This window comes from Paenibacillus sp. AK121 (assembly GCF_019042715.1).
GTDB lineage: Bacteria > Bacillota > Bacilli > Paenibacillales > Paenibacillaceae > Paenibacillus > Paenibacillus polymyxa_C.
Genome location: NZ_JAHPJM010000016.1, coordinates 1 through 57,671, shown reverse-complemented (window position 1 = coordinate 57,671; position 57,671 = coordinate 1). Strand labels below are relative to the sequence as shown.

Below are 57,671 nucleotides of genomic sequence, written 5' to 3'. Positions count from 1 at the left end.
ATAGCTTCCCGTGATGTTTCTTTAATTGTATCCGCCACGGCCACTAATCCGGCATAGGAACCATCCACAGCGACAAGCATTGCCGTTTTCCCTGCGCCTTCCAGTTCATTCATATGCTGCTCGGTTGAATCATCCATCGTGATGCCTTCCCTGCTCATTAATCGGCGTGTGCCCACCAATACCCGCTTGCCCCCCACAGAGGCCTTCACACCATAGCCTGGAATATTTTCAAAATCCGTCGGGCCCACTAGCTCAATACCTCGATCAGCAATTCCTTTTACAATGGCTTCCGCCAGCGGATGCTCCGAGCTTTTTTCTGCCGCACCGAGCAATCGCAGCAAATCCGTTTCAGCCAGGCTGCTCGCTCTAACTATAACATCTGTCAGCTCTGGTTTGCCGTTCGTAACCGTACCTGTCTTATCCAAAATCACTGCGTTGACGGAACGGGTCATTTCCAAATGCTCGCCGCCCTTGAACAAAATACCGTATTCAGCAGCACGTCCCGATCCTGCCATAATGGACGTTGGGGTGGCCAATCCAAGCGCACAAGGACAAGCAATGACGAGAACTGCAATCATTTTCTCCAGTGATCCTGCAAAATCAGACGGTGTCACAAGGAAAAACCAGACGAGAAACGTTATCACGGCAACAGCAACTACGATGGGGACAAAGATACCCGAGATTTGATCCGCAATCCGCTGAATCGGGGCCTTAGAGTTTTGCGCATCTTCCACGACCTTAATAATACGGGCCAACGCCGTATCACCACCCACACGCTCAGCCTGAATACGAAGTACTCCGTTTTTATTGAGCGTGGCTCCTGTGACTGGGGAACCCTCTCCTTTTTCAACCGGAAGACTCTCTCCACTTAACATGGATTCATCCACTGCCGAACGTCCAGCCACGACCACACCATCGACGGGAATTTTCTCCCCTGGGCGCACAATAAAGATGTCCTTCACACGCACTTGTTCAATCGGCAAATCTAGCTCTTGTCCATCACGTACCACACGTGCCGTTGTCGCCTGTAGGTTCATCAGGCTCTTGATCGCCTCAGACGAGCGCCCTTTGGCTACCGCCTCGAACCATTTACCGACTAGTATAAGCGTAATGAGTACCGCACTTGTCTCGTAATACAGCTCTGGCATGGTCATGACAGGCATTCCCGCCATTCCCTCCATGGCGTCAGACGGACGCAGAGTAAGGTACAAGCTGTAAAAATAAGCCGCAGACGTACCTAGCGCAACTAATACATCCATATTCGAACTTCCATTACGAAGCGCTTTATATGCTCCCACATAAAACTGCCATCCTATGATGAACTGAATTGGTGTCGTCAGTACAAGTTGAAACCATGGATTCAAGAACAGTTCCGGCACATAAATCCATGAGGTAAAGGAAAAATGAGCCACCATCGCCCACAATAACGGTAGCGACAGCACTGCCGATATCATCCACTTCCATTTTTTACGTTGGATATCCTTACTGCGGACATCCGCAATATTGTCCTCAGCGCTCTGCGGGATCGCTCCATAGCCCAGCTGTTCAATCTTGCTTACCAAATCACTAACCGTAGTACTCCCAGCAGCATATTCCACATGGGCTGTTTCCATCGCCAAATTTACACTGGCACCTGTTACGCCTGGTATTCGGTTTAATCCTTTTTCAATTCGAGCTGCACAAGCCGCGCAAGTCATGCCCGTCACATTCAAATTGGCTTCTTCACTCACAGTTCCAAAACCAAGAGAAGCAATTTTATCGCGGAATTCTGGAATTTCCACCTGCTTGGGATCATAGGATATGGACGCCTGCTCCAAAGCCAAATTCACATTAGCCTGTGCCACGCCGTCTATTCGATTTAAACCTTTTTCAATACGGCTTGCGCAGGCTGCGCAGGACATCCCCGTAATATGAAGCGTTGTATGTTTATCACCGTCGGTCGCACGGTTTTCCATGGTAGTCCTCCTTCTACATACCCTAGTGGGGTATATTATGTTCAAAAAGAAAAAGCTCCTAATATGGAAGCTTCTCCTTCGAACAAATATGTTCTCGCATCATACAGCATCTTAATCTTAAACAACATCATAGCCTTGGTCTTCAATGGCTGTTTTCAGAGCTTCAACGCTCAGCTTGGATTCATCATATTCTACATTTACTTGTTTCGTCTCGAGGCTGACCTTGCCGGTAGCGCCTACTTTCTCCAAGGCTCCTTCTACTGCTTTCACGCAATGATTGCAGCTCATGCCTTCTACGTTCAATGTAACTTGTGCCATTTTCGTTTCCTCCTCAAGGGTACGTCCATACCCATAATGTGTATACCTGCTACTTTTAACGGATTAGCTTCTTAACCGTCACCAGCAGCTCATCAATCACTTCTTGCTCTCCTGCCTGCATGCGCTCAATGACACAGCTTTTCATATGCCCTTCCAGCAGCAGCTTGCCGACACCATTCAGGGCCGACTGAACAGCCGCAATCTGATTCAGCACATCGTCACAGTAGGTGTCCTTCTCAATCAATCCCTTAATCCCGCGAACCTGACCTTCAATACGGTTTAACCGGGATACAAGGCTGTTCTTGAATTCTGCCGAATGATGACTTTTTCTAACTGTCTTCTCTCCATCTGTTCCACAATGAGCCCCGTGGACTTCAGTGTGGGAAACAGGTTGCTCCTCAGCCATACATCAGCCTCCTGTGTGGTGTATATGCACTCATGCATTTAATATATCCTCATCATAATATACCCCCATGGGGTATGTCAACCTTCCAGAAAAGTGTCACCTTTTCGCCTTAATTTTCGTCACCGTTTCTTCTCAAGCGAATTAAACTGATCAAAATAAGGCTGAAGCAACCTCAAATGCTCCTCGTAATCTTCTCTTTCTCTTTCAGGCAAACGATCTGGATACAATACCCCATTTTCGCCCGTTATACGGGGAACATACTTGTAAAACTCCGTGAACAGAACACGGAACTTAACAAATTCATCCTTACTTAAAGCTTTTTTCGCATAGTCTAACTCGTCCTGTAAATCTATACTCTTATGGGTTTGGAATTCCTCCTGATTCAATTTATCAAAGTACGGTTCCAACTCGGCGGTTATTCGATTATACTCACGCTGTTCATCGACGCTTAAACGCTCCTTATGGAGCATCCCGTTTTTGTCCGTTATTTTAAGATTATAGGCTCCTAGTTCCTTTAGTAATTCCATAAAAACACTAAACTCTTCCTTCGACAAACGTCCCTGTGCTTGTTGGAGCTTCGATTCTACTCTTGTATATTCCTCTGCCGTCCCTCCCATTTCAATTAGCTTTTCCTGCGAGCCATACAGCGTATCAGTCAAGTAAGAGTATGCAGCAAAGGCACCTGTCGGGATCAATAATGCCGCTACTAGAATCGTTGTCACGATATACTTTTTCATAGGTTTAGATCCTTTCCCTTTAATTCGCTCAACTTGTATCATGATATTTTCCTTTAACTCAATGGGAGGAGATAAGTGGTTATCCTCATGCTGCATCGCCTTACGTAGTTCTTGCTCAAGCTTCATGGATTTTCTCCACCTTTCCGATCAGAAAATGTCCCTGCCGCTCTTTCGAACGGAGCTTTTGCAAAGCCGCGTGAATTCGTGACTTCACCGTACCTAACGGTATCTCTAAAATGTTTGCGATTTCCTCTTGGGAATACTCATGCAAATAGTGCAATACAATCACCTGTTTTAGCTTGAACGATAGCTGCTGAACTGCTTGGAGCAATACATGATTTGCAACCTTGTCCACTATTTCCTCAGAAAAATCAAACGCTGCATGATGCTCCAGACTCTCAGCCTTACTTGTGATTCGCATCCTCATCCATCTTTTTCTCCGATACGCCCGAATTTGACGCATAACAATCCCCATCAGCCAAGGTTGAAAAGATCTATTTGTATCAAATGTCTCCAGTGATTTATACACCTGTATATAAATTTCCTGAACCACATCATCAACGTCTGCCTTTTCCTCCAACAGAAAATGCACTGATTTATAGACCGTATGAATCGTGTAATCATAGAGCTCCTTATAAGCTTCGCGGCTGCCAGCCAGTGTCTCTGCAACAAGCATTGTCATCTGATCATCCTGTGCCAATCTGACCACCTCCTTGCACTGTTCGATCCTAATCTCCTCCTCTCTTTCGGCTCATACTCTATATTGGAAGGAACGGGGAATATCGTTCGATTTTTTTGTCTCAATAACAGAGAGACAGGGTATGGTCGGTTTTGTATTAGGTAAATTATTCTTTCGTTTAATTCCGACCATACTGATCCTGCTGTTTATTTGATTTGCATTCTAATTCACAAACCTTCTCGTATGTACTTAAAACAGACACCCCTCCCCGCGAGGGAAGCCGAAGATATCTCGATTGTAAAACGATAAAAAAACACCCATGGTCTGAAGTGGTTCATGCATCAGTCCATGGGAGTTTTCAGTTCAAATTGCCTATTTTAAGCCTTCGCGCGTGCTTCCTTGGCAAGTACAATAAAGCTTAACAGCGCACCAAGCTCTGCTATAGCAATCACAACCGCCATCGGTACGGGGGTTGTTCCACTACCCAAGCCCACCAACGGTGAAGCGATGGAGCCAAGCAATAGAGGCAGCAAGCCAAGCATGGCGGACGCACTGCCTGCGGAACGCTGCTGACTCTGCATGGCCAGTGAAGTCGTCGTTGTACTCACAATACCTACGCAGGATACGACAAAAAACATCGGAATCAATACGGCTAACAGTTGGCCTCCGGTAAAAGCTACGGTAAGCAAGCTGATCCCGGCTACAGCCGCAATCACCAGACCTGACAAGAGCAACTGTCGCTCGCTAAATCGACCCACGAGTCTACCCGTCAACTGGGAAAACAGTACAATCCCTAAACCATTCACCGCAAAAATGATGCTATACGTCTGGGGGGAAACCCCGAAAATATCCTGAAGCACGAAAGGCGAGCCAGCGATGTACGCAAACATCGCCCCTGTAATCAGCGCCTGTGAGAGGGCATAACCCATAAAGCGTCGATCTGCAAACAGATGACCGAGTGTTCCTAGCGTCTGCTTCAAGCCACCGGATGAACGGCGGTTCGTTGGCAACGTTTCTGGAAGACCCAATACGACGGCAATCAGCATGGCCACACCAACTACACACAGCACCATGAATACACCGCGCCAGGAAACAAAATTCAAAATGACACCGCCCAGCACAGGTGCAGCAATGGGAGCCACACCATTCACTAGCATGAGCAGTGAGAAAAAGCGTGTCAGTTCTTTGCCCGAGTACAGATCACGAGCCACAGCTCTGGAAATCACGATCCCCGCCGATCCCGTAAGCCCTTGAATAAAGCGAAGCGCAATGAGCACACCGATATTCGGCGCAAACACACATAACAGCGATGCTGCAGCGTACAGAATTAGCGAGATCACCAGCGGTCCTCTGCGACCCCTCACATCGCTAAGCGGACCAGCAACGATCTGACCAACGGCCAGTCCCAACAGACAGGCTGTCAAACTAAGCTGTGCCAGCGAAGTAGTCGTATGCAAATTGTCGGCTAATGTGGGCAGTGACGGCAAATACATATCTATGGACAAGGGTCCGAAGGCACTTAATGCACCCAGAACAAAGGCAATCCATAATATTCGTGATTTGGTCATATCTGCGGCAACCATTACCGTATTGGATAACCGGTTCATGATAATAATCATCCTTTTCACTAAAATATAAATAATGACTTCAATTTATTATGATATCATTCATTTCGTCTGGCTTCGATTAATTACACGCTAATCCGCAATTTTTTTTCAAAACTGCTATAAATCAGGCAGGAATTTACCAATTTCAGGTCGAATTACACGGTAACCAAAACAAAAAAATTGTAGAATCTGGAGAATGATAATGGTCTATGATGGAGTACTGCTGGGTCTCATTGTAGGTCTGTTCAGAGGAGGCTGGCGGCAAGGTCTGATCCGTTTCAGTCATATTCGCCTTATAGCCGGCTGGATGTTCCCCCTGCTGCTGGTGGTGCAATTCATTATTTTTTATGCTCAGGAAAAATGGGCTTGGCTGGCAGCTATGAACGGGTATCTATTTATGGGAGTCTACGTAGTCGGATTGATATTTCTCTGGTTGAACAGACATCATAAGGGATTCAAGCTTATTTTAATCGGCGTATTATTGAATTTTATCGTGATGGCGGTAAATGGCGGCAGAATGCCGGTCTCGTTGAGCGCTTCAGAGGTGCTGGGCCCCTATTATACAGATATGCTTAAATCCGGAAGTGTCATCTCGAAACATTACATGATGGATGCGAGCACGCATTTATCATTGCTTGGTGACATCATCCCCCTTTCCAAGCCCTATCCCCGCACGCAGGTGATTAGTATTGGAGATGTCGTCATGAACTTCGGGATGTTCCTGTTTATCCAAAATGTGATGGTCGTGAAAAGAAATAAGGATAATCAGCAAGAAACCAATCCCCGCCACGCCTAGTTCAGACCTTATTCCAAGGAAGGGAGGGAACCTTATGAAAAACTTGAAATACTCCCGTGTGATTATCAATGCTATTATCGTTGCTTCTGTCGTAATCGCTTTGACTTCCGGTTACAAAATCGGGGGCTAGTCACCGATAAGATAAAAAGGGAAGCACAGGCTCAACAAAACAGGCTGGATTCCGGCCTGTTTTTTCATGTGAAATTTTCGATTACAAAATTGTAAATTATCCCATTCAGCCCTGGTAGCTTTGACATCAAGATACGACAAGGCAGGAGAAAAAATGATGAGTATATTAAAAAAGCTGCAAGAACGGGTTACCACGACGGGAATATACGTATTTTTCATGTGTATGGTAGGCCTGATCGTCCTCTTGTATACGAACCATTGGTCCTTTTTGCACTATTCAACGACAGAGTGGGTCACGATCTATTCCTTATTGGGAGCAGTTCTGATTTTGGAGCATTTTACATTCCAGTTGCCACCAGCCAGTAACAAGCAGTCCATGGATTCCTCCGTGTACCTCGCTTGTATTTTTGTGCATGGCACTGAAATTGCCATTTTGATTTTGCTGTTCAATGTGATTATTGCTGCGTTTCGGCATACAGAACTGTCCTGGTGGAAACATGCAGTCAATTTTTCCATTTACGCACTTTCCATTTTCGTATCGTCAACCGTATTCGAACTAAGCGGCGGAACGCAGGGAGCCTTAAACGAGGACCATTTTACTTCCTACCTGCTGGCATTGATCTGCTACTTTACGGTGAACACAATCACCCTCGGCATCTACTTCTATATCGCATATAAAGGGTCGTTCAATGAGCTCAAACAGGCTTTTTTGGCTGAATCCCTGCTTGTATACTTATGTACACTCATCCTGTCTTTGGTGTTGACCACGCTGATTTATTACAACGGAATTTTAGGACTTTTGCTGTTCCTGGGCCTAAGCATGCTCTTATCCCACGCGTTCAAGCAAATGTTCACGATGTATCGTGAGATTGAAGAAAAAGCCAACACGGATCGCAGAACAGGGTTGTACAATCACAGCTACTTTGAAAATACGCTTGAAGCTGAACTGAATATATCCAGATCGCAGAATATTCCCCTAAGTCTGGCGCTGATTGATATTGATGATTTCAAAAAATACAATGATCATTTCGGTCATCTCAAGGGTGATCAACTACTGGGGTTTCTCGGTGAGTTTCTGAAAAGGGAAACGTTCGGTACTCACATTACCGTATCCCGCTATGGTGGAGAAGAATTCACTCTGCTTATGCCCGATCATACCGCTGAACAAGCTTATGAAAAAGTCAATGCTATCCGAAAAAGACTGAATGATTCCCGTTACGAGGGAGTCGAAATTTTCCCACACGGGTGCCTGTCCTTTTCCGCAGGCATTGCACAAAGCCGCATTGACATCTACGACAAATCACAGCTGGTCGATCTGGCGGATAAAGCACTGTACTACGCCAAGAAACAGGGCAAAAATATCGTTCATACACACGGCAGTCTAAATGAAGTGGAACGCGAGGTCGATCTGGGACAAGATATCCGTGATCTTGAGCAGCAGCTCAATCTGTTCTTGTACAAGGATATTAACACCTTCAAGCATTCCAAACGGGTATTCAGGTATGCAGCGGACATGAGCGATGTGCTTCAGCTCGGTCCAAAGGATAAACGGCGTTTTTTACTGGGAGCCCTCATTCACGATATCGGAAAACTGGAAATTCCCTGGAATATTCTTAATAAAAAAGAGAAGCTGTCCAGCGAGGAATGGCGGATGGTACAAGCTCATGTCATGTGGGGCAAACGTATTGTCGAAGCCAACGAACGATTCATAGATTTAGTTCCTTTTGTGGAGCTGCATCATGAACGTTATGACGGGGGAGGCTATCCGTTTGGCTTTAAGGGCGAGCAAATCCCAAGGCTGTGTCGGATGCTGACAATCATCGACTCTTTTGATGCGATGACAACCGAGCGTCCCTATCAACCGACCAAAACATTCGAGGAGGCCATCGAAGAATTGCGTACTTGTTCGGGAAGCCAATTCGATCCCGAACTAACGGCTATTTTTATCCAATATATTCAACATAAGCAACCTGCTTTCACGCAGTCTATAGAAGCAGGCTTCTAATGTCTCATACACTATTCCTCTTTATCCCTACTGTGAATGAAATCCAGGCGATTTCATTCACAGTAGGGATTTTTCATAGGGATTCGCATTCTGCATGATGCTTATTATTTCAAATTTCATATAAATGTCATAATTCGTTCCATCTATTCACGCTATATGCACTATGATTAAGATAGGAATTGGTTTGTCCGTATAAAATGCTACAAATGAGGATATCCTCGCTTCAAGTAATCGAGAGAAGGTGACTTCACAGGCATGTTGTACCTGTCCAGACCAGCCCGTGCGGCTTGTCTTTTATTGCTGTGTCTCCCTCTTCTGCTCCTGTTTCCTCACTCATCGTGGGCTCATGCATTTGTCGTTGAATCCAGTCCGACCGAAAATCAGGTTTTGGACAAGTCACCTTCTCAGGTGACTATCACTTTCAACGAAGATTTGCAATCTGCCTTCATGTCCATCAAAGTGACCGATGAAACAGGCAAGCGGGTCGACACAGGAAAAGCACAGCTCAACCCAAAGCACCCATCCACCATGGAAATCCAATTGATTCCAGGCATGAAAAATGGAATTTACACCATCACTTGGAGAGCTTTGTCCGCAGATGGACATCCAGTCAATGGAGTGATTCCATTTCAAGTAGGTAGCGGTTCCAATGCGTATACCGATCAAGCTACCCCTTCTGAAAGCTCTGGGACATCACGAATCGACTTAATCGCTGTCCGTTGGCTCCTTTACATAGGACTATCGCTGCTTTTTGGAGCGATTTGTTTCCGACTGTTCCTCTTACCGAGCATAAACCGAGACAAGAATCGCAGTGAGCAGAAGATGCTTAATCAGCAGCCCTCTGACACATTACCCCGTTGGACTAAGTTGCTATGGAGCGGCTATGGCATAACGTCTGCTGCCATTTTAATCAGCCTACCGCTTCAGGCGTCTTGGGATGCTGGAGTTTCCATCAGGGAGGGCTTCTCACTTCCCATTCTGGGAGAAGCGCTTCAATTTACTGGGGCAGGTAAAATCTGGTTTATCCAGATGATTCTCGTGCTGCTTCTAAGCGTAACGTTAATTTATGCGATTGATCCCAGCATTTCCAATCGCCAGCGCCGTGTATGGGGCTACAGCTCCGTTCTACTAACGCTGAGCCTCATGCTATCCAAGGCCTTTGTTGGGCATCCGGCAGCAGCTACCCATCCGGCTCCAGCCATTGTGGCAGATTTCGTCCACCTTGCAGCGTCAGCCTTTTGGATCGGCTCACTTACCGTCATGATGGTGTGCCTGCCTGTTGCCGGATCGGAGCTGCCTGTATTCAAGCAGGCAGCTCTGCGACAAATCGCCCTGCGCCGCTTTGCTGGCTGGGGCATTGCTATGGTGGCGGCGCTACTCGCCACTGGTATTTATGGAGCGGTGCTGTACCTGCCGGCTCCCTTCATGCTGCTGAACACGTCCTATGGACTCGTTCTGCTCGGTAAAGCAGCGCTACTGCTAGTTATGCTGGTCTTTGCAGCCAGCCAGTTCCGCAGCGCTCGACAAGCGGCAGCGAGCAAACGAGCCGCCGGAGGATTGCGTGTCGAGCTGTCCGTCGGCCTGCTCGTGATGCTGTTGGCAGCGGTGCTCACTCACATGTCACCTGGCCAGGCACCTGCTGTACCGTTTGAGGAGACTCGCACTACTGGCGAATACAGCGTTACACTGGCAGTCAGCCCGAATGCTGTGGGCAGCAATGAATTTAAGGTATCCGTTCAGGATAGCAAGGGTACTGCCGTTTCAGGTATCCAGCAAGTCACATTGACGCTTACCCCAGCTGATCCTGACCAAGATCAACAGGAATTTGTTCTGCCCGTGAAGCAGCAACAGCCCTTCCGCAGTCAGGAATTGATAACCTCCGAAGGAACATGGGTGGTAAAAGTACATGCCCTGACGGCATCACTCGATGCGGTTGATGCTGAATTTACTCTGCATGTAGGCGGTAAAAAATAATTATTTTATCTAACAAGGAGCGAAATGAAGATGAATATAACGATTCAAACAGCAAAATCCAGGTTTTCCAGGCTCACAACCTCTATAGGTTTAATTGCGGCTGGTGCCTTGCTTTTTGCAGGTATGGCCAGTGCGCATGTGACGGTCAAGCCTTCCGTTTCACAACCTAATGCGTGGGAAACGTACACGTTGAAAGTGCCTGTGGAAAAAAACATTCCAACCACCAAAGTCGCTTTAAAAGTTCCTAAAGAGGTCGTTTTCAAACAATACGAGCCTGTACCGGATTGGAAGGTAGTCACCGAAAAAGACAGCTCTGGCAAAATAACCACCGTCACATGGACGTCTGAAAAAGACGGCATTCAAGCGGGACAGTACCAACGCTTCAGCTTTGTAGCACAAAATGCAGACCAGAATACCGCGGCAGCCTGGGACGCCTTCCAATATTACAGTGACGGAAGTATTGTGGAATGGACAGGCGATGAAGGAAGTAACAATCCTCATTCCATTACCAAAATTACGGCAGATGCCACACCCGAAACTTCTGCTCCTGCCGCAGACAGCGGACATGATTCGGCAGGCACCGCAGAGGGCCATGCGAGCACAGATACGGCCAAAGATAACAGCAGTGCAGCGCCGACCTCGGACAATGCTGCTGAGGCTACGCCTGCCGCTTCTGCTCCAGCCAGCTCTGCTGCACAAACAACAGCACTTGTCCTCTCGATCATCGCAGTCGTGCTTGGTGCCGCAGCAGTAGGCATTGCACTCAAGCGTCGCAAGTAATCTGAGTTACAAACAACAGAGCCTTACATGTAAAAAAGCTGGTGCCATTCATTCAGGCACCAGCTTTTTTTATCGTTATCTCATCCTATCATTTCACATTCACCTATCTATCATTTTTTTGGTAAAATGATAGAAACCTCACGATTCTAACATGATAGCATTGCAATCTATTGAGCATAGGAGATCATAGGATGAAAATCGTAAATAAGGCTCTGTTATCTAGCGTTATCTTTCTGAGTACCGCAGCGGGCATCTATAGTCCATTGGCACAAGCGGGGGCGGGTAAGGTCAGCATCATGCTGGACGGATATCCATTGCCGTTCCCTGTACAGCCTGCCATGATGAACGGCACGACGATGGTTCCCTTTCGCGCTATTTCTGAGGCTCTGGGCATTACAGTGAAATGGGATCAAGCCAGCCAAAGCATCACCGCTACCAAAGCGCAAGGCAATGTAACCAAGCAGGTGGTTCTCAAAATGGGGAGCCGCAATGCCACAGTAGATGGACAAACGGTTCAACTAACAGCAGCACCGCAAACCGTACGCGGCAGCACGATGATTCCGCTGGGCTTTTTCGGGCAACAGTTTGGAGCCACAGTGAACTGGAACCAGGGAACACGGACGGTCTCTATCACATCGCCACGTGAAGCTATGTACACTGTAGGCTTCTATGCACTGTCTTCCTTTGACCAAAAATCCAAAATACCGAATTTTAATGCCGTTGCCTTCGGCTGGAGCCGAATTGATACGAACGGACAGTTCACAACAACCGGCAAAGAATATAAATGGCCTCAAGCTGCTGGAGCTGTAACGCCCGAGTCTATTCTACAGGAGGCAGATAGCCAGGGGACTTCCCCTTACCTGATGGTTTATTCTGTCGACGGTAATCATGAGCTAACCAAGGTTTTGGAAAATGCACAGCTTCAAGAACAGACCATTTCCCAAATCGTCAGCACTGCCACCGATAAACAGTTCAAGGGCATTACGTTAGATCTTGAAGGATTAGGCTGGAGTGGCGATAAGGCCAAAGCTCGCTCCGATTACAACGCCTTTATTAAAAAGTTATCAGCCAAAGCGCATCAAGCCGGGCTCAAGCTTACCGTCGTTCTGCATCCGCTGAATAGCTCTTACACTGGCTATGATTACAAGACGCTGGGCAATCTGGCGGACGATCTGATCATCATGGCCTATGATTACGGACAAAAATCTACGCCTGAGCCACTGGATAAAGTGGACGAAGCCATAAAGCTGGCGTTGAAGGAAACCTCGCGGGACAAGCTCATTTTGGGAATTTCAATGGGTAGCGAAAAAGACAGCACCATTAACGCCAAGATCGGTTTAGCCAAACGTTATGACCTCAAGGGAATTGCCATCTGGCGTCTGGGTATTATTGGAGAAACGGCCTGGGCGAAGATGAACGAATCGATCGAGTTTAAATAGTGTCCATTTTGTAAAAGGAATCCGTCCTTATTCCGCCCGCTAATGATTTTCATGCGCTTTCTATGAAATCATCGGTGGGCTTTTCTCATGTCTATCTTAGCAAAAGTGCTTGCCTGACTTGGAAATTGCCTCCACAGGCTCGCATCCCTGTTCTCCGTAGAAGATCCCCCAGTCTCTCATAAAATCCAGCAACGGTCTTAACGTATCTCCCAACGGGGTAAGCGAGTATTCCACACGCGGTGGGTTCTCGTTATAAATTTCACGGTGCACAATGCCATCACGCTCCAATTCGCGCAACTGCAAGGTTAGCATCCGCTGTGTAATATTAGGCAAGGTCCGTCGAATTTCATTATAGCGCCGCGGTCCTGTGGTCAAATGATATAAAATGACTCCCTTCCACTTGCCTCCAATCACCCCGACAGTTTTCGCTACCGGACATCCAAAATTAACGCTAACTGTATGTTCCATCTCCTGTGCCATGTATTCCCCTTCTTTCTACAGGATGTAGGCTAATAGCCTTCAGACCTATAACAAGGAACAAATATGTGCGTACTTGTTCCCTGCAAAAACTTTCTATATGATAACTATATATTCGATATTAGCTCTCAATATAGTAGCAGAAAACCCATAGAGTACCAACTAAACCCATATCAAAAGGAGTACATTTTATGTCCAATACATCAGCTAAAAAGCAGGAAATTCTGGATGCCTTTTTATTCAGACATGCCACGAAGGAATTCGACCCCGATCGCATCATACCTGAGGAAGATTTTCAATTTATTCTCGAAACCGGACGACTTTCCCCAAGCTCCGTAGGATTTGAACCGTGGCAGTTTGTGGTCGTGCAAAATCAGGCATTGAGAGAAAAGCTGGCGGCGGTTTCCAGTGGTGGTCAAAAGCAAATTCCTGCGGCCAGCCACGTCGTCCTGATCTTGGCACGTAAGGATGTTCGTTATGATTCTCCTTACGTGGAGTACATGTATAAAGAGGTTAAGGGGATGTCTGACGAAGACTTTGCCTCCCTATCAGGCCGCTATAAGATTTTCCAAGGTGAAAACCAACGCCTGCTGGAAAACGAACGCACGTTATTTGACTGGGCCTCCAAGCAAACCTATATTGCCTTAGGCAATATGATGACAGCGGCAGCTCAGATCGGCATCGATTCCTGCCCGATTGAAGGCTTTAACTATGATCAGGTACATGCCATTTTGGAGGAAGAAGGATTGCTTGAGAACGGGCTGCTGGATATTTCAGTCATAGCCGCCTTCGGTTATCGTGCTCATGAACCCAAGCGGGAAAAATCCAGACAACCCCTGGAGAAGGTCACACGCTGGGTCCTGTAAATATTCGTCCAATACTGTTAGTCAATCTTTAAGTTTGACACAATTTGAAGAGGCGGGCTGCGATCACTCATCTTAACGATGGCCCATCGCAGCCCGCCTCTTTATTTAAATTTTTTTCTTCTACAACTGTTTGCTTATAGCCGTAGTCAAGTTATCCTATATAATAAGATGTATCTGCCTACAAAGGAGTACAGTACACGTGGAAAGATCAGAGATATTGACAAGGATTGTTATTGTCGATGATGAAGAGTTAGCTTTGGATTATATGAAGCGTCTGCTTGGCGAGTTACAAGGCATACATATTGCAGGAGCTTTTACGAATCCATTCGTGGCTAAGGACTATATTCTACTTGATGATATAGATATAGCTTTTTTGGATGTAAGACTTCCAGGGATCAGCGGAATTGAATTAGCACATCAAATTTTGGAGCACAAACCCCATATTCAGATCGTTTTTGTTACAGCTTACGATAAGTACGCTATTCAGGCCTTCGAGCTTAACGCACTGGATTATCTGCTCAAGCCGGTCACGACAGAACGTCTTATCAAAACCATGAATCGCATTCTGAAGCGTGACGATCAAGCTACCTCCATGCCTGAGAATCAGCCTTCTGTTCTCCAGTTACAGGTTTTTCAATATGTCGTCTTCACATTACCGGATCAGCAACCCACTGTTATTCAGTGGAGGACTAAAAAGACCCAGGAGTTGTTTTTGTACTTGCTCCAGAATCATGACCAATGGGTTCGCAAATCAGCCTTGATTGAATTACTATGGCCAGAATATGAAGAAGATAAGGCCTACTCTCTTTTATATACAGCCGCTTATTACATTAGAAAAACGATAGCGCCGTATCATTCCTTTTTAGAGATTTCCAATACTAATGGCGGTTATATTTTGCACACGCAAAACGTTCTGTTAGATACAGAAAGATGGGAGTCTCTCCTGGCATCCGCTCCACAGATGAACAAGGAATCCATCCCATATTATGTAAAAATGATGGAACTTTACAAAGGGGACTATTTACAAGAATATGATTTTTGGTGGGTTGAAAGCGAACGCCAAAGGCTGCATAAAATGTGGTTATCCATATCATTAAAAATGGCAGAATGGTACAGAGGGAACTCCCAGCCTGAAGAGGCGATCTCTATTTATGAGGGCATCTGTAGTCGTCACCCCCAAGAAGAGGAAGCCTACTGGGGATTAATGAAGACCTATGCTGAGATGAATAAAAATAGCTTAGTGATCAAATGGTATGATTTATTATCATCCGTCTTATGGGAAGAGCTTCATGAGAAGCCCAATGAACAAATTACAAATTGGTTTAAAGAGTGGCAAATGGCTCATGCCTAATTTCACGACTGGGAATCATTCTCCGTACCCGTAGTGTCCCCATTAGAAGTGTCACTTACTTCGCCTCGTTCTGTATAGAGGACCTACGGGACAGAGATATTATATTTCTTGTCTTTGTACCTGGGGAACATGGAAGCTTACCGTTGTACCCTGGTTGGGAAGACTGCTAATAGATAATCCTTTACCGTATACTTGCTTCAAACGTCGATCTGTATTCCGTAATCCAATCCCGCTATCCTGTTCTTGATGAGGACTCAGCAGACGGTCCAGTTCCTCTTGACTCATGCCCACACCATCATCAATGATCGCTATTTCTGTTCCATCCTCCCGCTGCTGAATACGAATGCACAATGTTCCTCCATCTATCCGATTCATGATACCATGCCTGATTGCATTTTCTGCAAGTGGCTGAATCGATAACGGTGGCAATAGCAAGTTTATCTGTTCGTCTACTTCCCATACAATATCTAGTCTATTGCCAAAGCGTTCCTTCTCTATATAAAGATAAGATTTCAGGAGAGCAAGCTCATATTCCAGTGATACGACTCTATCCAGATTTTGAGGGTTAAAGCTTGATCTTAAATATTTGCCGAATTCCTCAATAAGATTCACCATTCTGGTGTGATCCACATGACTTAAAGATGCAATGGTATTCAAGGTGTTAAACAAAAAATGAGGTTTGATTTGTGCCTGTAACCACGCAGCCTCCATCCAAAGCCTCTCCCTTGCGGACTTTTTAACATCAGTCAAGGCACGGACCCTTGATTTCAATTCCATGGAATCCACAGGCTTCATAATATAATCGTTGGCCCCTGCAAGAAATCCCGTATATAAGTCCTCCTGCTGACTACGTGCTGTCAACAGCAACACAGGCAGCTCGGAAATGCTAAAGTATTCCCTCACACGCCGAGTTAACTCATAACCCGACATTTGGGGCATCATGACATCGGCTATTATTAAATCCCATTCCCGATGATCCAGCCTATGTAAGGCATCCTGGGCACTGGTTACAGTGACAAGGTCGTAAGGCTCCGACTCCGAGGCGAGAATGCCCTCTAACACCCTTAAATTGACCGGATCATCATCTACTGCGAGTATGGCAGATCGTGCAGAGCCTGCTGCAACTTGCATCACAGCTTCATTCTGTAGAGCTATAAAATCAGTATCTGCTTCTTCATCCATACATACCTGCTCGTTATCTCGTGATTCGTCTGGGGTAGGTGAGGGATCGAGCGGTAGTGTGAAAGAAAAGGTTGAGCCTTGACCAAGTTCAGAACTTACACTCAAAGATCCTCCATGAAGCTCCACCAATTGCTTGCTGATACTCAACCCAAGTCCAAGCCCATCCCCAATAACCGTCAAATGAGAATTTCCTTGTTCATATGGACGAAATATTCGCTTTTGCGTCTCCTCATCTATCCCAACGCCAGTGTCACGCACCTGAATACTGGCCATTTCGCCTTGGATGTGTGCGTGAACGGAAATAGTCCCCTCAGCAGTATGTTTAACAGCATTGTGAAGGAGATTGAACAGGATTTGGATTACTCGGTTTTCGTCCGCTAATACATTCGGAAAATCAGCAGGGATGTTAACTACCATGTTTAAAGGTTTCCCATCTGTCATGAATTGAAGCATATCCAATACACCCGAGGCTACAGCCTTGGGCTTCAGGCTTCTTTTTTCCAGAATAATATCCTTTTCACGTAGACGTGTAACATCCAGCAAATCATTCAATAATAAGGACATACGGCGGCCGACCGTAACAAGCAATTGCATGTTTCTCCTGTTGGGTTCATCCAGGGCGCCGCCCCGGTTCTCCAGCACAGTCTGTGCTATATTGATCATCCCATGCAGTGGATTTCGCAGCTCATGAGAGGTGTTGGCTAAAAATTCATTTTTCACCTGATCAGCGCGCTGCAATCTGTCCGACAGCCTTCTCAGTTCAGCATTCGTATTAAAAAACCGTTTGAACCAATAGGATGCAAATGCCACAAAAGCCAGCACAATATCCCAAGGGTAATAGGGGAGGTCATTCGTTTTGAAAATGCCCCACAGCATGCTGGATGCGATGCTAATGGATGCTAGCAACAGAAAAACAGCCTCTTTTTGCCCTCTGAATGTTCTAAGAAAGGCAAGAGAGGGAACTGTAGCACATAGAGTAATAGCTGGTAATGCGATAAGAATCATAAGAAATGCATAAAGGCTGGATGTAGGTGCAAGTAACACCAGAAGCGCAAAACAACAGTGGCCTATAAAAACAATCTGAATGATTCGGGATCGAACCAACAGAGACTGCGCTAGCTTCAGTACACACATGCCTATTCCAATATAGGAAAGGGTGGTTATTTTTAACGAAAGACTCAGATTAATGGGGAACCAGTCCAATAAAAGCTTGTCATCGTCTGTCAGGATGGATAATACCGTGCAGATTACAATTCCCGCAAAATACAGAAGCGCCTTCTTTTGTGGATTCATAAAAAATATAACGACTATATATAACCCGTGAAGCAGCAAAATAATACATACCATAATCTGCATTGCGATCGTGAAGTTGGTTCGGCTATTCACAGCATCCGCGCTTCCAAAAATGATAGGCTTCATAATTCCTCCACTAGCAGAGAAATCAAAATTGGATACTTGAATGACAATCTCAATGGTCTGCCTGTTCGCATCAAACATAGCAGAGAATGGAACAGTCGATCCTATATGCTGTTCGACCTTGCTAGAGACCTGACCACTATGACTAATTAAACGACCGTTCACAAATATGTTGGATGCCGTACTGATCTTTCCAATCCGAAGTCCGTATAGAGTGTCCTCCGACCTGTCACTCAAAATAAGCAGCCGATAGGTTCCAACGCCATATGCCTTATGATCCACAGGAGATACTGACTCACTCCATAATCCTGGTACCTGAATGGTCTGGCGCTGCTTCTGCATAAGTAAGGTTTTCAGTTCGGCAGGAGAAGATAAAGTTCCAGGATAAAATTCCCACTCCCCATTTAATGGCAGGGTCTTTATCTCCTGCAGATTCAAGCCCCTCAGATCCAGAATTCCCGCCTTGGCCCGGGGATAATCCTGATTGTGGTAATAATCAAACCACAACAAACGCAAGCCGATAATCACGATCAGAAATGACAGCGTAATTAAAAAAAAGTTCCGCTTATTCATCTACTGGTGATCCGGCACCATAATCAACGTACCGTTGCCGGGCTCTCATCTGAACCAGCAGCATTGGATGGTGACCAATCCTCATAGTTTCACAACCTTATCTACACAAATTTCATTTATCGTTCCTTAGCTCAGATTGTCCGTGCTACTCAAGCAACATACGAACCCCAGTAAGCACAATTCCAATCAGAAAACCTGTAAGCGCACCGTTAATCCGAATCCATTGTAAATCCTGCCCCAGCTTGTCCTCCATTAAAGCGATCAGTGAGGCATCATCCATTCGATTTACATTTTCTCGAACCAGATTACCAATCTGGCTATGATTTGCTTCCACTACTCCAGTAACACCTGCTACGATCCACGAATTAATCTTGTCCAGCAGCTCCGTATTTCTCCATAAATCAGACAGCATTTGATCCAGCAAAGGTACAATGTACGCCGTTACATAACTGGCATCTTCCATGTAATCCAGCAGATTACGACGAAGCTCTTCGAGCTTATCGGATATAGCTGCATCACCTTCCCAAGAATCAATAAAGGTGTTTTTCCAGTGATTCAGCCCCTCCCTGACCGTATCTTTGGCTGCCAGATGAATCAGCTGTGTGTTGAACCCATCCAGGACGGCCTGACGACGCGGATGTCCTTCATCTCGAAGCTCCGCTACGCGGTCCAGCAAAAAGTGACGAATCATCTCGCCCATACGCTCCTCATTCAAATAGCCAAGGAAAGCGTTCAGGGCAAACTGCATAAGCCCGCTGACCTGTAAGCCGCTAACAGCCTGCATCCCCAAGGTGCCTAGCGTAACCCCGGTGTCTGACCGCAGTAGCCAGGATTCCGTCTGCTCCAGCGCATAATCCAACGCCCGTTGGTCATACTTTCGCTCGCCAGCTTGCCGGGCGAGCACCTCTAGCAATGGTCCTATATCGAATTCAGTCGCCTGTCGCTTAACCCCGGTTGCGATGGCCGGGGCCAGCTCTGCCAGCGGAATCGAACGGACAAGTTGCTTGGCAAGAACATCTATAAAAGTGACCGCTTCGGGCGTACGTATTCCTTTTTCCACACTTTTCAGCACCAGCTCTGCCAGTCTAATCTCGGCAATTTTAGATGCAATACTTTCTTTATGAAGCAAATTATTCTCAACCGTGTTAACCAAGGCATCGGTCAGCTTTCCCCGATTTTTAGGGAGAAGCGCTGTGTGTGGAATCGGAATGCCCAGCGGATGACGGAATAACGCGGTTACGGCAAACCAGTCTGCCAACCCTCCTACAAGTCCGGCTTCAAAAGATCCGGCCAAAAGACGGGCCCAGCCAAATTGTTGAAAAGGTAACGTAGCAGCAAAGCCCGCTCCCATCATAACAAGTGACCAAGCTGCCGCGGTTTTTGTGTTTTTTGTTTTTCCCATCATGTAGTCCTCCAAACTAACTGTAAAATTTGTTTCATTACATCTGTAGTACCATCATATCATTGCCTGTGCAGATACCAAAGGTAACCATACTCTATTGTCAACAAATTGCATGATATTTAAAATTTGCACGTTAGCTTAAATTGAGTTCGCATAACCACACTTATCCATACATTTTCGTGAACAAAATCACAACAATTAAGTTACAACTATTTTCTAACAAAATGAGCCCTTTGAATCATTTTGTCGAAATATAGTCCCATTTTTCCTGAAACCTAAAGGATATATGCCTCAAAAGTGGAATTGCAAGATTACGATATATTCATTGAGGAAATTAATTATTTTCAACCTCATTCTTTATTTCATCAATTTAAGGAATGAATTCCAGAAGGACCCTATCCTTTTCAAATAGGTGCTTTCTGGTTAATTTTGTTATATAATGTATAGCCTCAAATCGATACATGAATATACTTTAATGTGATAAAATAACCTTTGTAAATGGGAACTCCGGTTCTAAAAGGATATTCATGAAACAAACTACAATTGTCTTACTAAAATTGTTCTTTTGTAAAGGAATTGGATATGACAACAAACCAAAAAAATGCCCAGTATGTCTGGAGCGAAGATCCAGTTGCAATTATATGTACACCCTCTGCTTTCGCTAAAAAATCCCTCTTTTATATACAGGAAATAGGCTATTTCAAAACAGATGCTTATGTAATGGAACGGCAAAAGCTCACCTCTTTTTTGCTCCTTTTTACTCTGTCCGGAAGAGGGGAATTACAATACCGGGGCAAGGATTATATATTGAAACCTAATGATATGCTTTTTATTAATTGCGAAGAATATGTACAGTACAAAACTTCCTGTCAGAAGACATGGGAGTTTATTAGTGTGAATCTATATGGCAATCTTATTGACCATTTCTACGAACAATTCGATAAACACAATAAGCCCGTAATTTCACTAAAGGATTCAAATGCAGTACTGGACAAGCTGCGTACCTTATTACATGTACAGCCAGAACGAAGCTTATCCTCTGAACTGCTCTCATCCAGGATAATCGTTGACTTGTTAACGATTATTTTACAGCACCCCTACGCCAATCCCAACGCGAATTCAGATGGAACGGCAGAGGTGCGCAAGGTAAAGCAATATCTGGATCAATCCTATTGCGAACGCATCACGCTGGATTCGCTAGCAGAAATGTTTGGTCTAAACAAGTTCAACCTGGCTAAAAACTTTAAAAAACAGATTGGTTTTTCCCCTATTGAGTATCTTATTAATGTTCGTATCACGGCTGCTCAAAGCTGGCTTAAAACTAGTGATGTAGCTATTGTGGACATCGCACAATATGTGGGCATTCCCAACACAAGTCATTTTATCAATCTGTTCAAAGAGCACATTGGAGAAACGCCTCATTCCTATCGCAAAAAATGGGGAAACCGTATAAAATAGGTCTTATGTATAATCTGCAAGCTTGCTTTGTCGATAAATAGCGAAAATCTGAGATTTAAACTTGCCTAATAGAGTACCTAACTGATAGAATAATAGTACAAGCTATTCAGGATAAATGGCAAACTTGTCGAAAGGCAAGGACGCAAAGCTACAGGGCCTTCTGTATGATGGCAGCCAGCTACCGGTTGAAGTGGCTTTTTGTCGTGCTTATTTTTCCCGAAAACTTTATACGAAATGGCAAACCTGTCGAAAGGCAGGGACGCAAAGCTATAGGGCCTTCTATTGATGATGGCAGCCTGGCCACCGAAAGGAAGTTTTTTATGGGGAAAATGATACTTTCCACACTTCTCCTATTTTTCATGCTGTCCGCAATTCTCTTAAATTCGACAATTTACGCTGCTGATAGTGTTGCATGGTTGGACCAAAACAATGTAAATCATGGGACGGTCAGTGTGCGCTACCCTGTTAAACCTAACGTTAAAACCAAGATTTTGGTTACCAAAGATGCACAAAAATACTCTTATAATCTAACACCCGGGAAATCCGAAGAAGTATTTCCTCTCCAAATGGGTAATGGGAACTATAACATCAGTATTTTAGAACAGCTTAGTGGTAATCAATATAAAGTGATAGGACAAGATACGATCGAGTTAAAGCTAAACGATAGCAAAGCGGTGTATCTTAATTCCGTTCAAAATATTAACTGGAGTAGTACTAATCAAGCGATTCAAAAAGCCCGTGAGTTAACCCAAGGTGCAACAACGGATCGCGAGAAGCTGCAAAAAATCTATGACTACGTAATTAGTCATATCAAGTATGACTCCAATCAGGCCTTTGCCTTAACGACTGACTATCTGCCACAAATTGATCATACGTTAAGCTCTCAAAAAGATATTTGTTATGGTTATGCTTCACTGATGGCTGCTATGTTACGAAGTGTAGATGTACCAACCAAGCTGGTTATGGGCAAATCTTCCTACGTGGACACTTATCATGCCTGGAATGAGGTCTACATCGATAATCAGTGGGTGGTCGTAGACACTACAGTAGATGCAGCACTTTATATGGGTAAACAGAAATTCCAAATGGTCAAAGATCCCTCCAAATACATTAAAACAAAGCAATATTAATATCAATGTTTTTAATTCATATTTTTTAAAAAATGAAAAAATAGAACTACATTTCTTGAAGAGCCTTGATCACATGATCAAGGCTCTTTTTCTATCCTTGTTGAGAAATTGTTGAGATGTGGCATGTATTCTAGTCCAGGAAGACAATGAGATTTCCAACCATTATCTAATTTCGAGTCAAAAGGAGGAGGTTCATCCCCGAACATGAATTTTCATAAATTCTGAACAAGTAATTAATGCGGCTAACATAGCATCATATGAATGAATGATGAATATATAAATACAGTTCTCTCGACCTCGAAGGAATAACCATTAGCCGTTAAATAAGAGTATTTTAAGAATAGGAGATTTGTTTACCGTATGAGAAAAAAATGGAATGCAGCAACGGTTGCGCTATTGCTCTTTTTGCAGTGTTTGTTCAGCACAACACAAGCTTATGCACAAAATCCCGACTCTACTCTGCCAGTGACCCCAGGAACCGATCCGGTTCAGAGTGTGACTAACGATGTTTATCCAATGCCCTCAGAGCCAATTAACATCCCACCTGCTGTCCCGGCTCCAGTCCCTGAACCAACTGCTGGCTCAACTTCTGAAGTTAGGGCAACTCAAGAAAGTATTTTAACCAAGCTAACCCTTACAGATTCTACTGGAAGTGTTATTGATGCAGTGTATAATCCCGATAACCGTATTGATATTGGTTCCGCCATCCATTTAGGCTATGAATGGGAACTGCCGAACCATACGTATAAAGCTGGAGACACCTTTACCTTTCAATTACCTGAGCAATTCCAAATTTACACAGATATTACGTCTCCTTTGACGAATACAGATGGAGAAGTAGGTCATTTTACCGTAGACCGTCAAGGTAAAGTGGTTATGACATTTAATGATTACGTAGAAAGCCACTCTAATGTCAGCGGTAAGCTAGAGATCAAAACTGAATTTAGCACACAAATAGAAAAAGGCAGTACACAAGTTATTATTGCGATCCCGATCAAAGGCGGCGAGCAAACGGCTATCGTAAATATTAAGCCTGCAGCTGGTCCTACAATGGAGAAACAAGGAAAGTTTGATGGAAAAGACCAAATTCATTGGACAGTTGACGTAAATAAACACTTGGATCCTATCAAACACGCTGTAGTAACCGACCCAACTCCCCAAGGACTAGAACTAGTCAAGGACTCCATCCGGGTAAACCATTTACAAATTAATGTGAACGGAACCACCGTGCTGGGGGACACTGTTAGCGCAGATAAGTATACAGTAGAGGCTGATCCGGTTGTGCCGGGCTTCAGAATCCGTTTTAACGAGGAGAATATTAACAGCGCCTACCGAATTCAATACTCCACAAACATAACAAGCGAGGATACTCGTTTCTCCAACACAGCCACTTTTTCAGGGGATGATGTGAAGGATACGTCCGCAACAGCTACAGTCACTGTTCAACGCGGGGATTTTTTAAGCAAAAAAGTGGAGAAATACGACCCAGTCACACAAACGATCTCATGGGCAATCAAATATAATTTTGCCAACAAAAAAATTCCCGCAGCTAAAGCCGCGTTAAGTGACCGTTTTAATAACAGCCAACAACTCATCATAAATTCACTTAAAGTGTATAAAGGGGATACACAGGATGAGCTCCCTGCATCCCAATACAGCGTCACTCCAGTTACTGACGATCATGGTACCAATGGTTTCAATCTGCTTTTCAATACGGATATTGAAGCCCCATATACCATCCGTTATCAAACAAAGGCTATAGATCGTGTAGTTAAAAATAGTAAAATAACGAACAGTGTAACTTCTGATGGGGTAACAAAAGAAACAACCACCGAACTGAAAAGTATAATTATCACCAAAGGCTATAAGGAACCGAACTATAACACCAAAACAATTCCTTGGGTCATTTCTATTAATGCGGATAAGTATACAATGGATCAAATCGTTATCGACGATGCCTTTCCGAATGGCGGTCTGGCCTTATTGCCGAACACATTGAAGATCCAAAGCGCGGACGGAAAAACAACACTAACATCACCGACAGACTACGAACTGATCCCTCTTACGCTGGATTACAAAAAAGGGTTCACTATACGTTTTCATAAAAAGATTCAAGACACGTACACCATTAACTACACAACTACCTTTAACAATGAATGGAAAATTGACAAAACCAAGCCGGACTTTTGGAATAAAGCCTCTATCACTTGGTTATACAACGGAACAACACAAACTGCTGAGGCCGAAGCTCGATTATGGCCGGACAATATGACCCAGCAAAATGGGGCGAAGTCAGGTAGTTACAATGCCAGCTCCAAGCAAATTACATGGGACATTAAGGCCAACTATAACCGCAAAACTCTGAATCATGCTGAAATTAGGGATACCTTGTTACAAGGGCAAAAACTGGTCCCAAATTCTGTTAAGGTATACGATATGACCCTGCTTGGATGGTGGAATGGCGTACAGAAAGGGGCCGAAGTACCTTCGAGCCAATATACTCTGGTTTTACCTTCCGCCGCTAACAACAACGAACTGCGCATCCAGTTTAACCAGTCCATCAACTCTCCTTACTGGGTCACTTTCCAAACAACATTGGAAGGGGAGCTTATTGATAAAGAGATTAACAATAACGCTCTGCTTATGGATGGAAAAAATGTAGATTCGGAATGGGCTGCCAAAGTGTCTGTACCCCACGGCGGAGAATACGTGACAAAGTCCGGTGCTCAGAATGGAAATAAAATCGACTGGAACATCCATATCAATGAAGGGCAATCCCATGTCTCCAACGCGAAGATCGTGGATACGCCCAGCAATAATCAAATTCTGATTGAAGAATCCTTTCATCTATACTCCACCAAAGTGTCTGCCAACGGAGAAGCTGTTAGGGACACTGAGTTAGTCAAGGATCAGGATTATAAGCTAAAAATAACAACGACTGCTCAAGGTCAGCAATCCTTTGAGCTTGCCTTTGCGAAGGCTATATCATCGGGTTATATTTTGCAATATCAATCCTTTCTTCAAGCTGAAGACAAGGCAAAAGTGAGCAATAAGGTTAATTTCGAGGGCGACCGTTTGACCACCGAAATCAGGGAAACAAGTAAGGAAATTACCGTGCGCACATCCTCTGGTTCAGGATCAGGAGGAGGAGTTACGGGAAGTCTGGAGATTACCAAAGTTGATGAGGACGATCACAATAAGGTTCTATCCGGGGCACGTTTTGCACTCTATGACAAGAATCAGAAAAGAGCACCTCTTGTCCAAACTACCAATTCGGACGGGAAAATCGTATTTTCTTCATTGAGTTATGATGACTACATCCTGGAGGAGCTTACTGCTCCTGAAGGCTACAAAATAACAGCGCCAAAAACAGAAATCAAAATAGATACAACTATCAAACAAAGTTCAGGCATTAAACAAATCGTAATCACCAACAAAAAAGACACTCCTGTTGATCCGGGTCCGGGTACACCTACTGATCCAGGTACGCCTACAAACCCAGGTACGCCTACCGATCCGGGTACACCTACGAGTCCGGGCTCAGGCAAAAAACATGATAAGGACCCTGAAATAACTGAACCTCCGGCGACGCCTGTTACGCCCGTAACAACCGAAGAGCCGAAAATTATCGAGGATGAGGATGTTCCGTTGGGCGTTCCGGTTATTGAACAGCCACCTGTAGAACCAGAGGCGCAACCATCCGCTGAACCAGGGGTGCAACCTGAGACACCGGAAGCCGATCCTCACCAGGAGCCTTCTCCGCCCGTGAAGATTGAAGAAGACCCAGTACCTAAGGGTGTAATCCGTCTACCGGCAGAAAAACCAGAAGATCCAAGTGATCCGGGTCATACACCCAAGGTGGATACATTGCCAAAGACAGGAGAAAACAGTCCTGCTCCCTTCTATGTAAGTGGCATGTTCTTAATTCTTCTGGGGGCCTATCTGGGTTATAGACGAACGCATAAAAAATAAATAACATTTTATAATCAAAAATCCCCCTTCTCAACTCATCATTTCAGCGAGAAGGGGAATTATTTTACATGTCCGATCTATGGATTACTGTATTAGGAGGCTTTTCAATTGCGTAAGCTGGCATACGTGAGCATCATGTTAGGAATCATCATCATGTTATTTCCTACCGCTAATGAATGGTTGGAAGATCAAAAGCAAAAAGAGCTATTACAGGAAGCTGAATCATTATCAAATACAGATACATCGACACTGACTCCCGAAATGATGAAAGGCTATACAAATTTGTCCAATTGGCTGACAAATACTGCAGCAGCGGATGGGCCACAATTGTCACAAGCCACTCCCCCATCGTCGGCTTCAGAGCAAGCCCCAATCGCTACAATCCAGATTGATCGTATCGGGCTGGAACTTCCTGTACTCGAAGGTGCAACCCAACAGCATATGAGATATGCAGCCGTACATATGTCGGAAACTGCGACACTCGGCCAGGTGGGGAATGCTGCCATAGCCGCTCATCGCTCACGAACAACTGGACGTTTATTTAACCGGCTTAATGAGGTGAAAATCGGAGATCAGATTCTAATTCACACTCGGGGTGAAAAATACGTATACAAGGTCTACAACATTTCAGTCGTCACTCCTTCAAATGTCTCCGTTTTAAAAAGCATCAAGAAACAAAAGCTTCTCACACTAATTACCTGTGATCCTCTTGTAAATCCGACACATCGACTCATCGTTCATGCCAGACAACTAACCTAATGCCGCTAATAGAAGCGGAATAACCTATAAACTATATTGGTGGTGACCCCATTGAGTATATCTTTAACAGCCTTACTTCTAATCGGTCTAACTTTGGCGCTGTGGATATATACGTTAATTTTTTTGCATTCTGTGATGATGGAAAGAAATTTGCTGCGGAAACTTGCCTATCAGGACCCTGTAACGGGTCTGTTCAATCGGAATGCACTTGAGCTATTTTGGAAACGAAGCAGCGGCAAAGAAGGCTTTGCTATTATGTATCTTGATCTGGATGGATTCAAAGCCATTAATGACACATATGGACATCAAATCGGTGATAAGCTGCTCAGACGGGTAAGCGATCATTTACTCCAGGTAACAAACTCCCATCAGAAAGCTTTTCGAATCGGTGGTGACGAATTTCTACTCATTATGAAGGATTATGATGCCGATCAGGTCACAGTTCTGGCAGAACTGCTGCTGCAAAAAATCAGCGTTCCTTATAACATCCAGGGAATCAATCTTCAAGTTACAGGTAGCATCGGGATTACTATGCATCCTTCTCCGAAGAAGCCCCTGCCTTCTTTACTGAAAGAGGCCGATATCGCCATGTACCAAGCGAAAGGAATGGGGAGAAACCGCTATGCTGTATACCAGAGGATCAGACAGAGGCCAAACGTCAGATCATATGGTACTGCACGAGTGATAAAGTTTGCAGCTGGTTTTCGAAAAAAAACAAAGATCCAAGGTATACAACAAATGGCAACTCTCTAACACTAACAAAAATACCCGTAACAACAAATCAGGCGGGTAAGTCCTGTTTATCCAGGATTATACCCGCCGATAAAATACTCCTACTCCACCTTACCTTTGGCAATCAGCTTGAAATCATCAAAGTGGAATCCTGGTGCAACAACACAGGTTACCAGCACAGGCTCATCCCCCAGCGGACGTGCCGTTTGCCATACAGTTCCTGGTACGAGTGCTTGTGGATGTTGTCCTGCCTCCACATCTGCGCCAACGATAATTACCGTTTCTTCGCCAGGTTCTTCTCCGCTTCCACCCAATTTTAACTCTATAGGGCTTCCACTATGGTACAACCACAGCTCGTCAGAATGGACCACATGCCATTCGGAGAACTCACCCGGATGCAGCAAGAAATACGTAGACGAAGCTGCAAAGCGCGGACCGGAATACACATCCGGCAGTACAGGCTTCGGAATTTGAAAATTGGCCTTCCACATCTCTTTGTACCAGCCGCCTTCTGGATGGGGCTCCATGCCCAATGCCGTGACTAGCGGTGAAATAGCTTTCGTCATTGTCTATCCTTCCTTTACCCTAAATTCCTTCTTCCCTACTGTAAAACATAGCGCTGCTTTTGTCACGTTTCTCCCTCTGCATGTCGAGGTTTCATAGTTTATGTCAAACTAAATAACATTAAATTGTGGATATATATTCGTTTTCATCATATAAATAACAAATAACTAGTGTAAAAACAGCCAAAAACACTTTTCGCGTAAAGTTTATTGACATAAAATCTTGTTTTTTATTGTAAGCTTATAGTATCATGAGAGAAATTTCGAAATTCTAATAGAGCTTAATCATGTCAGTCTGTCTACTAAGCGATGTATTCAAGTCAAAAAAAGGGGTGAGCTCTCTGATCCAATTTCGCAATGTCAACAAGCATTACGGTCACTTTCATGTACTTAAAGACATCAATCTTCAGATTAAGGAGGGCGAGGTCGTTGTCATCATCGGTCCCTCCGGCTCAGGTAAAAGCACCCTGCTTCGCTGCATCAATCGTCTGGAAACGATATCTGATGGGGAGCTAATCGTTAACGATGTCCCCGTGCATGACAAAAAGATTGATATTAACGCCTTCCGCCGCAATATCGGGATGGTGTTCCAGCATTTCAATCTGTATCCCCACAAAAAGGTGATTGAGAACATTGTACTGGCACCGATGAAGGTACTGGGCATCCCGAAAGGAGAAGCTATTCAAACTGCCCTCACCTATCTGAAGCGTGTCGGAATTGAAGAAAAGGCACAGAGCTACCCCGCCCAATTGTCCGGTGGACAGCAACAGCGGGTTGCAATTGCCCGTGGACTCGCAATGAATCCGAAAATTATGCTGTTTGACGAGCCGACTTCAGCTCTGGACCCCGAAACGATTGGAGAGGTGCTGGATGTTATGCGCTCGCTTGCCCATCAAGGCATCACGATGGTCATCGTCACTCATGAAATGGGCTTTGCTCGTGAAGTGGCTGACCGCGTGATTTTTATGGACAAAGGACAGATCTTGGAAGACAGCCAGCCTGCTGAGTTTTTTCAGAATCCGGGTGAAGAACGGGCTCGTTTGTTCCTGAGCCGTCTGATTCATCATTAAACGGACTATTATTAATGGAATAAAAATTGAAAGGGGATCATTGTAATGAGAAAAAGATTTCAGTGGAGTACTTTGGTGCTGGTTGCATTAGCCTGTCTGCTCGTCTTGGCAGGTTGTGGAGGCAAACAAGAAGCAGCAACGTCAGGAAATGAAGCAGCAGCTCCCAACGGGCTCGAAGCCATCAAACAGCGTGGCAAACTGGTCGTTGGGGTGAAGTACGACACCAAGTTATTCGGACTAAAAGATCCGGCTAGCGGGAAAGTCGAGGGCTTTGATATCGACATCGCCAAGGCTGTAGCCAAGCATATTTTTGGTGATGAAACCAAGCTCGAACTCAAGGAAGTCACGTCCAAAACACGAATCACCTTACTGCAAAATGGGGACATCGATGCTATTATCGCCACGATGACCATTTCGGATGAGCGCAAAAAACAGGTCGATTTCAGCGATGTCTACTTTAATGCAGGGCAATCCCTACTCGTGAAAAAAGGAAGCCCGATCACCGGTCTGGAGTCCCTGACCCCCGATACCAAGGTACTCGCTGTTAAAGGCTCTACCTCCGCAAAAAATATCCGCGAAAAAGCGCCCAAAGCAACGATTTTAGAGTTCGAAAACTATCAAGATGCCTTCAACGCCCTCAAGGCAGGTAAAGGGCAAGCGCTGACGACCGATAACTCTATTCTGCTTGGCATGCAACAGCAAGATCCGAATTATACCCTAGTAGGCGGGAACTTCACAGAGGAACCTTACGGTATTGCAGTGAAAAAGGGTCAGACCGAACTACTGCAAGCCATTAATGATACGATCAAGGAACTGAAAAGCAATGGTGAATACGATAAGCTGCATGAGCAATGGCTTGGGGTTAAACCCGAATAATGATCTTGTGAAGGAGCCGCGATTGCGTGCTCCTTCCTTTCTTAGCTCTGGATAAGGAGGTATACCCGTAGATGCTAACTTTTGATATCAACGTACTCTTCGATCATGGCGACCGTTTCAGAGAAGGCTTGCTTCATACCATTCAAGCTAGTGTTATTGCCTTGATCGGAAGCTTCATTCTGGGGGCTATCATTGCCATCTTCCGAATTGCGCCTTTTAAATGGCTAAACTGGATCGGTACTGTCTATGTAGAGGTCATCCGCAATATTCCATTGCTGATTGTTGTACTGTTTTTTTATCTCGGTCTTCCCACTTTGGGCATCCCCTTGGACGGCTTTGTATCTGGAACGCTTGGATTGACTGTGTACACAGCCTCTTTTATTGCAGAAGCTATACGTGCCGGCATTCAATCTGTACCCAAGGGACAATTTGAAGCGGCAAGGTCCTCCGGGTTGAATTACAACCAGACGATGATCAGCATTATTTTACCGCAAGCCATTAAAATTGTATTGCCTGCAATCGGCAACCAATTCATCAATCTGGTCAAAAACTCTTCCGTGCTGGCCATTGTGGCTGGACTGGATCTCATGTATTACTCGGATCTCATTAACTCAGATACCTTCCTGCCCATCACAGTCTATGCGATCACGGCGCTGCTGTATCTTGTATTGACGGTTCCGCTCAGCTTTCTTGTGCTATATATGGAGCGACGCTTGTCCAAAACATCCTAAGGAGGGAAGCCCGCATGGATTTCGGTGGATTGTTTGCATGGCCTAATGTGCGTTTTATACTGGAGGGCTTCCTGCTCACGCTGGAGGTCGCTATTTACTCTATCATATTCAGCTTCGCTCTCGGTATTGTGTTCGGCATCCTGCGCTATACCCGTATACCTGTCCTTTCACAGGTTGCAGCCTTTATCATTGATCTGATTCGCAACCTGCCCTTATTGCTCATTATTTTCTTCATCGGCATGGTTTTGCCATCCATCGGATTATCGATTTCCCTCAAGTGGGCAGCCATTACAGGGCTATCAATCTTCGAGGGGGCCATGATTGCCGAGATTGTGCGCAGCGGTCTCAATTCGGTCCATAAAGGACAGCTGGAAGCCGCACGTTCCTCCGGTCTAAGCTATTCTCAAACCTTATGGCATATCATTCTACCCCAAGCGCTTCGTCGCATGGTACCTCCTATTGTCAGCCAGTTCATTTCCCTATTCAAGGATACCTCACTGGCTGTCATTATCAGTTTGCCGGAGCTGACGCATAACATTCAGATCGTCGGTGGACAAAATCAATCTTTTGTCATTCCAGCTCTGCTGTTCGCCGCTTTCCTGTACTTTACCGTTAATTACAGTATGTCACTGATTGCACGCAGGCTAGAAGTTCGTACACATTAAAGCACGTAGTACTCATCAGGGTTGCCACTAGTTGGAACACTCTGTTAGTACAGCTTGTATCTTTTCAATCAATCGCTTCACTGCTTCTCCCTGGTAACGGTCAGACCGATAAATCAACTCTAGCTGACCTTGGGGCACGCCACGCAAAATAGGTACCGTGCAAAAAAGTGAACGATCCAGTTCGGCCGCAAGGGACTTCGTCTGTAGGGTTACGGCAAGTCCCTCCTGCACCCAGCGCAGGATTGAAGGTATAGAATTTGTTTCCAGGACGGTTGCAAAGGGATACCCGCGATCACGGAAGCATTTCTCAATCAGCTTCCTGCCGGGATGGCACTCTGGCTGCATCGCCCAGGGTACATGCCTCAATTCGTCCAGCATAAGGGAAGAACGATTGGAAAATGCATGATTTACGGGGACAATAAGACAGTAGTTCTCTGTGCGAAGAGGAAGCTGGACAAGTCTTTCATCTGTACCCGAATGTAGGGTGATGCCAACGTCCACACGGTTATCCAGCAGCTGTTCTGTTACATCAAAGGATGGACAGATGTGCAAGCTGATTTTAGGAAATGACCGATGAAAGTGGGCAAACATCTCTTGCAACGACTCCTCTAGCTCCGGTAATGCGATACCAATCCGTAAACTGCCGCGTTGCTCGGTACGCAGTTCCTCAATAGAAGCCTTCGCTTGCTGTAAATCTTTGAGCGCATGCGCACTGTGTTGCAGCAGCAGTTTCCCGGCATCTGTCATTTTAATTTTCTTGCCTGCGCGGTCAAAGAGCGTCATGCCCAGTTCCTCTTCCAGCGCCTTAATTTGCAAGCTAAGCGTGGGTTGAGAGATACCGATCTTTTCCGAAGCCTTCGTAAAATGCAGTTCCTCGCATACGGCTATGAAGTATTGAAGCTGGCGTATTTCCGTCTTCCTTCTCTCCCTTCGAGAATCCCCAGAAATGTTTGCATGAACAGGTCAAAAGAAGCGCGAGATCGGATCAATCCGGTTCGCGCTTCTTCAGGTTATTGCGCTTTTTTAGATTATTGGGCTACTTCTGCTTTTTCCGCAGTTAACGTAATATTCGCAAACGCGTCTGCATCGTACTCCTTGCCGCGGGTAATATCGTAATTGGCTACCCGATTATTTACTGCCTCCAATGAGTAACGGAATAACGTCGGTACAATCGGCGCCTCCTCGCTCATATACGCCTGCCACTGATTGTATATATCTTTACGATAATTGTCGTCAAAGGCTTTTACAGACACTCCTTCCTGCAACAGCTTATCATTCTCTTCACTGGTAAAGCGCGAGTAGTTAAAGCTGGCTCCGCGTCCATACAGCCCACTAGGGTTTACATCTGTACCTGTACTCCATGCGCCGCCAAAAATATCAATGCCCGGATCATCCTTCTGCACACGGTCATAGAAAGAATTGAACTCCAGCAGACGACCGTCCACCAGTTCGACATGAAGCCCGACATCCTTCCAATTTTGCAAATAAAACTTAGCCAGCGATTCGGCCGTCGCATCCCCGCTCATTGCTGCATAATGGAGCACCAGTTCCTTGCCCTTAGGGTCTTCACGGTATCCATCTCCATTGGTATCCACATATCCTGCCTCGTCCAGCAGCTTTTTCGCCTTGTCTGGATCATACGCAATGCCCTTCGCATTCACATCATGGTATCCCTTGAAGGCGGGCGGGATCAGGGATGTCGCAGGAGTCCGAAGCCCATGATAGAGCTGCTTGCCAACCTGCTCATTATTCAGCGCATAGCCAAGGGCCTGACGCAATGACTTGTTCGCCAGCTTGGCGTTCGGGTCCATAATATTTAGACTCTTGGCCTGATCAAATTTGCCCAGCTTAAAGCCTACATAGCTATAAGATAATTCCTCCTGGCCGAGAAACTGTACATTTTTCGGATTACTGGCCTCATTGTAACGGGTGGTTGGATAGCTGGCCCAGTCGATTTCTCCGCTTTTCAACGCCTCAGTAATGACATTCGGATTCACAACCTTCAGATGAAGGCCATCCAACTTGGGCGCACCGCGGAAATAATCTTCATTTTTGACGAATTCCACAGATTCACCTGTGACCATAGATTTAATTTTGAATGGCCCATAGCCAATCGGATGTTTACGGACAGGGTCAGATCCAGACATATCCTTTACAGGAATGTTCTGGAATACCTTCTTCTCCAGTGGTGTGGACCAAAGTCCCGACTTTACCGAAGGATTAGGTTCCTTAAAATGAATGGTAACCTCTTTCTCATTCAGCACCTTGATGCCAGAAATGGTTTTGGCCTTGCCGGCGTGATAATCTTCCATACCTACAATGTTGGTCATAAAACTATCATAACGTGGACCTTCATAGTCTTTGTGGCCAATCACTTCATAGGAAAAAGCATAGTCCTCTGCCGTTACGGGATTACCATCTGTCCAGTTCAGTTTGGGATCAATTTTGACAGTCACTGCCTTATTGTCTGCGGAAAAGGAAATCGTCGCCGCTCCTTTATCGTCAATATTCAGATTGGAATCAATCGAAAACAGGGAAGGGTAGAAAAACTGGAAGACTTCAAAATCCGGATTCCCATCATAAAATACAGGATTCAGAATACCTTCAAAAGGGGTATCGGACACGAGTGCATAATTGATGATACCGCCCTTAATCGGGGGGTTATCGTTCTTGACCGCCTTTGCCAGCGCAGTCGCATTCACCTGCTTGCTGTCGGCCCCTGATCCACCTGTACCGTCAGACGATTTTGCTCCATTCGAAGCGGAAGGCGAGCCGCTACATGCAGCCAAAGAAAGCACCAAAATGGCAGATAGAACAGGCAGAATTCCTTTTTTCCAGCGTTTAACCATTGTAAACCCCTCCTTGTTGTTGTCCTTATCCTTGAATTTCGGTTTAACCCAATCGTTGTTTGGCATCCGTGGCACGTTTGAGTGCCTGACCGATAAAGTTGATTGCCAGCATTACCACCAATATAAGCAGTGAGGCAGGCAACCACATCCACCAGTTGTTCTGCAATACATCCGGATCATTCGCATAACTCACCAGTGTCCCCAAGCTCGGAGTAGATTCCGGCAAGCCAAAGCCGAGATAGGAAAGCCCGGTCTCGATCCCGATATTTCCCGCAAGACTGAGCGTCAGATTAACAATCACAACAGAGCTGAGATTGGGCAGCACACCCAACCAGATGATCTTCCAATTGGGTGTGCCAAGGGTTTTGGAAGCCTGCACGTAGTCCAGTTCCCGCTCAGACAGCACCTTGGCCCGGATCAGGCGCGCTTTTCCAATCCATAAAAAGGCAGTCATAATAAAAATAAAGGAACCTATGCCGCTTTTGGGCACAATGCTGACAAATACGATAACCAGCATCAAGAATGGAAGCACCAGGATAAAATCAATAATTCGCATGATGATGTTATCAACCAGTCCTCCATAAAACCCAGCCAGTAAGCCCAGCGTCAAGCCGATGGCGGCGGATAACAAAGTAATCGTAAAGCCAATGGTAAAGGAATTGCGGGCCCCAATGACCAGCTGGCCGAATATATCCCTGCCCGCTCGGTCCGTACCCAGCCAATGCACTGAACCGGGAGCTTCGCGGATCGCGCCCAGATCGACCGTCGTGACTACATCCTGATTGACAAACAGGACAGAGGCATATATAAAAATCAAGAACAGAGCCACAAATCCAATGGAAATCAAGGCCATTTTGTCACGTACGAGTTCACGACGCAGTACAGACCAGCTAGACGGTGATTTACGAATGATTTCCGGCGAGAAGACTTCCTCCACCTGCATAGACACCATAATCCCTCCTTTTCTCTAGACTTGTTCTCTATTCAATTCGAATGCGGGGATCGACCTTGCTTAGGATGACATCAGATAAAAGGGTCCCTAATAGTGCCAAGAAGCCGGAGATCATGACCAGTGCGTTCACAACTGAAAAGTCCCGTTGGGTGATGGACTGAAGAAATAGCTGGCCCAACCCCGGATAACCAAAAATAGATTCTAGGAAAACGTTGCCCGCAATCACACCCGTCAGGTCGTAGCCCAAGAAAGCAGCAATAGGTAATAAAGAGTTTTTGAAAATATGACGGGAATAGATCTTTCCTTCGGGTACCCCCTTGGAACGCGCCGTTTTCACAAAATCCTTCAGACGTGTGTCAATGACCTCATTGCGCAAATACTGAATCGTAGCCGTTGTACTGAGTAATGCGCCTGTAACCGCCGGTAGAATGAGGTGATATGACTTATTCACGTAATATGACCATGTCCCCGGCTCTACACCTACATCCACACTGCCGCTGGTTGGAAACCAGCCAAGCCTGAACCCAAACACGTACAACAACAGCAATGCGAGTATAAATAGAGGTGTCGCAAAGCTGAGATAGGTATACCCGACCACGGTTTTATCCAGCAGACTATGCTGATAACGACCGCTGAGTACTCCCAGCGGAATGGCGATCAGATACGTTAGAACCAGAATCACAACACCCAGAAAGAACGTGTTCCCCAAACGACTGCCAATCAAATCGGTAACGCTAATTTTATGTACATAAGATTTGCCCAGATCCCCATGAGCAAGCTGGACGAGCCAGTTCCCATACTGCACCCACACCGGGTCATTCAATCCCAGTCTTTGCCGCTGTTCTTCCAGTGCAGCCGGATTTAGATTGGGAGTTGAAGTGATGAGCCCTGTCAGGGCATCCCCTGGCATAGCCTTAGCTAGGAAAAATATAAGCACACTCAGTGCAAAAAGTTGAGGGATCATAACCAGCAGCCGGCGCATTGTAAATTTCCACATATCCTGTCCCCCCTTATGGTAGCGCGACTTGATGGGATGAACTTACTGACTTTAGTGCAAACGGCTTTCCACTCGCGTCTAGATGTTTGGGCAGCTCTGACTTGTAAGAGGATAAAAGCTTTTGCCTTTTTTGAGCATTTTCCAGCCGTTTCGCAGGATCGATACTGGGAATGGTGGCAATAAGCCGCTGGGTATACAAATGCTGTGGACGCTCATAAATATCTTGCTCGCTCCCCTGTTCCACTAAGCGACCTCGGTACATGATGCCGATTTGGTCGCACATATGGCGGATAATCCCCAGGTCATGACTAATGAACAAATACGTCAATTTGAACTCCCGCTGCACATCCTTCATAAAATTAAGCACCTGTGCCTGCACAGAAACGTCAAGCGCTGATACGGGCTCATCTGCAATAATCAGTTTTGGGTTTAATGTCAGCGCACGCGCAATCCCGATCCTTTGCCGCTGTCCCCCGGAAAATTCATGCGGATATTTGTAGGCCGCATCAGCGTTCAAGCCAACCTTTTCCAGCAGCATCTGTACTTTCCGCCGTTCTTCCTCATTACTCAGCCTTTCAAAGTTTCGCAGTGGTTCAGCAATGACATCCAATACGCGCTTGCGCGGGTTAAGCGAAGAATAGGGGTCCTGAAAAATCATCTGAATGTCTCTACGCAGCGGATGGCGGTTATTACGACTCAGGGCCGTAAGATCCTTGCCATTAAAAAGAATCTGTCCGCTCGTCAGCTTATTCAGGCCGATAATCGTTCTTCCTGTCGTCGTCTTTCCACAGCCGGATTCTCCTACTAGCCCGTATGTTTGGCCTGCCTCTATGCTGATCGACACGCCATCCACTGCTTTTACCTGATCAACGACACGCTGGAAAAAACCGCCGCGCACCGGATAATGAACCTTCAAATCATTTATCTCTAGTAGTGCCATGAGCAGCCTCTCCCTTTGTCTCGTCTTCAAAATGAAAATGCTGGTAACATGTACAGCGGACCCAATGGCCGGGAGAAATTTCACTTAATCGGGGATGGTCTTCATGCATTCTCTGCTGAATCCAGGGAATACGCGAAGCAAAGCGACAGCTATTGCGAGGAATATCTTGCAAGGAGGGAACAATACCACCGATGACATGCAGCGGTTCTCCCTTGGTATGCGATCCCGGCATGGAGGCTAGCAAGGAACGCGTATACGGATGCTGCGGATGCCGAAATAATTCAAAAACATCTGCGCTTTCCACGATTTCTCCGGCATACATGACCACCACACGGTCGGCTACTTCGGCCACAACGCCAAGATCGTGCGTAATCAGAATAATTCCGCTTCCGGTCTCCTGTTGAAGCTGTTTGAGCAAGTCAAGAATTTGCGATTGAATGGTTACATCGAGCGCAGTCGTCGGCTCATCTGCAATAATAAGAGAGGGTCGGCAAGCTATGGCAATCGCGATCATCACACGCTGGCGCATCCCTCCTGAAAGTTCATGCGGATACTGTTCATACACACGTACGGGGTTGGGTATATCCACGCTTTCCAGTAGCTCCAGTACACGTTCCCTTTTTTGCTTCGTAGATAGGGACGTATGATAATCGAGATTTTCCTCGATCTGCTTACCAATGCACATTAACGGGTTAAGTGCTGTCAGCGGGTCCTGAAAGATCATGCCAATGCCCGCTCCGCGGATTTTATTCATTTGCCCTGAGGAGAGACGGATCAGATCCGTGCCTTTAAAAAGGACCTTTCCTTCGACACGTGTTCGCTCCATGTCATGCAGTTGTGGGATCGAAAGCGCCAGCGCGCTTTTGCCACAACCGGATTCTCCGACTACAGCCAGCACTTCATTGGGATTGACCGTCAGATCCAGATGGTCGACTGCGGGGTGATATTGATCCTTGATGCGAAAAGATACGGATAATCCCTTAATCTCCAACACGGGTTTGATATTCAATGCGCGCTTCCTCCATTCTCCATGGTCTTGTCCCGCTTATTCTCACCATGTTTGATGTTTAAAACCTCTCATGAACATTACATACCGTTTTTGTCGGAATAATTTGAATACATCCTATCACCAGTATATGGATATATCAATTAAGATTATGCTATCAACATCATTTAAAAAATCAATGATCCAGCAGTAGCGCGACTTTCCTGGCACAAAATGTAATCAAATAACCAACCACAGGTTAATTTTCATCACAAAAAAGCCGTTTGATCCCCTACAGAGGATCAAACGGCAAACTAGCACCCAACCACTCACACTGAATTCTTTACGTTTATTACGAAGCCGCTCCATAGGAGCCCGACTTGAACGTTTTTGGATCGTACCATTTGTAGCCTGCTGCTGGAGCAGACCAAGGCTCGGGTTGCGGTTCTGTGGAAGCCGCAGGCTCCTCAAACGGCAGAAGCTTCGTCGGTTGATCCAGCGTTAAACCTGCCACATCGGATAATTTGGTGTAGTCCTGCTTCCACGCAAGCCATTGGACCGTTTGCACCAGGAAGGTGGCATCGTCCACTTCCTTGAAACCATCATATGTCTTTTTCGACTGTCCGTTTTCTTCACGCGCATATTTCGGTGTAGCATCTTCTACAGGTGATGAATCACCGATAAATGCTGCCTTGCCTTGACCTACCTTGGAGATCGCAGCATAAGGCCCTTCCGCACGGCCTCCGCCGTTATAGACACCCTGGTCTACAGCATTGCCCCATTTATTCGTACCTGTAGGGATATAGGCAATTCCTTTGGCTTTGGTAGGATCAATAATAGCCAGCGTAGATCCCGCATGCATGGCAATCGAGCGTACACCCTTGGTAATGCCAAAGGATTGATCTGCGGCTACAATGTCCGTAGCATTCACGTCACCGAGCGCATTGTAACGGAAACGAACACCAAAGTTGGTTGCCAGCCAATCGGAGCTAGTTAACCCCTGCATCGCCGGTGATGCTGCTTCTTCTGTAGTCATGCCTTTGGCCGGATTAGTATAGGCTCCACGACGGTAGCCATTCATAACCTCAGAGGAATCCCAACGGTTTTTGTTACGGTCCGCATTATAGTGGTCGGAGATGAAGAAAACACTTCCCCCGTTATTCACATATTGCAGCAGGGCAGCCTGCTCGGATGCCTTAAAGGCAACATTCGCTTCACCGATGATGAACACATCATATTGGCGCAGCTTATCATAGGTTATGGCCTGTTCTCCATAAGTAAAAGGAATGGGACGGTTCAGTTGGTCCACTGTAAAACCTACATTACGCAGTCCATTGGCAAAGTCGGAGAAGGCGCCTTCAATGACCCAATCTGCTGCCCCAGCCGTCTGTGCGTGCGTATTATCGAACAGCACCTTTTTACCTTTGCCATCCGGCAGTGTAGTACCGGGTTGACCCGGGTTACCAGGATTAGGCTCGCCAGGTTCACCTGGTTCACCCGGCTCGCTTCCGTTCACCAGTTCAACAGCGCTTGGGCTTTTCACTCCACCAAAATTATTGTAGGCGCCGAGTGTACCCGTCACACGGATTTTGTTGCCAATCAGCTCAGGATGGCCTGTTAGCCCAAATTGCCCTCTGTACGCTGATGTCAGCTGTACATCCAATAGATTAGACGTGCTACGTTCATTGGCCTGGTCGGCAATCAGTACGTTAAAATCATTCGCAAACGGAGAAGAAAAATTAGCCGTTTTCGATCCGGTAGCATGTCCGACGATGTAACCTTCCACCGTCACTGTGCCTCCACTGCCTTGGCGCTGAAGTGCCTCGGCTACTGTCAGTGCTCCCTCCGCTTTGACCTGACCGAATGGAACGAAGATCCCGATCAGCAGCGATACGATCGCTGCCAGATGCAGCACCCCTTTCAAGCGTGAACCTGTGAACCGCAAGCCTTTTACCATACGTCAATATCCCTCCTATAATTCCATAAATGTACTTGTCCTCTATCAGATTAGCTGTCTATCTTCTAATTCCTTCCTGATTTCATCCATAATTATGTAAATTTTAATCTCTTTTATCGGAAACTCGCTTGTTTATGTAAAAAATGAACCCTGCGATTGACACCGAGCACGGCATACATTACGCTAAGAAAGATATGTAGAACGGTATACGCGAATGAAGATGACGGGAGAGTCTGTCCAGGGGCTTACACGCTGGCGGCACCGAAGGAGCAAGACGCCAACACCCGGCTGGCGGATAATCTCTCAGGTCCATGTATCGTCATCTGACGCAACTCTGGAGAGAGCGCAAGCCACCCAAGGGGTAAGGCGGTAAGGACACCGTACGAAACTCTCAGGTAACGAGGACAGAGATAAGGGAAACTTCCTTATCCTGTCCTTTTTTGCGCTCACATTGTACGTCAGCATTAGGAACCGTCATAGCCGCGCAAAAACGCGGAAATACCATATACTATGGTAATAGAACATACAGGGGGCCACACCATGCGTTTCAAAGATGTATTTTCCATTATCGGTCCGGCCATGACCGGACCTTCCAGTTCACACACTGCAGGCGCGGTGCGGCTTGCACGCGTTGCCCGTCACTGGCTCGGGACGCAGCCTGACCGTGCCCGCATGACACTGTACGGCTCCTTCGCCGACACATACAAAGGACACGGTACAGACCTGGCGCTCATCGCAGGACTGCTCAATTACGATACAGACGACCACCGAATTCCAGATGCCGAGCAATGGGCGGAGCAGGCCGGGATGATCGTGGAATTTGCCGTCAGCGGACTACCCGCCCCCCATCCGAACACCGTCCGTTTTGAGCTGTGGAAGGGTGAGGATCAGCGTACACTGCTGGGTTCCTCCATCGGCGGTGGCAGCATCCATGTCCAGCAGCTCAATGAATTCCGAGTTAACCTGACCGGGGAGCTGTCTACGTTGGTGCTTCTTCACTCGGATAAGCCCGGTACATTAGGTGCGGTGACTTCAGCGCTCGGCGCCGCTGACATTAACATTGCCTATATGCACGTGGATCGCAAAGGCCGGGATGGAGAAGCACTTACAGCCATCGAAACGGACAGTCTTCCTACGGCTGAATTAATCGCAAAACTACAATCCTTACCACATATGTACGAAATTAAAATGATTAATTTGAAAAAAGGAGCTGAATCTGATGCGATTTAGCCATCTGCATGAAATCAGCGCTATATGCGCTGAGGAATCCACCACGATTGGCCGCCTGATGATTCAAGAGCAGGTACAAGAGACGAATTCAACGGAAGAAGAAATTTTCCGCCAAATGTCTGATTATTATGAAGTCATGAAAGAGGCTGTTCATCGCGGTCAGACGCAAGACACCGTATCCCGCAGTGGATTAACGGGCGGCGACGGCAAGCGCTTAGCCGAATATCTGCGGACAGGGGAAACCTGCTCCGGCGATGCCTCCGCGCTCGCCATGGCTTATGCGCTCTCCGTGTCGGAGGTTAATGCGTCCATGGGGCGCATTGTCGCCACGCCCACTGCAGGTTCATGCGGAGTCATCCCCGGTGTGTTCATTAGTGCGCAGGAGCGGTTCGGCTGGGATGATGAGCATATGGTGCACGGCTTGTTCGCAGCCGGAGCCATTGGCTACGTCATCGCCAACAATTCCTTCATTTCCGGCGCGGAGGGAGGCTGTCAGGCTGAGATTGGTTCAGCCATCGGGATGGCCGCTGGCGCTATGGTCGAGCTACGCGGTGGCACACCTGAGCAGGCCGTTCACGCCGTAGGCCTAGCGCTCAAGAACACGCTCGGTCTGATATGCGACCCCGTCGCCGGACTCGTCGAGATTCCGTGTATCGTGCGCAACGGGCTGGGAGCCGTGACCGCACTTGCCGCAGCGGATATGGCTTTGGCGGGTGTGCGCAGCGCCATTCCGTCTGACGAAGTCATTGACGTGATGCTTGAAGTCGGCAGCGCAATGCCGTCAAAGCACCGCGAGACCGCCAAAGGCGGCTTGGCCCAGACACCGACCGGCAAGCGTTTGACCGAATCCCTTACTCGCAACACATCGGTCAAAAAGGATAAGCCATAGTTTCTAAGCTTTAAACCAATTGCTTTTCCTCTATAAAACAAGGCGACTATCTCTCCTACACATTATCCTAGGGAAAGAGAATTCGCCCTTATAAAGAAAAGAGCAAGCATGCCGTCCCTAGACGTATGCTTGCTCTTTTTCTTTTCAGTCGGTTACAGATTACTGAACGGTTACCTGTACCTTCGTCATTTTACCAGCATATTTTACTGTAATTACAGCTTTGCCCTTACCCTGTGCTTTAATGTTACCGTCTTTGACGGTCGCAACGATAATTCTGGATGAGGACCAGACAGCCGGCTTGGAAACATCCTTCTCCGACTCATCCTTATACGTGGCTGTAGCCGTAACCTTAGCCAGCTGCCCTGCCTTCAAAGTCAAGGCGACTTCGTCCGTTTGCAGATATTTAAGCGTATCAACATCAACAGGCACGCTGATCACCTTACCACCGAACTTCGCCTGAATGTTAGCTTTACCGTAGCTGACCGCGGTAACCTGACCCTTTTTGACGGTGGCTACCTTATAATTGGACGTTTTCCATTCAGCTTGAGTTGTAACATCCTTTTCTTTACCATCACTGGATTTAACCACAATCGCAATCGTTTTTTGATCCCCGGATTTCAGTGATAACGCAATGGCATCCGCTTCAATCTTTTGCGCTACGTCTACTTCTACCGTAAATGTAATGGTTTGCTTGCCATATGAAGCAGTGATCGTTGCCTTACCGCTAGCATTAGCTTTGATCAAACCTTCGCTAACTTCAACTACTTTTACATTGCTAGTAGTCCAAGTGGCGTCCTTGGTTACGTCTGTTTTTGTACCGCCACTCTTAACGCCTGTTACTTTCAGCTGCTTCGTTTCCTGAGCACCGAGTGCAATTACGCGCGAGTCTGTTTCCAAACGGTCTACAAGGCCCACTTGTACGTTTATCGTCAGTTTTTTGCCGTTATAGGTTGCTGTAATAACCGCTTTACCGGCCGCTTTACCCGTAATCGTTCCCTTGGACACAGAAGCAATATCTTCCGCACTTGAAGTCCATTCTGCTTCCTTTGTAACATCTTCCTTACGCCCGTCCGCATAAGTAGCCGTCAGAGTCGCAGTATAGTCCTCATTAATATCTATCGTTGCCGTTTTAGAGGACAAAGATAGATCACCAGGTACGTTTACGGATACGGTAGCTGTAGCTGTTTTGCCGCCATAAGAAGCTGTGATCGTTGCCTCACCTGTTTTATAACCTGTGACTTCTCCCCCGCTGACAAAAGCGATATCTTCATTACTGGACTTCCACTCTGCTTTACTTGTGATATCTTCTTCCGTCCCTGTTACATAGGTTGCGGTCAGCTTGAGCTTTTTGGATTCCTTAGCATTCAAGCTCAGCTTGTCCTCGCTTAAATCCAGAAATCTAGAGGTTTCAATATCTGTCTTGATCGAAACCGTCTTATCTCCGTACTTAGCGGTCACTGTAGCCGACCCCGCTCCAATGGCCATAATCGTTCCTTTATTCACTGTTGCAATTTTTTCATCGCTTGATGTCCAAGCAGCTTTATCTGTGATATCTGTTACCGTACCATCCGGGTACACAGCAGATACCTGTATTTTTTTTGATTCATCCAAACGGAGAAAAATATTGGTTTCGCTGGCTTTCAGCTTATTCGTCTGATCCACATCCACCGCAATCGTAGCGGACATCGTGCCATATTTACCTGTGATTGTCGCCTTCCCTGTGCTATAGCCGGTAATAGTGCCTTTCAGAACATCTGCCACGGCTGTATTGCTGGAGCTCCACTCGGCAGACTCTGTAACATCCTGAGTCGATCCATCCGGGAACGTGGCTGTCAATTTAACCTTCTCCGTATCTTTTAACAAAAGAGAAACCTCTGATGTACTGGCATCCAGCCGTTTGACCTGCTCTACCTGTACAGCAATCGTTACGGTCTGTTGTCCATATACAGCCTTAATATTAGCTGAACCTGCTCCCTGAGCAGTAACTAATCCGTTGACTACAGTCGCTACCTTCTGATTATCCGAAGTCCAGGTCGCATCACCTGAAACCTGAGCTGTTGTATTATCACTGTAAGTCGCTGTCAGATTGATCTGTCCTGTACCGCTTGAACGCAAGTTCAGGCTTTGTACATTGGATGTCAGCGCCTTAACCTTTTTCGTTACATGTACCTGAACGGATTGTACCTTCTCCTTATAGGTCGCAATCACAGTGGCTTCCCCTTCAGCTTTGGCTGAAACTGTACCATTGTACACCGTAGCAATAGATGTATTATCACTTTTCCAATCTGTGCTTACGGTTACATTCGAGGTTGTCCCATCGCTAAAAACAGCCGTAGCCGTCAATGCAGCTGTATCCCCCTGTTGCAAAGTTACCTCGTTAGACGAAAGGACAATCTTGGAAAGCACTGCTTCTGCTGCAGATGCAAACCCTGCATATGATGTAAAACTTGAAATCAGGATGACCAACGCCAGAAAACCGGACCATCTATTCTTCAAAATCTAATTCCCTCCCATTTCAAAGCTAAAAATTAAGGATTTCGCAAAATCCCTACACCTACGTTTTATGTCGTCATATGGAAAAGAATAGTTTAGACTTTAGAGAAAATTTGGTCCTTATTAACTAGAATCGGTACTTTTACAGACAGCTGTAAGCTGCTGCACGAATTCTTAAATGGTGGTACTCTTCCATATTGGGATCAAGCTGATGCATATAAACGACGGAGAACTGTTCGCTCGGATCTATAGAAACCCAGGTGCCTGCCATTCCCGTCCAGCCAAATTCTCCAATCGAGCTGTTTGCATGCCCAGCCGCTTTATCCATTAACGTGCGTACACCCAGTCCATAGCCATAACCTGTATGGTATGAATTGGTGAAATCCGATAGTTGAGCTGTATTCAGATGATTTGTACGCATTAAATCAATGGTTTTTCTCCCCAATAAGTTCACACCGTTTACCGTGCCGCCATTTGACATCATTTGTGAAAATGTGAGGTAATCTTTGACTGTCGAATATAAACCTGCGCCTCCACCTTCATATATAGCATCTGGCTGATGATATTCATCCAGGAAACCCTCAATTTTTTCAAGTTTTCCGGCGGCTGTCCGTTGATACATGGAAGCCATCCGCGATTCAATATTTCCACGATAACGGTAACCTGTATTGTTCATTCCAAGCGGATCAAAGATTTCATCCTTCAAAAATCGCCCTAATGATTTACCTGAAATGACTTCAATAAGACCAGCAACAAGATCATGGCCATATCCGTATAACCATCGTGTTCCTGGTTCAAATGCAAGCGGAACTTTAGAAAGCGCTTTAATTTCTGTGCGCAGGTCATATTTCCCCTGCTTCTCCTTTAATGCTGTAATGACCTTATGCATAGCTCTTCCTGTTTCTGAAAACTCAGAAGCATACGGAATTCCTGCACTCATATTGAATATATGCTTAATCAAAATAGGGTTATCCGTCTTATCAATGTAGGTGTGTCCGTTAGGAGCAGTTTTGAATACATACGAATTACGATACTCAGGTAAATATTCATACAAAGGCTCATTCAATAAAAATTTTCCGCGTTCGTATAGCATAAGTGCAGCCGCACATACAACGACCTTTGTCATAGAAAACAAGCGATACACGGTATCTTCAGTAATCGGTTTCCGAGTTTCCACATCAGCATATCCATGATACCCTTCATACAACACTTGACCATTTTGTGCAATGGCACAACCACACCCTGCCGGCCCATTTGCTAAGAATCGTTGCAATAGCTGATCTACCTTGTCAAAACGAGACATTTTCATCCCTCCTATTTTCCTGCAAAAGAAACAAGCTTCCCCTCACGCTCTAATTCCTGTTCGAACAAGCTCAACCTGACTCCTTGTAAGCGCTTATTCCCTTGCATCTATTTTAACGGTAAACTTGGTAATTACAAAGATGATTTGTCATAATCAGATAGCTTTATACCAACAACTCTGCCACCGTCTCTTTCCAGCGATTGATCACCGATTCCGGCTCCTTGAGGCGAATTGTGACACCTGTCAAGATATCCGCATATTGAGCCGAATCTTCTCTGGCTGCAAAAACATGGGCCGCAAATCGCTCACGTACATGCTTGGCTCCGGGTAAAGCAGGCAGATGTTTCAGCGACAACCGCACATAATGCGCCTTTCTCCCGGTGAACACCGCAAGCGTTGCCTTCCCAGTACGGATCATGTTGCCTGTCGTGGTCGTACCCGGCCATAGGGCCAGACGCAAATTCCCCTCGTCCAGCGCTACAACCTCGCCCACACTAATCATCGCTATGTGCGGCCACTGATCTTCTGTAACCGTCAACAGCATCATTGCTTCTTGTTGCTTGTGCTCCAACTCCTTGCCGTTCAGCAGCGTGAACAGCTCCTTACCGATCCTTGGCGTCTGCATGAAGTATAATCCCCTTTACATTTGGCCTATAACTTCAAAATACCATAATTTACGGCTACTTACGAACGACCCTATATCCGCTCTGGAATAGGAGGAACATGAGCAGCATCCGGAATATCTTGGGGGTTTACCTTGAACGCCGATTTATACTTTGCTGGATCAGTAATGCTATCCGGTTCTGAGGTTCGCCATGTGAACAGGCATACAGGGCACAACAAAACCTCCCAGGCACCTTTAACCGGCGAATGGGAAACGACTTCTGAACGATTGGACTCACAACGGGGACAAATATGCATCTGTCAGCACTCCTTTAATCTTTCTTTGTTTTTAAAAATATTTAGCGAAGCATTTGGCTCAACTTTTTCTCCCATTCCGCTACACCCAGCGGGGAATCGAGCGGCTGCGAGTAATGGCCTCTAATATCCGGTGCTACAGGTGTCGTCGCATCCAGTATCATTTTGTGCGTCATACCTGCCGGATCAGAGCCGGGGTCAAGCGGTAAAATAGACAAGCCAGGAACAATGACAGCATCATGCTTTGGATGAAGCTTGGTGGATAAAGCCCACATGACTTGCGGCAGATTGAACGGATCGACCTTCTCATCCACCACAATCACCAGCTTGCAATACCCCAATCCATGCGGAGTCGTTAACGCACGCATTCCCACAGCCTTCGCAAAGCCGCCATACCGGGTTTTCGTGGAAATAATAGCGACCAGCCCATGCGTATACATGGCATTAACAGCTACGATTTCATTAGGAAAAGCATCCTTAAGCTGCTGAAACAACGGTACACTTGTATTCACACCGATCATATAATCCGTTTCCGTCCAAGGCATCCCGATGTACAGATGCTCAAAAATAGGCTGTTTGCGGTGATATACACGATTAATCTGAATGACTGGCATCGCGCGACCGCCGGAATAGTGACCTGTGAATTCACCGAATGGACCTTCATACTCACGTTCACCTGCTAACACTTCGCCTTCCAAAATGACCTCGGCTCCCCAAGGCAGATCCAGGTCTGCATCCTTCGCTTTGACCACACGATAAGGCTCACCCTGAATGGCGCCCGCCATCTCATATTCGGATTGATCGTACAGCAGCGGCGTAGAAGCAGCCGTTGTAATCACAGGCTCACATCCGAGGGCAATAGCCACCTTCAGATTTTCGCCACGCTCCTCAGCCTGACGGATATGGATCGCAATATCATGCTGTGGTACAGGCTGGATGCCCAAACGGTTCTTGCCTTTCACCTGCATCCGGTATAAGCCGACATTTTGCTTACCGTAGGTGTCCGGGTCATCCAGATCGCGTGAAATTAGAATTGCTTTATCCAAATAAAACCCTCCGTCCCCCTGATTCAAACGAAACAACGGCAAAATATCAAACAAATTAATATTCTCCGTAATCTCGACTTCATGAAAAGGAGCGGCGTCTTCCCGCTTCACGGGCACCGGAAATTGTTCATAGCGTCTGGCAAATTCAAAAAACTGCTCCTTGAGCGGCGTATTTTTGGGCATTCCCATCATGAGGGCATGATTGGGCCAGGAGCCCATCACATTCATTGCAATACGAGCATCCGTATATCCATAGATGTTGTTGAAAAAGAGAGCAGGCGTCTTATCTCCAAGATTGTTTAATGCTCTGTTAGCTGCTGCGAGGTCCGGCTCCGGCTTTACCTCATCGCTGATCGTGAGTAATTGTCCCTCCTTTTCCAAGGTGTGTAGAAAATCGCGAAAGTCTTTATAAGCCATCATTCATTCTCCTTCGTCTTTCGATTTCTCAATTCTGGTGCAGCCTGGAGTCATTCTGCTTCATCCCATCCCAGCGTTTGGCTGCGGTTGTGACAATACCGAACTGATCCAATGCGCGAAAAACAATATGATCCACTAATTCCTCGATACTTGCAGGATGATTATAAAAGGCAGGCATCGGCGGCAGGATCATCACGCCCATACGTGACAGCTCCAGCATATTTTCCAGATGGATACTGCTTAATGGTGTTTCTCTGGTCATGAGCAGCAGCTTCTTTCGCTCCTTCAGTATCACATCCGCTGATCGGGTAAGCAGGTTGTCCGCCATACCGATACGAATAGAGGCAAGAGTCTTCATACTGCAAGGAGCGACGACCATACCATCTACCCGGAAGGAGCCGCTAGAAATACGTGCGGCCTGATCCTTATACGAGTAGACTGCATCCGCCATTGCCTCCACTTCCTTCACCGTGTAGCCTGTCTCATAGGGAATGTTGGCAATAGCCCACGGGGATAGCACCAGATGGCTTTGGACTCCAGCCTCCCGTAATTGTTGCAATATACGGATACCAAAGATTGACCCTGTCGCTCCCGATATTCCTACAATGATTTTCTTCATATGTCCCCTCCTTCCATCCCATCGTTTTATGTTCACCCATGCATTACTGTCAAAAATTATACGCCCGTTCCCTGCACACGAAAAATATATATAATATATGTAATGCATACTTTAAAAGTATTCAAATCGAAGCGTTGCTTAGAAATGAGGAGGAATCCCCAATGGACTTGAAGCATCTGCATTACTTTTGCGTCATCGTGGAGGAAGGGCAAATCACCAAGGCCGCCAGAACGCTCAACATGGCCCAGCCTCCATTGAGTCAACAACTCAAAAATATGGAGGACGAGCTTGGTGTAAAGCTGATTTACCGTGAAGGAAAGAAGTGGGAAGTTACCGAGGCCGGATATACACTGTATACACGCGCCAAACGATTATTGGCTGAAATGGAGGACACCTGTAGAGAAATTGGGGAGTTTGAAAACAGAGTAACCGGCACACTTGCCATAGGCACGTCATCCGCCTGTATGTCTCTGATTACTGAACAACTCAGTCACTTTCATCAGGTTTATCCAGAGGTATACGTTAAAATAGGACACGGAGACACACATCATCTGGAAGAGCTGCTGCATCAAAATAAAGTCGATCTGGCCCTGCTGCTGCTTCCGGTAGACGACAAATCGTACCATACGATTGAACTGGAGGGCGTTTCTTTTGTTGCGGTTCTTCCGTGTGAATGGGCAGATCGCCATCCCAGTGGGGAAATTACATTACAGGAAGCTGCCAGCTATGACCTCTTGTTGGGACGCCGAACAGAAGGACACGGACTATACGAAACCGTCATCCGCAAATTTCAGGAACACCATCTTATTCCGCGCGTCGTATTGGACTGTCCAGAAATATCGACCATTCTCTCGCTCGTTTCCACAGGCATGGGAATTACCATTATTCCAGACGCTGGCTTGGGACAAGAATACGGGGACAGATTTCGCACACTCTCCATTAAGGAGCCATTCCCCTTCACACAGCCTGCCGTCGTATGGCGCAAGGATCGTTATTTATCCAATGCAGCTCGCAAATTTGTTGAACTGCTACAAGCTGGAGACACGAAAAAGACTGTTCCCGAGTAGATGCTCTACCGCTCTACTCCTGAAACAGTCTGATGCTGTATGAACTTCCTTCATTCGGTCGTTGATACCAACTTATTTGACTCCTTGATGCCGATACTCGGTCGGAGTCATTCCACATTTGCGCCGAAATACCTGTGTAAAATGTCTCATATCTTGATAGCCAATCCGCTCGGAAATATCAGCCAGCCGCAGATGAGGATCATTTAGCAGCCGCTTCGCCTCTTCCATACGCAAGGAAATGACGTAATCCTTATAACCTTGTCCCGTCTTTTGCTTGAATAGCTGGCTGAAATATACTGGATTTAAAAATACGATTGAGGCCACTTTTTCCAGTGACAGCTCCTCTGTAAAGTGAGCCCGAATATACTGCAATGCTACATCAACTGTATGCATGCCCTTGCGGAGACATTCTCCTGTATCCGCTGCTGCGGCTGCAATCTCCTCTGGCGTTCGTCTTAGTCGCGCTACCTCTTCAGGTATGGATGAGAAATTGTGATGAACACCTGAACGTGTAATTTGCAGAGGCACTCTGACATAACGCTTTAAATGGGATTCAAGCAACATCTCTAACCGTGCAGCCTCTGCTTCATCCCTTAGCCTTGCAATCCCCAGCAGACTATGGCGGTCTAGACTGACGACAAAACCACTGCCTCCAGCCTCAATGAGCTCGGACAGTACATTTTCAATCATAAAATGCTCCAAATGTGTCTGCTTGTGATCAGGTTCCATGCGAACCATAAAAAGATGGAATTCTGGATAATTTTCGACGAAAGGCTGTATATCTAGCTTCCCCGTATCCAATCCGAGTGCATAACGTTGGAAAACAGCTTCACGTAAATAAACCATATTGGATTTAAGAAGCCTGCCCTCGTTTGCCTGTTGCGAGGCCACGAGCGCTTCGGCTGCTAACATTTCAATGCATTCCAGTAGCTTCTTTTTGCCGATTGGCTTTAACAGGTAGTCTTTGGCACCCAGCTTTACTGCTCTTTGCGCATATTGGAAGTCGGAATGGGCCGAAATGACAACCCACTGCAGATGAGGATGCTTTCGCTTGGAAATACGCATGAACTCCAGACCATCCATACCGGGCATCAGGATATCAGTCAATACAATATCCACAGGATGCTCCGCCAGAATGCCTGCTGCTTCCTCGGTGGAAGCAGCGAGATGAATGCCGCAGGTTGGTAGAGCTTGGCCAATAGTGCGCCGAATCCCCTGTCGAATCATATTTTCATCGTCAGCTATCAGAATATTCATGTTTCTCCTCCTTCTGTGGCAGAGGCACACTTACAGTGACTGTCGTTCCGGCCCCTGGTGTGCTGGAGATCCGTAGGCCGTACTCTTCTCCGAACATGTGCCGTAGCCGTAAATTTAGGTTTTGCAGGCCGATGCCTCCCGCCTGCCCGCTGCCCGCCTGTTTGCCGGGTTCTGCCAAAGCGACCTGGACCACCTCCCATCGTTCATATTCCATCCCTACACCATTGTCTATGATATGCAGACTCAATACACCGCCATACTCCTCCGCTCTGACGAGCAGTTTGCCACCTGTATTTGCATGAAGAGGCTCCAGCCCGTGTTTCACCGCATTTTCAATCAACGGCTGTAAGGTCATTTTTGGCAAACGGATATCCAGCCATTGTTCCTCAATGTTGACGTCAACAGATACCCTGCCCTCCAGCCGAGCTTGGATAATGGTGAGGTAGTGGCCGACTTGCTCTACTTCTTCTCGAAGACTTACATCGGCTCCCTCTTCCCAGTGACTGCTGTAACGGAACATATGGGATAAGGAGAGAACCACCTCACCGAGCTGATCCTGTCCCTTTTCATCCAGCATCCAATAGATCATATCCAGCGTATTGTACAGAAAATGTGGATTAACCTGCGTCTGTAGAGCGTGCAGCTCCGCATTTTTTTCGCTGACCGATGATATACGCACTAACTCAATCAGTTCTGCAATCTGTCTTACCATATGGTTGAAAGAAGTAGCCAACTGGTTGATTTCTTCATAGGACTCGATGTTTACCGTGTGACGAAAATTGCCTGTCTCTACCCGTTTCATTTCCCGAATAACTCGTTTGAGCGGATGGGAGATGCTCCTAGAGACGATGGACGCAATTAGCGCTGACACCATAATGAGTATAGGTGCCACGATAAATAAGTATCTTTGATTTTGCGCCAGTTCTACGTTCAGATCCTCACTGGGTGTCACACTAATCACCGACCAATCGGCAAACGGAAGTTTGGAAGCGATTACAACTTTCTCATTATTCCGATCTACAATTACATCCTTCTCCGGGACCTGTTCCTGTAGATTTCGCAAATCTGGTGGCGGATCAGAAGAAGTAGCCGATACCATTCGATTTTCATGGCCCAACAGATATACCTGACTATTAGTGCTCAGCCGCAAATTGTGGAGAGCGGACAATACTGAACGTGGTTCAGCCTCAAACAGAACAATACCAATCGGCTTGTGTTCATCCAGATCATAGAGCTGCCGTCCGAATGCAAACACAGGTCTGGTTTCCACTTGGTCGATGACAGAGTGAGGATAAACACCCAGCCATGCAATTTTGCCCGCCGATCTTCGAATTTCCCTGTACCATTCCGTATGCTCGTAATGAGTATCAATGACATTCATATAATTTCCATAATTGTATACCTTGCCTGTGTCTGTGATGACATGAATGCCGATTAGATCCTCCCGCGAATAGTAGATGGCTCCAAGGATATTCGTAATCGTACGTTCATTGATGTAATTGACAGCAGGTAAATCACTATGATCTGTCGTCAACAGACGAACCAAATCCATATTGTTGCTGATCGACTTGGAAAGACTGTTATAGCTGTCGAGCAGCAATTCGAACAGTCCTGCTGTCTGAGATACATTTTTACGTGCAAGTTCGCTGATCTTATCATGGAACTGCACTGTAGTACGGCTGTAAAATAATAGACTGACCGCCAGCACAATGCTGGACATGCTCAATAGGAACAGAACAAACAAGCGGTATTGAATGGATTGAAAACGGCGCATCATGCCTCCGTGCGCTCCTTTCGCATCGGCCGCCTATCCTTTAACCGCTCCTGCAACCATGCCCTTGGTGATTTTTTCGGACAGGGCAAAATAAATAATAATGACCGGTAAGGCTCCCATAACTAGAAAAGCACCAATATTGCCGTAGTTCACAGAATACTGGCTGACAAACGTATAAACGCCGAAAGGAAGAGTTTTTAGCTTTTCGGACGAGATAAAGGTGGCAGCCATAATGTATTCATTCCAGATATTAATGAAAGTTAAAATACACACTGTCATGATAGGCGGAATCGAGATGGGTAAGATTACACTGCGGAAGATACGATAAATGCTCGCTCCGTCAATGTAGGCGGATTCTTCAATTTCGTGGGGAATGGACCGCATAAAGCCGGATAGGATGAAGACCGCAATCGGTGTCTGAAAAGCAATGTAGGGTAAAATCAGCGAGAAATACGTATTCAGAATATGGACGTTTTTAAACATCACCATCAACGGTAGCAGTGTAGCTTGCATGGGGATCATCATCCCGACCAAAAACAACGTCAGTACAACAGCCCCGAAACGCCAGCGGAAACGTGTAATTGCATAAGCAGTCATCGAGCTAAATACAATGACGAACATCATCGTAACCCCAGTCACCAGCACACTGTTTCCTAAATAACGCAAGTAGCTCCCCGATTCATAGGCTTCCTGATAGTTGTGCCACTGGGGCACTTGAGGGAGTGCAAAGAAGCTTGAACTTAATATCTCTTCATTCGTCTTCAACGAATAGGTCAACAACCAAAAGAGTGGATACAGCTGCGTGACCACTAAGACAGCCAACAGGGAGAAGACTCCCGTTTTTTTCAAGGCGTTCAACAGTCCCATCTCCTTTAGCTTACCTTATTTTCGATCCGTTTGAAAACAAAATTTATCACAATTGTAAATGACAAGCAGATTACTACGAGAAACGAAGCCAATGCACTGCCATACCCGTATTTCATAGATAAAAAGGACATATTGTACATATACGTGGATACTGTATCCGTCGCATGGGCCGGTCCTCCACCCGTCATCACCCAGATCAAATCAAACGATTGCAAGGACCCGATAAAGGCTAATACAATAGATATTTTGAAAATAGGCACAATGAGTGGCAACGTAATGTAACGGTCTGCTTTGAATCCTTCTGCCCCATCAATTTTAGCTGCTTCATACAGCTCATTGGGTATATTTTGTACACCGGTAAACTGGATAAGCAAATGGTAGCCAAAATATTGCCACAACGATACAAAATATAGAGCATACATCGCTATCTGTGGTTCCGTCAGCCAAGAGCGTGTCCAGCTTTCCAGCCCGACCGCCATCAAAATACCGTTCAGCATCCCACCCATCGAGGCCGGATTATAGATCGTTTTCCACAACTGCCCGATAATGACCACCGATAGAATGACCGGCAGAAAATACATCGTTACCAATGTATTTGCCTTACGCACATAACGATTGAGTAAAATCGCCAGCAGCAGACAGAGTGGAATTTCCAGCATGGAAAATACAGCGAACATCATCGTCCGCTTCACGGACGGCCAGAACACTGGATCGGCTGTAAAAATTCGTTTGAAATTAGCTAGCCCCACAAACTTCGCCTCTGCAATTCCGTTCCAATCTAGCAACCCGCAATACACAGATACCAGAATCGGAACAAATACCATACAGGTATACAGCAACAGGCAGGGCAGCACGAAAACGGCAATCGTGCGTGCCGGCACCTTCAGTACATTCATGCTCTAATCTCCTTTGTGTTGATTCGGAGTATCTTCTGGGGATGCATAACCATATGTGATTCCGAATCAGGGAAGGGTACTTTCGCTCCCTCCCCTAGAGTCCGCTACTTCAGGATTTTTGCAAAATCCTCACTTATTTATTGGCTTCAAAAGTGTTCTGGTGTTCCTTCGCAACTTGCGCAGAGTCTTCTTGTTGCACAAACAGGTTTTGAATGCTACTTAGATGCGCCTGCGCAATAGCCGGATTCATCGTATTATCAAAAGCGAGGTCTCCTCCTTTTACATTTTTGAACAGCTCATTGAGACTAATGGCTAGTTCGGAATAACCAGCTTCCTTCAGATCGCCTTTCATTTTCTGACCACTGCCAATTGCATTTTTCAGATCAAACTGAATCTTGGGCATCTCTGTAATAAAATAGTGCAGAAAGTCCTTCGTCTCCTGTAAATGTTCACTATTCGCAGATACCGCAAACGCGCTACCTGGCGCGATGACATACTCATTTACATTCCCTTTGCCATTCACCGTAGGGAACTGAAACGCTCCGACCTTACCCGCTACCGGGGAAGCATCAATAGAACCTGTCTCCCAAGTGCCCATGATATACATCGCAGCTTTTCCTGTTTTAAAAATATTACCACCTGCATTATAGTCAATAGATGTGGCTCCATCCGGGAAAGCCCCAGCCTGCACCAATTCCTGGAACGCATCCACAGCTTCCACAAAAGCCGGGTCGTTAAACGTCTTTTTGCCATCCAGCACATCATTAAGGAAGTTTGGTCCTTCATTCGTACGCAACAGAATATTCATAAAAAGGAGGGAACCGGTCCATGAATCCTTTTCCCCAATAGCAATTGGAGTAATTCCCTTCGCTTTTAGTGTCTTGACCGTCGTAATCAGCTCATCAAAGGTAGTCGGCAACTTTTGAATTCCCGCCTGCTCGAACAGCTCTTTGTTGTAAAAGACCACTTCTATATTGTTACCATCCGGAAAAGCATACAACTTATCATCGAAGCTATAGTAATTAAGAAGGCCATCCTGAAACGTATCTTTTAACCCCTCTTTATCAGCTACATCATTTAATGGTGCCAATAGCCCGGCATCTACGAATGGCTTCATCTGTGCAGCCGGATTTACAATCGTAATATCCGGCACTTCCTTCGCTGCTGCTTGTGTTTTTAGCTTGAGCTTTTGCTGATCTGTATTTAACGAATCCAATTCAATTTTGACATGAGGATGATCCTGCTCGTATTGACTTACAATCTGCTTAATCATTTTGTACGAAGGGGTGCTCGGATCAGGATTGATGTTTTGAAAAGTAATCGTCACATCCTTCGTTACATTGCCTCCACCCTTTTCCCCTGAATTTCCCGGACCTGCACTCTGCCCGTTATTACAAGCTGCCAGCGTCAATGCCAAGGCGCCCGCCGCCACAACAGCAAACGCTTTCATCTTTATTCTGCTCATGTTCCTATTCCTCCTCTGGTTGAAGCATTGCGCAATTTATCCTCCTAGTCGGTGGACACTCAATGCCCGCTTGTTCTTTTCATTATGTTCCATAGAAAAGACGTGAACAATGCGTGAACTTAAGGAGAAGGGTTTGTTTTTTTAAGCCCTCATTTGCGTGCTTCAAAATTCATTCATATCATAACTTGCAATTTATCTAGAAGACAGGCATAATATGAATAAGATCGTAGTTTGATAATGATTATCATTATTAAAAGATAATACACATAGACTTTAAAGGAGGCAGGACCGCAGTGAAAGAATCTTTTAGTAAAACCTCCCTGCATATCGATGATTATTTGGATCTTCTCAATCTTGCCGTACAAGTCGGAGATACAAAGTGGCAAAAGGAAATTACCCGTAAACTTCAAGCCTTAAGTGCCCTCCAGGCAGAACAGGTTGAAATAGATTAACATCGCACAGTGCTGGATGTCAGTTGAAGCAGCACGTCAGGCAGCACTATACAAGGAACAACCAGGATATTGTAGTGCTTTTAACCAAAGGCATGCCATGAGCCTTTCATATGAATGATAAATGAATCGGATATACAAAAAGAACACAGCCATTAAGGCTGTGCTCTTTTTTGTGCTTGGCAACGTCCTACTCTCCCAGGACCCTGCGGTCCAAGTACCATCGGCGCTGGAGGGCTTAACGGTCGTGTTC

At 46.1% G+C, this 57,671-nt stretch carries 48 protein-coding genes, 1 rRNA gene, 1 pseudogene and 3 riboswitches (1 of these 53 running past the window's edge); of the genes and pseudogenes, 20 read left to right on the top strand and 30 right to left on the bottom strand.

The features are described 5' to 3' along the window. From KSP24_RS22275 to KSP24_RS22250, 6 genes are all read right to left on the bottom strand, one after another. Positions 1–1,955, bottom strand: partial view of a heavy metal translocating P-type ATPase gene (locus KSP24_RS22275; protein WP_216976771.1) — the 5' portion only. It extends 502 nt beyond the left edge of the window; only the first 1,955 of its 2,457 coding nucleotides appear in the window; its start codon is at positions 1,953–1,955; the stop codon falls past the left edge of the window. Positions 1,956–2,072: 117 nt separating this feature from the next. Further along, positions 2,073–2,273, bottom strand: coding sequence for a copper ion binding protein (locus tag KSP24_RS22270; RefSeq protein ID WP_013369074.1), 201 nt, complete (start codon positions 2,271–2,273; stop codon positions 2,073–2,075). Between the two features lie 55 nt (positions 2,274–2,328). Beyond that, positions 2,329–2,679: a metal-sensitive transcriptional regulator gene (locus KSP24_RS22265; protein WP_013369073.1), complete on the bottom strand. Its 351-nt coding sequence runs from the start codon at positions 2,677–2,679 to the stop codon at positions 2,329–2,331. Positions 2,680–2,798: 119 nt separating this feature from the next. Then, on the bottom strand, positions 2,799–3,542 hold the full coding sequence (locus KSP24_RS22260; RefSeq protein ID WP_216976769.1) for a DUF3600 domain-containing protein: 744 nt from the start codon (positions 3,540–3,542) through the stop codon (positions 2,799–2,801). Beyond that, on the bottom strand, positions 3,532–4,116 hold the full coding sequence (locus KSP24_RS22255) for a sigma-70 family RNA polymerase sigma factor (RefSeq protein ID WP_102163383.1): 585 nt from the start codon (positions 4,114–4,116) through the stop codon (positions 3,532–3,534). Before KSP24_RS22255 ends, KSP24_RS22260 begins: the two co-directional genes overlap by 11 nt. Before the next feature lie 356 nt (positions 4,117–4,472). Beyond that, positions 4,473–5,702: a multidrug effflux MFS transporter gene (locus KSP24_RS22250; RefSeq protein ID WP_013369070.1), complete on the bottom strand. Its 1,230-nt coding sequence runs from the start codon at positions 5,700–5,702 to the stop codon at positions 4,473–4,475. Positions 5,703–5,904: 202 nt separating this feature from the next. Between KSP24_RS22250 and KSP24_RS22245 the strand changes: the two genes are divergently transcribed. From KSP24_RS22245 to KSP24_RS22225, 5 genes are all read left to right on the top strand, one after another. Further along, a complete protein-coding gene (locus KSP24_RS22245; protein ID WP_216976767.1) occupies positions 5,905–6,498 on the top strand; it encodes a DUF5317 domain-containing protein in 594 nt (197 codons plus the stop codon). A gap of 283 nt (positions 6,499–6,781) precedes the next feature. Beyond that, positions 6,782–8,632: a bifunctional diguanylate cyclase/phosphohydrolase gene (locus KSP24_RS22240; RefSeq protein ID WP_216976765.1), complete on the top strand. Its 1,851-nt coding sequence runs from the start codon at positions 6,782–6,784 to the stop codon at positions 8,630–8,632. Between the two features lie 255 nt (positions 8,633–8,887). After that, a complete protein-coding gene (locus KSP24_RS22235) occupies positions 8,888–10,606 on the top strand; it encodes a copper resistance CopC/CopD family protein (protein WP_216976763.1) in 1,719 nt (572 codons plus the stop codon). A gap of 30 nt (positions 10,607–10,636) precedes the next feature. Further along, positions 10,637–11,386: a YcnI family copper-binding membrane protein gene (locus KSP24_RS22230; RefSeq protein ID WP_216976761.1), complete on the top strand. Its 750-nt coding sequence runs from the start codon at positions 10,637–10,639 to the stop codon at positions 11,384–11,386. Positions 11,387–11,577: 191 nt separating this feature from the next. Beyond that, positions 11,578–12,825, top strand: a complete 1,248-nt coding sequence (locus tag KSP24_RS22225; protein WP_216976759.1) for a stalk domain-containing protein — start codon at positions 11,578–11,580, stop codon at positions 12,823–12,825. A 96-nt stretch (positions 12,826–12,921) separates the two neighbouring features. Here the strand turns inward: KSP24_RS22225 and KSP24_RS22220 are convergent, their stop codons facing one another. Further along, complete coding sequence (locus KSP24_RS22220; protein WP_216976757.1) at positions 12,922–13,305, bottom strand: winged helix-turn-helix transcriptional regulator; 384 nt, start codon at positions 13,303–13,305, stop codon at positions 12,922–12,924. Between the two features lie 188 nt (positions 13,306–13,493). Here KSP24_RS22220 and KSP24_RS22215 point away from each other — a divergent pair, with 188 nt between their 5' ends. Further along, positions 13,494–14,168, top strand: a complete 675-nt coding sequence (locus KSP24_RS22215) for an NAD(P)H-dependent oxidoreductase (RefSeq protein ID WP_137077682.1) — start codon at positions 13,494–13,496, stop codon at positions 14,166–14,168. A 199-nt stretch (positions 14,169–14,367) separates the two neighbouring features. After that, positions 14,368–15,519, top strand: coding sequence for a response regulator (locus KSP24_RS22210; protein ID WP_058711606.1), 1,152 nt, complete (start codon positions 14,368–14,370; stop codon positions 15,517–15,519). Between the two features lie 99 nt (positions 15,520–15,618). Here KSP24_RS22210 and KSP24_RS22205 read toward each other — a convergent pair whose 3' ends face one another. Together KSP24_RS22205 and KSP24_RS22200 are read right to left on the bottom strand one after the other, a co-directional pair. Next, a complete protein-coding gene (locus tag KSP24_RS22205) occupies positions 15,619–18,690 on the bottom strand; it encodes a hybrid sensor histidine kinase/response regulator (protein WP_216976755.1) in 3,072 nt (1,023 codons plus the stop codon). Positions 18,691–18,835: 145 nt separating this feature from the next. Further along, complete coding sequence (locus KSP24_RS22200; protein WP_058711604.1) at positions 18,836–20,092, bottom strand: DUF445 domain-containing protein; 1,257 nt, start codon at positions 20,090–20,092, stop codon at positions 18,836–18,838. 582 nt (positions 20,093–20,674) lie between these two features. Here KSP24_RS22200 and KSP24_RS22195 point away from each other — a divergent pair. The 5 genes from KSP24_RS22195 (at position 20,675) to KSP24_RS22175 (ending at position 28,164) form a co-directional block, all read left to right on the top strand. Beyond that, positions 20,675–21,550: a helix-turn-helix transcriptional regulator gene (locus KSP24_RS22195; protein ID WP_064962209.1), complete on the top strand. Its 876-nt coding sequence runs from the start codon at positions 20,675–20,677 to the stop codon at positions 21,548–21,550. Positions 21,551–21,657: 107 nt separating this feature from the next. Beyond that, positions 21,658–21,736, top strand: a riboswitch (cyclic di-GMP riboswitch). 40 nt (positions 21,737–21,776) lie between these two features. Further along, positions 21,777–21,858: riboswitch (cyclic di-GMP riboswitch) on the top strand. Positions 21,859–21,966: 108 nt separating this feature from the next. Further along, entirely contained in the window at positions 21,967–22,680 is a 714-nt protein-coding gene (locus KSP24_RS22190) for a transglutaminase-like domain-containing protein (protein ID WP_172800050.1), read from the top strand. 360 nt (positions 22,681–23,040) lie between these two features. After that, positions 23,041–26,652, top strand: a complete 3,612-nt coding sequence (locus KSP24_RS22185; RefSeq protein ID WP_216976752.1) for an LPXTG cell wall anchor domain-containing protein — start codon at positions 23,041–23,043, stop codon at positions 26,650–26,652. A gap of 108 nt (positions 26,653–26,760) precedes the next feature. Beyond that, positions 26,761–27,411, top strand: coding sequence for a class D sortase (locus KSP24_RS22180; protein WP_231124515.1), 651 nt, complete (start codon positions 26,761–26,763; stop codon positions 27,409–27,411). A 51-nt stretch (positions 27,412–27,462) separates the two neighbouring features. After that, positions 27,463–28,164 carry a GGDEF domain-containing protein gene (locus KSP24_RS22175; protein ID WP_064962207.1) on the top strand — a complete coding sequence of 234 codons (702 nt, stop codon included), beginning with the start codon at positions 27,463–27,465 and terminating at the stop codon, positions 28,162–28,164. Positions 28,165–28,244: 80 nt separating this feature from the next. Here the strand turns inward: KSP24_RS22175 and KSP24_RS22170 are convergent, their stop codons facing one another. Then, positions 28,245–28,709, bottom strand: coding sequence for a cupin domain-containing protein (locus tag KSP24_RS22170; protein WP_013369054.1), 465 nt, complete (start codon positions 28,707–28,709; stop codon positions 28,245–28,247). Positions 28,710–28,993: 284 nt separating this feature from the next. Between KSP24_RS22170 and KSP24_RS22165 the strand changes: the two genes are divergently transcribed. From KSP24_RS22165 to KSP24_RS22150, 4 genes are all read left to right on the top strand, one after another. Then, positions 28,994–29,776, top strand: a complete 783-nt coding sequence (locus KSP24_RS22165; protein WP_064962206.1) for an amino acid ABC transporter ATP-binding protein — start codon at positions 28,994–28,996, stop codon at positions 29,774–29,776. 45 nt (positions 29,777–29,821) lie between these two features. Next, the gene (locus KSP24_RS22160) at positions 29,822–30,652 is read left to right on the top strand and encodes a transporter substrate-binding domain-containing protein (protein WP_040102311.1); all 831 of its coding nucleotides are present in this window, start codon (positions 29,822–29,824) and stop codon (positions 30,650–30,652) included. A gap of 71 nt (positions 30,653–30,723) precedes the next feature. Then, positions 30,724–31,383: an amino acid ABC transporter permease gene (locus tag KSP24_RS22155; protein ID WP_064962205.1), complete on the top strand. Its 660-nt coding sequence runs from the start codon at positions 30,724–30,726 to the stop codon at positions 31,381–31,383. Positions 31,384–31,397: 14 nt separating this feature from the next. Then, positions 31,398–32,048: an amino acid ABC transporter permease gene (locus KSP24_RS22150; protein WP_216976751.1), complete on the top strand. Its 651-nt coding sequence runs from the start codon at positions 31,398–31,400 to the stop codon at positions 32,046–32,048. A 27-nt stretch (positions 32,049–32,075) separates the two neighbouring features. Here the strand turns inward: KSP24_RS22150 and KSP24_RS22145 are convergent, their stop codons facing one another. From KSP24_RS22145 to KSP24_RS22115, 8 genes and pseudogenes are all read right to left on the bottom strand, one after another. Next, the gene (locus KSP24_RS22145) at positions 32,076–32,831 is read right to left on the bottom strand and encodes a LysR family transcriptional regulator substrate-binding protein (RefSeq protein WP_254207945.1); all 756 of its coding nucleotides are present in this window, start codon (positions 32,829–32,831) and stop codon (positions 32,076–32,078) included. Between the two features lie 6 nt (positions 32,832–32,837). Next, positions 32,838–32,918 (bottom strand): annotated as a pseudogene (locus KSP24_RS25385) (LysR family transcriptional regulator); the annotation flags it as partial. Positions 32,919–33,076: 158 nt separating this feature from the next. Further along, entirely contained in the window at positions 33,077–34,897 is a 1,821-nt protein-coding gene (gene opp4A / locus KSP24_RS22140) for an oligopeptide ABC transporter substrate-binding protein (RefSeq protein WP_216976749.1), read from the bottom strand. Between the two features lie 43 nt (positions 34,898–34,940). Continuing rightward, on the bottom strand, positions 34,941–35,840 hold the full coding sequence (locus KSP24_RS22135; protein WP_483311493.1) for an ABC transporter permease: 900 nt from the start codon (positions 35,838–35,840) through the stop codon (positions 34,941–34,943). A 37-nt stretch (positions 35,841–35,877) separates the two neighbouring features. Next, a complete protein-coding gene (opp4B, locus tag KSP24_RS22130) occupies positions 35,878–36,846 on the bottom strand; it encodes an oligopeptide ABC transporter permease (protein ID WP_013369045.1) in 969 nt (322 codons plus the stop codon). A gap of 13 nt (positions 36,847–36,859) precedes the next feature. Next, positions 36,860–37,786: an ABC transporter ATP-binding protein gene (locus KSP24_RS22125; protein WP_025679577.1), complete on the bottom strand. Its 927-nt coding sequence runs from the start codon at positions 37,784–37,786 to the stop codon at positions 36,860–36,862. Then, entirely contained in the window at positions 37,764–38,795 is a 1,032-nt protein-coding gene (locus KSP24_RS22120; RefSeq protein ID WP_013369043.1) for an ABC transporter ATP-binding protein, read from the bottom strand. Before KSP24_RS22120 ends, KSP24_RS22125 begins: the two co-directional genes overlap by 23 nt. 328 nt (positions 38,796–39,123) lie before the next feature. Continuing rightward, on the bottom strand, positions 39,124–40,728 hold the full coding sequence (locus KSP24_RS22115) for a DUF6359 domain-containing protein (RefSeq protein WP_013369042.1): 1,605 nt from the start codon (positions 40,726–40,728) through the stop codon (positions 39,124–39,126). A 214-nt stretch (positions 40,729–40,942) separates the two neighbouring features. Further along, positions 40,943–41,057, top strand: a riboswitch (glycine riboswitch). 211 nt (positions 41,058–41,268) lie between these two features. Between KSP24_RS22115 and sdaAB the strand changes: the two genes are divergently transcribed. Both sdaAB and sdaAA read left to right on the top strand, forming a co-directional pair. Next, on the top strand, positions 41,269–41,958 hold the full coding sequence (gene sdaAB / locus KSP24_RS22110) for an L-serine ammonia-lyase, iron-sulfur-dependent subunit beta (protein ID WP_137077677.1): 690 nt from the start codon (positions 41,269–41,271) through the stop codon (positions 41,956–41,958). Continuing rightward, a complete protein-coding gene (gene sdaAA / locus KSP24_RS22105; protein ID WP_090737254.1) occupies positions 41,948–42,847 on the top strand; it encodes an L-serine ammonia-lyase, iron-sulfur-dependent, subunit alpha in 900 nt (299 codons plus the stop codon). The genes sdaAB and sdaAA overlap by 11 nt, the downstream gene beginning before the upstream one ends. Positions 42,848–43,006: 159 nt before the next feature. Here sdaAA and KSP24_RS22100 read toward each other — a convergent pair whose 3' ends face one another. The 6 genes from KSP24_RS22100 to KSP24_RS22075 form a co-directional block, all read right to left on the bottom strand. Further along, positions 43,007–45,343, bottom strand: a complete 2,337-nt coding sequence (locus KSP24_RS22100) for an Ig-like domain-containing protein (RefSeq protein WP_216976745.1) — start codon at positions 45,341–45,343, stop codon at positions 43,007–43,009. A gap of 139 nt (positions 45,344–45,482) precedes the next feature. Next, the gene (locus KSP24_RS22095; protein WP_216976743.1) at positions 45,483–46,643 is read right to left on the bottom strand and encodes a serine hydrolase domain-containing protein; all 1,161 of its coding nucleotides are present in this window, start codon (positions 46,641–46,643) and stop codon (positions 45,483–45,485) included. A gap of 163 nt (positions 46,644–46,806) precedes the next feature. Continuing rightward, positions 46,807–47,268 carry a pyridoxamine 5'-phosphate oxidase family protein gene (locus KSP24_RS22090; RefSeq protein WP_216976741.1) on the bottom strand — a complete coding sequence of 154 codons (462 nt, stop codon included), beginning with the start codon at positions 47,266–47,268 and terminating at the stop codon, positions 46,807–46,809. 71 nt (positions 47,269–47,339) lie between these two features. Further along, positions 47,340–47,564 carry a non-oxidative hydroxyarylic acid decarboxylases subunit D gene (locus tag KSP24_RS22085; protein WP_016818874.1) on the bottom strand — a complete coding sequence of 75 codons (225 nt, stop codon included), beginning with the start codon at positions 47,562–47,564 and terminating at the stop codon, positions 47,340–47,342. A 41-nt stretch (positions 47,565–47,605) separates the two neighbouring features. Beyond that, the gene (locus KSP24_RS22080) at positions 47,606–49,024 is read right to left on the bottom strand and encodes a non-oxidative hydroxyarylic acid decarboxylases subunit C (protein ID WP_090737258.1); all 1,419 of its coding nucleotides are present in this window, start codon (positions 49,022–49,024) and stop codon (positions 47,606–47,608) included. A gap of 28 nt (positions 49,025–49,052) precedes the next feature. Then, a complete protein-coding gene (locus tag KSP24_RS22075) occupies positions 49,053–49,643 on the bottom strand; it encodes a flavin prenyltransferase UbiX (protein ID WP_013369033.1) in 591 nt (196 codons plus the stop codon). Positions 49,644–49,804: 161 nt separating this feature from the next. On the opposite strand from KSP24_RS22075, the gene KSP24_RS22070 reads away from it, so the two are divergent. Beyond that, positions 49,805–50,710 carry a LysR family transcriptional regulator gene (locus KSP24_RS22070; RefSeq protein ID WP_016818877.1) on the top strand — a complete coding sequence of 302 codons (906 nt, stop codon included), beginning with the start codon at positions 49,805–49,807 and terminating at the stop codon, positions 50,708–50,710. A gap of 72 nt (positions 50,711–50,782) precedes the next feature. Here the strand turns inward: KSP24_RS22070 and KSP24_RS22065 are convergent, their stop codons facing one another. From KSP24_RS22065 to KSP24_RS22045, 5 genes are all read right to left on the bottom strand, one after another. Next, positions 50,783–51,967, bottom strand: a complete 1,185-nt coding sequence (locus KSP24_RS22065; protein ID WP_013369031.1) for a response regulator — start codon at positions 51,965–51,967, stop codon at positions 50,783–50,785. Beyond that, positions 51,948–53,744 (bottom strand): sensor histidine kinase, encoded by a 1,797-nt coding sequence (locus KSP24_RS22060; protein ID WP_216976739.1) that lies wholly within the window; start codon positions 53,742–53,744, stop codon positions 51,948–51,950. Before KSP24_RS22060 ends, KSP24_RS22065 begins: the two co-directional genes overlap by 20 nt. A 30-nt stretch (positions 53,745–53,774) precedes the next feature. Further along, a complete protein-coding gene (locus KSP24_RS22055) occupies positions 53,775–54,608 on the bottom strand; it encodes a carbohydrate ABC transporter permease (RefSeq protein WP_483311492.1) in 834 nt (277 codons plus the stop codon). A 5-nt stretch (positions 54,609–54,613) separates the two neighbouring features. Continuing rightward, positions 54,614–55,504 carry a carbohydrate ABC transporter permease gene (locus KSP24_RS22050; RefSeq protein WP_013369028.1) on the bottom strand — a complete coding sequence of 297 codons (891 nt, stop codon included), beginning with the start codon at positions 55,502–55,504 and terminating at the stop codon, positions 54,614–54,616. Positions 55,505–55,637: 133 nt separating this feature from the next. Continuing rightward, on the bottom strand, positions 55,638–56,969 hold the full coding sequence (locus KSP24_RS22045; protein WP_058711592.1) for an extracellular solute-binding protein: 1,332 nt from the start codon (positions 56,967–56,969) through the stop codon (positions 55,638–55,640). A 293-nt stretch (positions 56,970–57,262) separates the two neighbouring features. Here KSP24_RS22045 and KSP24_RS22040 point away from each other — a divergent pair, with 293 nt between their 5' ends. Further along, complete coding sequence (locus KSP24_RS22040; protein ID WP_216976735.1) at positions 57,263–57,421, top strand: hypothetical protein; 159 nt, start codon at positions 57,263–57,265, stop codon at positions 57,419–57,421. A 174-nt stretch (positions 57,422–57,595) separates the two neighbouring features. Here KSP24_RS22040 and rrf read toward each other — a convergent pair. Then, a 5S ribosomal RNA gene (gene rrf, locus KSP24_RS25740) occupies positions 57,596–57,671 on the bottom strand; the annotation flags it as partial.

Excerpts from the sequence above, each read along its gene's own strand:
- KSP24_RS22075 (WP_013369033.1), bottom strand. The coding sequence starts at position 49,643 with ATGAAGAAAATCATTGTAGGAATATCGGGAGCGACAGGGTCAATCTTT.
- KSP24_RS22150 (WP_216976751.1), top strand. The coding sequence starts at position 31,398 with ATGGATTTCGGTGGATTGTTTGCATGGCCTAATGTGCGTTTTATACTG.
- KSP24_RS22145 (WP_254207945.1), bottom strand. The coding sequence starts at position 32,831 with ATGACGCTCTTTGACCGCGCAGGCAAGAAAATTAAAATGACAGATGCC.
- KSP24_RS22125 (WP_025679577.1), bottom strand. The coding sequence starts at position 37,786 with ATGGCACTACTAGAGATAAATGATTTGAAGGTTCATTATCCGGTGCGC.
- sdaAA (WP_090737254.1), top strand. The coding sequence starts at position 41,948 with ATGCGATTTAGCCATCTGCATGAAATCAGCGCTATATGCGCTGAGGAA.
- KSP24_RS22265 (WP_013369073.1), bottom strand. The coding sequence starts at position 2,679 with ATGGCTGAGGAGCAACCTGTTTCCCACACTGAAGTCCACGGGGCTCAT.
- KSP24_RS22115 (WP_013369042.1), bottom strand. The coding sequence starts at position 40,728 with ATGGTAAAAGGCTTGCGGTTCACAGGTTCACGCTTGAAAGGGGTGCTG.
- KSP24_RS22065 (WP_013369031.1), bottom strand. The coding sequence starts at position 51,967 with ATGAATATTCTGATAGCTGACGATGAAAATATGATTCGACAGGGGATT.
- KSP24_RS22250 (WP_013369070.1), bottom strand. The coding sequence starts at position 5,702 with ATGAACCGGTTATCCAATACGGTAATGGTTGCCGCAGATATGACCAAA.
- KSP24_RS22155 (WP_064962205.1), top strand. The coding sequence starts at position 30,724 with ATGCTAACTTTTGATATCAACGTACTCTTCGATCATGGCGACCGTTTC.
- KSP24_RS22270 (WP_013369074.1), bottom strand. The coding sequence starts at position 2,273 with ATGGCACAAGTTACATTGAACGTAGAAGGCATGAGCTGCAATCATTGC.
- opp4B (WP_013369045.1), bottom strand. The coding sequence starts at position 36,846 with ATGTGGAAATTTACAATGCGCCGGCTGCTGGTTATGATCCCTCAACTT.
- KSP24_RS22095 (WP_216976743.1), bottom strand. The coding sequence starts at position 46,643 with ATGTCTCGTTTTGACAAGGTAGATCAGCTATTGCAACGATTCTTAGCA.
- KSP24_RS22085 (WP_016818874.1), bottom strand. The coding sequence starts at position 47,564 with ATGCATATTTGTCCCCGTTGTGAGTCCAATCGTTCAGAAGTCGTTTCC.
- KSP24_RS22245 (WP_216976767.1), top strand. The coding sequence starts at position 5,905 with ATGGTCTATGATGGAGTACTGCTGGGTCTCATTGTAGGTCTGTTCAGA.
- KSP24_RS22080 (WP_090737258.1), bottom strand. The coding sequence starts at position 49,024 with ATGGCTTATAAAGACTTTCGCGATTTTCTACACACCTTGGAAAAGGAG.
- KSP24_RS22055 (WP_483311492.1), bottom strand. The coding sequence starts at position 54,608 with ATGGGACTGTTGAACGCCTTGAAAAAAACGGGAGTCTTCTCCCTGTTG.
- KSP24_RS22165 (WP_064962206.1), top strand. The coding sequence starts at position 28,994 with ATGTCAGTCTGTCTACTAAGCGATGTATTCAAGTCAAAAAAAGGGGTG.
- KSP24_RS22135 (WP_483311493.1), bottom strand. The coding sequence starts at position 35,840 with ATGCAGGTGGAGGAAGTCTTCTCGCCGGAAATCATTCGTAAATCACCG.
- KSP24_RS22160 (WP_040102311.1), top strand. The coding sequence starts at position 29,822 with ATGAGAAAAAGATTTCAGTGGAGTACTTTGGTGCTGGTTGCATTAGCC.
- KSP24_RS22230 (WP_216976761.1), top strand. The coding sequence starts at position 10,637 with ATGAATATAACGATTCAAACAGCAAAATCCAGGTTTTCCAGGCTCACA.
- KSP24_RS22235 (WP_216976763.1), top strand. The coding sequence starts at position 8,888 with ATGTTGTACCTGTCCAGACCAGCCCGTGCGGCTTGTCTTTTATTGCTG.
- KSP24_RS22050 (WP_013369028.1), bottom strand. The coding sequence starts at position 55,504 with ATGAATGTACTGAAGGTGCCGGCACGCACGATTGCCGTTTTCGTGCTG.
- KSP24_RS22225 (WP_216976759.1), top strand. The coding sequence starts at position 11,578 with ATGAAAATCGTAAATAAGGCTCTGTTATCTAGCGTTATCTTTCTGAGT.
- sdaAB (WP_137077677.1), top strand. The coding sequence starts at position 41,269 with ATGCGTTTCAAAGATGTATTTTCCATTATCGGTCCGGCCATGACCGGA.
- KSP24_RS22045 (WP_058711592.1), bottom strand. The coding sequence starts at position 56,969 with ATGAGCAGAATAAAGATGAAAGCGTTTGCTGTTGTGGCGGCGGGCGCC.
- KSP24_RS22215 (WP_137077682.1), top strand. The coding sequence starts at position 13,494 with ATGTCCAATACATCAGCTAAAAAGCAGGAAATTCTGGATGCCTTTTTA.
- KSP24_RS22220 (WP_216976757.1), bottom strand. The coding sequence starts at position 13,305 with ATGGCACAGGAGATGGAACATACAGTTAGCGTTAATTTTGGATGTCCG.
- KSP24_RS22070 (WP_016818877.1), top strand. The coding sequence starts at position 49,805 with ATGGACTTGAAGCATCTGCATTACTTTTGCGTCATCGTGGAGGAAGGG.
- KSP24_RS22185 (WP_216976752.1), top strand. The coding sequence starts at position 23,041 with ATGAGAAAAAAATGGAATGCAGCAACGGTTGCGCTATTGCTCTTTTTG.
- KSP24_RS22090 (WP_216976741.1), bottom strand. The coding sequence starts at position 47,268 with ATGCAGACGCCAAGGATCGGTAAGGAGCTGTTCACGCTGCTGAACGGC.
- KSP24_RS22205 (WP_216976755.1), bottom strand. The coding sequence starts at position 18,690 with ATGAATAAGCGGAACTTTTTTTTAATTACGCTGTCATTTCTGATCGTG.
- KSP24_RS22060 (WP_216976739.1), bottom strand. The coding sequence starts at position 53,744 with ATGATGCGCCGTTTTCAATCCATTCAATACCGCTTGTTTGTTCTGTTC.
- KSP24_RS22260 (WP_216976769.1), bottom strand. The coding sequence starts at position 3,542 with ATGAAGCTTGAGCAAGAACTACGTAAGGCGATGCAGCATGAGGATAAC.
- KSP24_RS22200 (WP_058711604.1), bottom strand. The coding sequence starts at position 20,092 with ATGGGAAAAACAAAAAACACAAAAACCGCGGCAGCTTGGTCACTTGTT.
- KSP24_RS22170 (WP_013369054.1), bottom strand. The coding sequence starts at position 28,709 with ATGACGAAAGCTATTTCACCGCTAGTCACGGCATTGGGCATGGAGCCC.
- opp4A (WP_216976749.1), bottom strand. The coding sequence starts at position 34,897 with ATGGTTAAACGCTGGAAAAAAGGAATTCTGCCTGTTCTATCTGCCATT.
- KSP24_RS22195 (WP_064962209.1), top strand. The coding sequence starts at position 20,675 with ATGACAACAAACCAAAAAAATGCCCAGTATGTCTGGAGCGAAGATCCA.
- KSP24_RS22240 (WP_216976765.1), top strand. The coding sequence starts at position 6,782 with ATGATGAGTATATTAAAAAAGCTGCAAGAACGGGTTACCACGACGGGA.